The sequence below is a fragment of the Cognatundibacterium rugosum genome (assembly GCF_014284365.1).
GTDB lineage: Bacteria > Pseudomonadota > Gammaproteobacteria > Burkholderiales > Burkholderiaceae_D > Undibacterium > Undibacterium rugosum.
Window position 1 is genome coordinate 173,014 of the sequence record NZ_JACOGG010000006.1, and the last position, 57,671, is coordinate 230,684.

Here is a 57,671-nt window from a genome sequence, read left to right on the forward strand (position 1 = left end):
TCACATCGAAGCCATCCTTTACCAGTATCTTTGCTGCCTTCAAAGTCTCCGGCATATTTGGAAACAGCGTTTTCTCATCACCCAGGACCTCCAGCTTACACAGCTTGTGTCCACCAAGCAGTTCACGCCCCAGCTGTAGCGTGTAAACCGCATCTTCTGCGTTATAGCAACCGGCAGAATTCGGCAATATGGTGTAACGGCTGGGTGGCACCACATCCAGCAAACTAGGCGCATTCGGATCCTGACCAATATTCACCCGGCGTATCGCAACCGTAATGATGTCAGCACCACTGGCCTCCGTTGCCAACCTGGTTTGCTCAAGATCCTTGTACTTTCCACTGCCTACCAATAATCGCGAACGATAAGTTGTGCCGGCGATCGTCAAACCGTTATCTTTCTGATTTTGCATTTCAATTCCTTTTTATATCCGTCCGCGTGCAATTCAACCTAAAACTGCACATCAATTAAGAAGCTAATTAAACCGAAAGCCATACCACCGAGACACAGAGGCTCAGAGCAAACACAGAGGAAATTTCACTCGAGCTTTTTTCTCTCTTTCCCTCTGTGTCTCCGTGTCTCTGTGTTGAAAGGTTTTCAGGCTTTCATTTTTTTAAAACTGACTCTGACTACCTAAACACAACTCAATCAACAGCTACACCACCGAGACACAGAGGCTCGGAGTAAGCACAGAGGAATTTCACTCGAGCTTTTTTCCCTCTTTCCCTCTGTGTCTCCGTGTCTCTGTGTTGAGAGGTTTTCAGATTTTCAGGTTTAAGATTTTCAGTAATAAGTCAAACCCTCAACCGCCGCCGATTGCGCGCACGATGTCGACCTGATCTGCCGCTTGCAATGTGCGTGTAGCCCAGGCCGGACGTGGAACAATCTGACGATTGACGGCGACCGCTATCGCTTTCTGGCTTAGTTGCATACTGGCGATCAGATCGGACAGTAACTGCGCATCCGGTAAGTGATGGGTTGCACCGTTTAACTGAATTTCCATCGTTGTGCTCCTTACTGCTTTTTATAGATTTCAGCACCGGATTTAACGAACTCCACGGCCTTGACTTCCATACCCTGCTTCAAGGCCTGAATTTCAGAAATGCCCTGACTTTGCGCAAAGTCGCGTACTTCCTGGGTGATTTTCATGGAACAGAAATGCGGACCGCACATGGAACAGAAATGGGCCACTTTGGCGGAATCTTTAGGCAAGGTTTCATCGTGAAATTCACGTGCCTTATCCGGGTCGAGGCCAAGATTGAACTGGTCTTCCCAGCGGAATTCGAAGCGCGCTTTGGACAAGGCGTTATCGCGGATTTGTGCACCTGGATGGCCCTTAGCCAGATCCGCGGCATGGGCGGCGATTTTGTACGTGATAATGCCGTCTTTCACGTCGACTTTATTCGGCAGGCCCAAATGTTCTTTTGGTGTCACATAGCACAGCATGGCAGTGCCATACCAGCCAATTTGTGCGGCACCTATGCCGGATGTGATGTGATCATAGCCAGGGGCGATATCGGTCGTCAGCGGACCCAATGTGTAGAATGGCGCCTCGTGGCATTGCTCCAGCTGCAGATCCATATTTTCTTTGATCAGCTGCATAGGCACATGTCCCGGACCTTCTATCATGACCTGTACATCGTGTTTCCACGCGATTTGTGTAAGTTCACCCAGCGTACGCAATTCGCCTAACTGCGCTTCATCGTTCGCGTCATAAATAGAGCCCGGACGCAGACCATCGCCCAGACTGAAGGACACATCATAGGCCTTCATGATTTCACAGATATCTTCGAAATGTTCGTACAAAAAGCTTTCTTTGTGATGCGCCAGACACCATTTCGCCATGATGGAACCACCGCGCGACACAATGCCGGTCAGACGTTTTGCGGTCAGCGGAACATATTGCAGACGGACGCCTGCATGAATAGTGAAGTAATCCACGCCCTGCTCCGCCTGCTCGATCAGGGTATCGCGGAATATCTCCCAGGTCAGGTCTTCAGCTTTTCCATTCACTTTTTCCAGTGCCTGATAAATCGGCACAGTACCGATAGGTACCGGTGAATTACGGATAATCCATTCACGCGTTTCATGGATGTGCTTACCGGTCGACAAATCCATCACATTGTCACCACCCCAGCGTATCGCCCAGGTCATTTTTTCGACTTCTTCACCGATAGAAGAAGTCACTGCCGAGTTACCGATATTGGCATTAATTTTGACCAGAAAATTACGGCCTATGATCATAGGCTCAGATTCCGGATGATTGATATTAGCCGGAATGATGGCACGGCCACGCGCAATTTCATCTCTGACAAATTCAGGGGTAATCACCGCCGGAATAGATGCACCAAAAGACTGGCCAGGATGCTGACGCCCCATCACGTCTGCCAGCTTTTTACCCATAGGGCCGGAGGATTGCAGATTCTCCAGATACTCTTGACGACGCAGATTTTCACGAATCGCGACAAACTCCATTTCCGGTGTAATGATGCCCTGACGTGCGTAATGCATCTGAGTCACGTTGCGTCCAGCCAGCGCACGCCGGGGTTGACGTTTCAAATTAAAACGTAGCTCTTCCAGTGCCGGATCATTCAATCTGGCAATGCCATATTCTGAGCTGGGGCCAGATAGCTCTTCGGTATCTGCACGTTCTGCAATCCAGGTGCCCCGTACTGAGGCCAGACCGGAGCGAATATCGATTTTCGCCTCCGGATCCGTGTAGGGGCCTGAGGTGTCGTAGACATACACTGGCGGATTTTTTTCTGAACCGAACATAGCCGGCGTATCTGACTGTGAGATTTCACGCATAGGTACGCGTATATCCGGGCGGCTGCCCTGAACATAGACTTTACGGGAATTAGGTAAGGCTTGAATTGCAGCTTCATCCACTGTCGCGGTTGCAGACAGAAATTTTGGATTGGCATTCATGTGAGTGGCTCCTTTGCACTTTACTTATGGCTTGGAGCCAGCAAAGGAGTTGGTATAGAACCACAACAAACCTAACGTTTGTGCACGCTCTAGCAGCTTCCCTTCGCTGGCATTATCCAGATCAGGTTCGAGGGTATTTCTCACCCGTTATCCACATCGACAGATGCGGCTAACAGGACCCCTAGCATGGTGTTATCACGACTTGTGTTCGTGACAGCGTGCGCATTATAGCGCTTAATTTATCTGATTCAACCATCTATTTCCCAGCGGCTTGGGGACGCACTACATGCACACGGCCAAACCCGCAGGAGGCGGTCTGCATCCGGTCTCAAACACAATCCTGATAGTGACCGCCAGCTCATAAGGCTTCGGCGCGCAATGTGATGGTGCGGCCTATGCAGGAAAAATCTGACTTCACATACTCGCACAATCGAATGAAATTCAAAGCAGTACGCCCGAAAGGATGTCAATACAACAATAAAGTTGCATTCTATACTTGCCCATTAACAACTACCAAACACTGAATGCTGTGTAAGCGATGAAACAACATTCATCACTCTTACACAGTACATCATCAGATGAAATCCTTATGGCCCCTCCTCGCAAAGACACACGGACCAGCAGATTCCTTCCCTGACCGTCAAAAAGCAACGTAATGACGACGTGTTCAGCCTCACTCTCATTTATAATCAAAGGTTTAGCACTCAACCAACAGATCATCATGGAATTAGCGAAGTCTTTCGAACCCGCAGAAATCGAACAACACTGGCGCGCCGAGTGGGAGCAACGCGGATATTTCGCGGCCAGCATGGACGATGGCAAACCTTCATTCTCTATACAACTGCCACCACCTAATGTGACAGGCACGCTGCATATGGGCCATGCTTTTAATCAGACCATCATGGATGGCCTGACCCGCTACTACCGTATGCGTGGCTTTAACACAGCCTGGGTGCCTGGGACAGATCATGCAGGTATCGCGACGCAGATCGTAGTGGAACGCCAGCTTGATGCACAAAAGATCTCACGCCATGATCTGGGCCGTGAAAAATTTCTGGAAAAAGTCTGGGAATGGAAAGAGAAATCCGGCTCCACTATCACCGGTCAGATGCGTCGTATGGGTGCATCAGCAGACTGGGACCGCGAATACTTTACGATGGATGCTGAGCGCTCCAAGTCGGTCACTGAAGTATTTGTAAGGCTGGTAGAACAAGGCCTGATTTATCGTGGCAAGCGCCTGGTTAACTGGGACCCGGTACTGGGTACAGCGGTATCTGACCTGGAAGTGGTTTCGGAAGAAGAAGACGGCTCTATGTGGCATATCCGCTATCCGTTTGCGGATGGTTCTGGTCATCTGACCGTCGCCACCACGCGTCCGGAAACCTTGCTGGGTGACGTGGCCGTCGCGGTTGATCCTACTGACGAGCGCTATAGCGCACTGGTCGGCAAGCTGCTCAAACTGCCTTTGACTGAGCGTGAAATTCCAGTGATTGCCGACAGCTATGTCGATAAGGAATTCGGTACCGGCTGTGTGAAAATCACGCCTGCGCATGACTTCAATGACTATGCGGTCGGTCAACGGCACAATCTCGACAAAATCAGCATCCTGACACTGGACGCGAAAATTAATGAGAATGCGCCAGAACAATACCGTGGTCTGGATCGCTTTGAAGCACGTAAGCAAATCGTGGCTGACCTCGATGCACAGGGCTTACTGGAATCAGTGAAACCGCACAAATTGATGGTGCCACGTGGTGACCGTACCAATGTCGTCATCGAACCTATGCTGACAGATCAGTGGTTCATGGCGATGAGCAAACCGGCACCGGAAGGCACCCACTTCCCGGGCAAATCGATCGCAGAAGTCGCGCTCGAAAAAGTCGCCTCCGGTGAAATTAAGTTCGTTCCTGAAAACTGGAGCAACACTTATAACCAGTGGCTCAACAATATCCAGGACTGGTGTATTTCACGTCAGCTCTGGTGGGGACATCAGATCCCGGCCTGGTATGGCGATGACGGCCAGGTCTTTGTGGCACGCAATGAAGCAGATGCACAGGCAAAAGCACAGGCAGCGGGTTATCACGGTGCCTTGAAACGTGATGAGGACGTGCTCGATACCTGGTTCTCATCTGCGTTGGTCCCGTTCTCTACCATGGGCTGGCCGGAAGAGACACCTGACATACGCCATTTCCTGCCGTCTTCTGTACTGGTCACCGGCTTCGACATCATTTTCTTCTGGGTCGCACGTATGGTCATGATGACCGTGCATTTCACTGGAAAAGTGCCATTTAACACTGTGTATGTGCATGGTCTGGTGCGGGACTCCAGCGGCCAGAAAATGTCTAAATCTAAAGGCAATACGCTCGATCCTATCGATCTGATCGATGGCATCAAGATCGATGACCTGGTAGCGAAACGCACAGTTGGCCTGATGAATCCTAAGCAGGCGAGCGCGATCGAAAAAGCCACCCGCAAAGAATTTGCAGATGGTATCCCGGCCTATGGCACCGATGCATTGCGCTTCACCATGGCAAGCTATGCCTCATTGGGGCGCAACATCAACTTTGATCTGGGTCGCTGCGAAGGTTATCGCAACTTCTGCAATAAGCTGTGGAATGCGACCCGCTTCGTGCTGATGAATACCGAAGGCAAGGACTGTGGTTTTGGTGCAGAGATCACGGATGCGGATCTGGATTACTCGCAAGCAGACAAATGGATCATTTCGACACTGCAACGCGCCGAGGCAGAAATAGAAAAAGGTTTCGCTGACTTCCGCTTCGATAACATTGCATCGGCAATTTATAAATTTGTCTGGGACGAATATTGTGACTGGTATCTGGAAGTGGCAAAAGTCCAGGTGCAGCAAGGTACAGAAGCACAACAACGTGCAACCCGCCGCACTTTGTTGCGTGTACTCGAAGCGATTCTGCGTCTTGCCCACCCAGTCATTCCTTTCGTGACCGAACAGCTATGGCAAACCGTGGCACCGCTGGCAGGCAAGCAACTCAACCCAGCCGGCGACTCCATCATGCTGCAAGCGTATCCGCAGCCAGCCGCAGCAAACATCAGCGAACAGGCTGAGGGCTGGATGTCTGCACTTAAGGCGATGACGGATGCCTGCCGTAATCTGCGTGGTGAAATGCAGTTGTCGCCCGCATTGCGCGTTCCTCTGTTAATGCAGGCTGCCAGTGCGGAAGACAAAGTCAGACTGCAGTCATTTGCCCCTTACCTGCAGGCACTGGCCAAACTGTCTGAAGTCCAGGTACTGGATGCTTTACCTGACTCTCCGGCACCTGTTTCTATCGTCGGCGAATCGAAACTGATGTTGAAAGTAGAGATTGATGTTGCCGCAGAACGTGAACGCCTGAGCAAAGAAATTACCCGTCTGGAAACAGAAATTGCAAAAGCGGAAGCGAAGCTGAGCAATGAAAGCTTTGTCGCGCGCGCGCCGGCAGCGGTGGTCGCACAGGAAAAAGAAAGAATGGCGAATTTCTCTGCCACGCTGGCAAAATTACGTGAACAGGCAGCGAAGTTACCGGCGGCCTGAAGCCGGGACTGCGAATAACGCCCACATAAAACCGGAGCGCATTTTTATGCAGCTCCGGTTTTTTTCTGTCTGCGGAAATCCAGTCAAATAATTTACATTGAAGAAATTAAGCAGGTAAAAGCATTACTGTGCAAAGTATTGTTTGCCACTTCACATCGCTCAGTACAAAAATTCTAAAGGCTGTCCTCTATAAAACTTAGACAAAATACCAGAGTCAACACGTACAATCAGTCATCGGCAGCACACCGACAGGACTGAAGTCTATAGCGTCATTAAAAAACAGAACCAGGAGACAACATGAAAAAAATCAGCCTTTTAGTACTACTGTTCTCACTCGTTGCCGTGCCTTTTGCGCATGCGGAAGACACACCAGTCGGACTCTGGAAAAATATTGATGATAAAACCGGCAAGCCCAAGGCGCTGATCCGTATCACCGAGAGCAATGGCGAATTGCAGGGAAAAATCGAAAAATTATTCCTTGACGACGGTGCCGACAAAAATCCCAAATGCGACAAATGCGAGGGCATCAATAAAGATCAACCGGTAATAGGAATGACTATCCTGTACGGCCTGAAAAAAGACAATGATGAATACAATGGCGGCAAAATCATCGACCCTGCGAACGGGAAAGTGTATAGCAGTAAATTAACCCTGATCGATAACAATAAAAAGCTCAATGTACGCGGCTATATCGGCACCCCATTTCTGGGTCGTTCCCAGACCTGGATACGAGAACAGTAATTGCCAGGCAGTTTTATTCAAAGCAAAGACGGAAGCAAATGCTTCCGTTTTTTTTTGGCATTCACGTGTTACCGACATCCACCTGCCATGCTGTGCCGTACTTTGCGAGAGTACGACAATGTCCACCGGCTTGAAAAATTCTGTAGCAGCTCTATTGTTATTCCATGGCATCAAGTTTTCGCGCATCAATAGACAGAAATGTTGCACTTGAATAATCCTGTGCATAATAAGTAACACTTCGGAAAATACGTAAAACAATTTCTTTGGTCTGCATTACCATGTTACCCAAAAGAAATTTCATATATAGCCTGGCGCAAACTTACCTGGATCCTCCCCATGCTGAAGACTATTCTGACCCGTATCACCATACGCTTACGACTCACACTGGGCTTTGGCATCGTGTTGCTATTCACCAGTGGCATACTCGGTCTGGGCTTATTTAAACTCAGTCAGTTGCAGCGCAGCGCAGACTACATTTTCCAAACTAAGGTGGCGAGTCTGGATGCGGCAACGGAAATGCGCGAGCAAGGACGGGCGCTCACCCTGACCTTACGCAAGATGACGGCTCCACGCGATCAGAGCGAAGCGGAAAAAGAAACTAAACGTCTGGTCAGTGCGCTCAGCAGCTTTGAAGAGTCCGAGGCCGTCGCCAAAAAACTTTTGTCTGATCCAAATGACCTGACACGGTTACAGGCTGCCATCGTACAAAAACAAGCCGTACTCGCGATTATCAAAAAAATCCAAACCTTTGTTGCGGAAGGCAATTACTTCGATGCCTCAGGTTTGTTGCAAACCGAATTTCTGGTGCCGCATGAAAAATGGATGACAGAGCTGACTGAGCTGGCCAAATTACAACATGACGCGATGCGCTCCACCTATGAACAATCGCTGGCGAATTACCGCAGCTCTGTAATTAGTTTACTACTCATCGGTGTGCTGACTTTAGCCACGGGCGCACTGGCAGGATGGCTGATTGCACGCAGCATCATATCCCCGCTGAAAGCCGCGGTACATATCGCCGATGGAATTGCCAATAATAATCTGACCGCCAGAATAGAAGTAAGGACGCAGGACGAGCTGGGAGAATTACTTGGCTCTTTGCGACAGATGCAAGATAACTTCGTGCAAACCATCACCAGGATTAAGGACGGTGCATCCACGATCACAACAGCCTCACAGGAAATCGCTACTGGCAATGCTGATCTCTCGTCCAGAACGGAAAACCAGGCTGGCTCATTGGAAGAAACCGCGAGCTCGATGGAAGAGCTGACCAGCACGGTCAGACAAAATGCGGACAATGCGCGTCAGGCGAATCAATTAGTCTTATCAGCCAGTCAGGTCGCCATTAAAGGTGGCAGTGTAGTTGGTCAGGTGGTTGAAACCATGGGCCAGATTAAGAGCAGTTCGCAGAAAATTGTCGATATCATCAGTGTCATCGATGGCATTGCGTTTCAAACCAATATTCTGGCGCTGAATGCAGCAGTCGAAGCCGCACGTGCCGGTGAACAGGGCCGTGGCTTTGCCGTGGTTGCTGCCGAAGTACGCAATCTGGCGCAGCGCAGCGCGGGCGCAGCCAAAGAAATCAAACAATTGATCGATGACTCCGTTGGTAATGTAGAACGCGGCAGCCTGTTGGTGGATGATGCCGGTAAGACCATGCATGACATCGTCAGCAGTGTGCAACATGTGGCCGACATCATGAGTGAAATCACCGCGGCCAGCACCGAGCAAAGTGCCGGGATAGAACAAGTGAACCTCGCGATCACTGAAATGGATGAAATGACGCAGCAAAATGCAGCATTAGTGGAGCAGGCTGCAGCGGCCGCGGAAAGTATGGAAGAACAAGCACTGGTATTAGCACAAGCAGTCAGCGTATTCCGCTTGCCATGACGACTAAGCCAGCGCTGGCTCGAGCCCGCTCTGGATTCCGGCACGATGCGTTCCTGTCCAAGTGGTTCGATTAAATCTGAATAAAATGTCATTCTGACTTGATGTATATCACGAACAGCGAGTGCTAAAAATATACGATGGAGTCAACAGGAATTGTCCTGCATCTGTTAAGGAGCCGAAATGCAAGTTGACCATCATCCATTAGCTGCCGATTTTCCGGAATACAAAGACGCTATTCATCATCTGAAAATGAACAATGCACATTTCGCCAAACTGTTCACCGAATATGACGATGCAGACAAGGCCATCAACCGCGCAGAAAACGGCGCAGAACACCTGGCCGAAACGGCACTGGAAGACCTGAAAAAAGTCCGTATCAGTCTGAAAGACCAGTTGTTTCAACTGCTGAGATCGGCTGCAAATTAATCCTCACATTCGGGCGGAGGTGCGCGCTCTGCCCGGTGTTCTCTGTCATCACAGGCATCCCTGCTGAAACGCCACCAGGCAAATTATCTGCCTGAACGGTAACAGCAGCCAGCAATCAGCTCTGACTTTTCGTACTGTCCCCGAGAGGCGGACAAGCCGGATTTCGTCTGTCATACGGATCAACACTGCTTTCATCGTCTATGGACTGTCATCATGAATCTTCCTCAACTCAAAATTGCTACCCGGCTCGCGCTCTGTTTCGCCAGCATCCTGATTTTTTCTTTTCTTGCTACAGCACTTGCCCAATGGCGTCTGCAACAGACTGCTGACGAAACCCGCCAGATGATGCAACAACCACTGGCAAAAGAACGCATGATTTCTGACTGGTATCGTTACATCCAGGTTGGCGTGCGCCGTACTGCTGCGATTGCCAAAAGCAGTGACAGCTCTTTATTGCAGTTTTTTTCTGAAGATGCTGCTGCGACCATGAAGGGCGCGAGCGATATGCAAAACAAAATTGAGAGCCTGCTCAACACAGACGAAGAAAAAAAACTATTTGCAGATATCTCGGCAGAACGAAAAATATATACCAGTGCACGGGAAGATATCCTGGCCGCCAAAGAGCGTGGCGATACCGCACAGGCGAATCAATTGATCGCAACGACTTTCATGCCCGCGGCAAAGCGCTATCAGGCTTTAGTACAGAATTTACTGGAAAAACAGCGGGAAGAATTAAACCGGCTCGCCGGGAAAATAGAGGCGAATTATCAGAGCACAAAAACCATACTCTCCACATTAAGTGTGCTGGCGTTTCTATGCGGTGTACTGTGCACCTGGTTACTGGCTCGCAGTATTCTGCGCGAACTGGGCGGTGAGCCCGCCTATGCATCAGCGATTGCGCGACGCATTGCGCAAGGCGATCTCGCCACAGAGGTTGTGTTGCAGCCACGCGATCAAAGTAGTTTGCTGTATGCAATGAAAACCATGCGCGATGGCCTGGCCAATATCGTCAGTCAAGTAAGGGCCGGTACTGAAACCATCGCCAGTGCCTCCGATCAGATTGCAGCCGGCAATCTCGATTTATCCGGACGTACCGAAGCCCAGGCCAGTGCGCTGGAGCAAACCGCAGCATCGATGGAGCAGTTGAATTCCACCGTACGCCAAAATGCCGATAACGCACGGCAGGCCAATCAGCTCGCTGCATCGGCCTCAGACATCGCAGCCAAAGGTGGCGAAGTGGTCAGCCAGGTCGTGAACACGATGCACGGCATCAACAACTCTGCGCATAAGATCACTGAAATCATCGGTGTCATCGATGGCATCGCGTTCCAGACCAATATTCTGGCGCTGAACGCGGCGGTGGAAGCTGCGCGCGCAGGTGATCAGGGCCGTGGCTTTGCGGTGGTTGCGACCGAAGTACGTAATCTGGCACAACGTAGTGCCGCAGCGGCGAAAGAAATCAAAGTCTTGATCGGTGACTCCGTCAATCAGGTGCAGGTCGGTAGCAAACTGGTCGAACAAGCCGGTAGCACCATGCAGGATATCGTGCAAAGTGTAGAGCAGGTCGCCGGCATCATGCATGACATTACCAGCGCCAGCCAGGAACAAAGTCAGGGCATAGCCCAGGTCAATCAGGCCATCAATCAGATGGATGATACAACCCAGCAAAATGCAGCGTTGGTGGAAGAGGCAACGACTGCGTCGGTATCTTTACAAGATCAGGCGCAGCATCTGGCGCAGATGGTCAGCGTGTTCAAACTGGATTACGAAAAACCCTTAACTGCACGCAGTGCCAGACTCAAAAAGGTAACTACTCAGACCGCAATCTTTGCCACGCATTTACCGAACGACACACAGCACAAAAAAATCGCCAACTCCCGCTTTGATGCCTGATTGTGCAAGATAAAACCGCTATCCCTGCTTAGCGATAGCGGCCTTAGCGGCATTTGACGACAAGGTCAGCTGCGCCAGACTCAGTTTAACGCCTGGCTTGCCTCGCTGGACGAAATACCTGCGTATCCTGGTAAAACGCCAGATCCTGCAGGGGCCACCAGTCGGGGATACCGAGCACCGGCAAAGGGGTGTAATCTGCAGTAGTCAGGCTGTGCTGTGCCAGTTGTGCGGCGACCTGGCTATCAAGCAGACGGCATTTTTTATCAGGTTCTGCAGCAAAGAAATCCGGGCTGACCCGCACTACCCAGCTATGCGCAGTAATCGCCTTATAGGGAGCAACCAGTTTCTCCATCAAAGCATGACCAAAGCTCCACACTTCAGCAAACTGACCGAAGGCCTCACGTTGCGTGATGAATGCCTGCTGCCAGTCATGTTGGCGTAACGCTTGCGTCAGGCTGTCGCCGCGCGCATCATCTGCCACCACCAGCAAAGCTGCATTTTCATCAAAGATCGTCGCTGCGTCGCGCGCCGGGCCACGCGACTTACCAATACCCAGTTGCGCGATTTGCGCCGCCTGTAAGGCATTGAGCTGACGTTTAATCAGCGGGAAACGCAGCCAGACCAGGGCATTGAAAAAATCATGCAAATTCTCACGCGTCGGTACGCCACCACTGGCACTGATATGCGCCTCATAAGCAACACCGTCCGGCAAGTCCTCCTGTGGAATGAATTGCAGTGGCAATCCGCGATGATTACGCAAACCTAGCTGCTGTGCCTGTTGATTCAGCGCCAGACGCCAGTCAGCCGAAGCCAGTAACGCCGTTGCCACCGGCCGGACCGTAGAAAACCAGGCACAGGACCAGTCTATGCCGTCAAAAAAACGCGCTGCAGACATCAGGCTGCCTGCATTTTCCAGTGTATGGTTTCACCGCTGTTGAGCGGCACAATCACAGTTTCCGAAAATGGCAGTTCGGTGGGTATCGTCCAGTCTTCGCGCACCAGCGTGATGCGGTCTGTATTGCGTGGCAGCTGATAGAAGTCCGGGCCATTGAAGCTGGAAAACGCCTCCAGCTGATCGAGCGCACCAGCCTGATCAAAGGCTTCGGTATAGAGTTCCATCGCATGCAAAGCAGTATAACAACCGGCGCAGCCACAGGCGTGTTCTTTCAAGCCTTTAGGATGGGGGGCAGAATCAGTCCCCAGGAAGAAGCGTGGGCTGCCGGAAGTCGCTGCTTTTAATAAAGCCTGACGATGGGTTTCGCGTTTCAGTACAGGCAGGCAGTAGTAATGCGGACGTATGCCACCCTTGAAAATCTCATTGCGGTTATACAGCAAATGATGGGCAGTGATAGTCGCTGCGACAGGGCCTGAGGCTTCTGCCACATAAGCTGCCGCATCGCTGGTGGTGATGTGTTCAAACACCACTTTCAGCTCAGGCATATCACTGCGCAGCGGCTGCATCACACGTTCGATAAACACCGCTTCGCGATCGAATAAATCGATCTCAGGATTGGTCACTTCGCCATGTACCAGGAAAGGCATACCCACTTCTTGCATGGCTTCCAGCGCTGCATAACATTTCTTCAGATCGGTCACACCTGCATCGGAATTGGTGGTTGCACCGGCTGGATACAGCTTGACTGCATGCACCAGGCCGCTATCTTTAGCACGGCGGATTTCATCGGGTGCCGTGTTATCCGTCAGGTACAGCGTCATTAGCGGCTCAAATTTCATCCCGGCAGGCAGGGCCGCCAGGATACGCTCACGATACGCCAGCGCCTGTGCGGTGGTGGTGACCGGGGGTTTCAGATTAGGCATCACGATGGCACGACCAAACTGCGCGGCGGTATGCGGCAATACGCTGGCTAATGCAGCGCCATCGCGCAAATGCAAATGCCAGTCGTCGGGGCGAGTAATGGTCAGGGAGGATGGCGTGGAAGTCATGAGGTTCGCTTTCTGAATTCAGGTCAAATACGTTGCAGGCTGCATTTTACCTTGCGGGGCGATAAAGATAAAAAAACCCGCACCACAGCGTGGTACGGGTTGTTCATGATGCATGCTGAAACTGAACGTGCAAAATCAGTGAGAAATGATCTTTGCCAGGAAATCGCGCGCGCGGTCTGAGCGGGCATTATTAAAGAATTCATCTCTGGCGCAATCTTCCACGATCAGGCCCTTATCCATGAATACGATACGGTTAGCCACTTTACGCGCGAAGCCCATTTCATGCGTGACCACCATCATGGTCATGCCTTCCTGTGCCAGGCCCACCATCACGTCGAGCACTTCGTTAATCATTTCCGGATCCAGCGCCGAAGTTGGCTCATCGAATAGCATGGCAATTGGGTCCATCGACAAAGCACGCGCAATTGCGACGCGCTGTTGCTGACCACCGGATAGCTGACCTGGGAATTTGTCTTTATGCGCGAGCAGACCAACCCGGTCCAGATATTTCAAACCACGCTCAGTCGCTTCTTCTTCTGAACGACCGAGCACCTTGACCTGACCCAGCGTCAGATTCTGACGTATCGACAGATGCGGGAATAACTCGAAGTTCTGGAACACCATGCCTATGCGCGCACGCAGCTTGGACAAATTAGTTTTCGGATCGCCGACCGATACGCCATCGACCGTGATTTCACCTTTCTGGAAAGGCTCCAGACCATTGACGGTTTTGATCAGCGTGGATTTGCCTGAGCCGGAAGGCCCGCACACCACCACCACCTCGCCTTTTTTAACTTCAGTTGTACAGTCGGTCAATACCTGAAACTGACCATACCATTTGCTGACATTATTAATCTTAATCATGTGATTCTCCAATTCTGTTCTCAAAAGCGGGTTTCCTGCCAGGCCTATGCCGAGAAAACCCTGCTGGTTAGCATTCTGTTCTGACTGAGGCTTAGCGGATGATCGCGACCTTCTGTTGCAGCTTCTTAACTGCGGTCGATAAGCTCAGGCACATAATGAAATACACTACGGCTGCAAAGCTGTACATTTCGACCAGACGGCCATCGCGTTGTGCCACTTTTGCAGCAGAACCAAAGAAGTCGGCAATCGATAAAATCGACACCAGTGACACGTCCTGAAACAGCACGATAGTCTGGGTCAGCAATACCGGTATCATATTGCGGAAGGCCTGAGGCAGCACGATGTGCGCCATCGTCTGCCAGTAATTCATCCCCATCGCGTAACCGGCCCAGATCTGACCACGCGGAATCGACTGTATGCCGGAACGCATGATTTCACAGTAATACGCAGCTTCAAACATGACAAAGGTAATCAAACAGGAGGCAAACGCCCCCACCTGTACAGGCTCATTCGAGCCCGTAATCCAGGCACCGATATATGGCACCAGAAAGTAAAACCAGAAAATCACCAACACCAGCGGAATCGAGCGCATCACATTCACATAGCCGGAGGCCAGCAAATACACCAGCTTATTGCTGGACAAGCGCATCATGGCCAGCAGCGTACCAAACACGATACCGCCTGTCATCGCCAGCAAAGTCAGCTTGAGCGTGAATACCATGCCAGTCTGGAATAAATATACCCAGGAGCGCTGAATCACGTCAAAATCAAAATTTCCCATTCTTTTTCTCCCCGCTTACTTCGCACTGCCAGCGGCAATGAAGCCGGGCACACGCAAAGTTTTTTCCAACAGATTCGATAACAGAATCGCGATCACCGATACCACCAGATAAATTATCGTTGCAGCACCAAATGCTTCAAAAGTCTGGAAAGACATTTCCTGCATCGAGCGCGCACTCGCAGTCAGCTCGATCAGACCAATGGACAAAGCCACAGAACTGTTCTTGATAATCGCTGCAACCTCATTGGTCAGGGAAGGAATAATGATGCGGAACGCCATAGGCAGCAGCACATAGCGATAAGTCTGCGGCAGCGTGAGGCCAAGTGCGACACCTGCCATACGCTGACCGCGTGGCAATGCCTGAATACCAGTGGAGACCTGTACCGCAACACGCGCAGAAGTAAAGAATCCCAGACTCAGCACTGCGGTCACAAACGGTGCGTTCGGCAATTGCTTGAGTGCGTTACCCATATCGACCGGCAGACATTCAGGGAAAACGAAATACCACAAAAACATCTGCACAATCAGCGGAATGTTGCGGAATAATTCGACATAGGCATTGGCCGCCCTGACTATCCACTTGTTGGGTGCAGTTCGTAGCGTACCGATCAGCAATCCGATCACCAGCGCCAGAACCCAGGCCGAACCCGCAGTCGCCAGTGTCCACTTCAGACCGGAAATCAGCGAGTCAAAGTAGGTACCCATCCCATCTGGTGCATCTTCCCAATAGATGTTCCAGTTCCAGTTGTATTTCATTGTCTATCCCTCCTGTACACGACCAGAGCAGGCTTGTGATGCCAGAAAAATTCAGGCGACACGCTGCCCGGAACGCACAAACTGTGCATCCCAAATAAAACGGGAGGCGAGCTTCACCCCCCGTTTGTTAAGCGCTTGCGGCTATTTTTATTTTTTTGCTTTTTTCAGAACAGCTTTCTGTGCTTCCGGTACCGCTGCATAGGCAGATGGCTCACCGGAGTCAGTCGGCTTGGCGATTACTGCTTTCAACTGATCAGACATCGGCAAGTTCAGTGAAATGCCTTTTGGTGGTATCGGTTGCAGGAACCACTTATGGTAGATACGGTTGATATCACCCGAAGTCAGTACATTGCTGATCGCAGTATCGACTGCTTTTTTGAACGCTGCGTCCTCTTTGCGCAGCATGATGCCGTAAGGCTCAACCGACAAAGCTTCTTTGCTGATTTCATAGTCACCTGGCGACTTAGAGTTAGCTGCCTGAGAAATCAACAGGATGTCATCCATCACCCATGCCACAGCACGTCCGGTTTCAACCATCAGGAAAGCTTCCGCATGGTCTTTAGCTGGCAAAATATTGATGCCCAGATTTTGATCTGCGTTCAGGGTAGTCAGTTGTTTCAGATTCGCAGTACCGGAAGTGGAAACCACCGCCTTGCCTTTGAGGTCAGCCAGGTTTTTGATGCCGGCTGTTTTTTTGGACAAAATACGGTTAGCGGTCACAAAGGTGGTTGGTGCGAAAGCGACCTGCTTTTGACGCTCCACATTGTTGGTAGTTGATCCGCATTCCAAATCAATCGTACCGTTCGCCATCAGTGGAATACGGGTAGCCGACGTGACCGGATTCATTTTGACCTTCAGTTCCGGCAAACCCAGTTGTTTTTGCACGGAGCTGACGATCTTCATACACAAATCAATCGAATAACCCTGATAGGACTGCTTGTCATCCAGATAGGAAAACGGAATCGAAGAATCGCGCACACCCAACGTGATGGTCGCTGTATCTTTGATTTTCTTCAGTGTGCCAGTTTCTTCTGCCTGAGCGACACCTGCAATCGCACCAGCGCTGATCATCACTGCTAAAACTTTCAACAATTTCATACCGTCTCCTATAAGTAAACCGAAAAAGTTCATGTTAATGAGTTTAACAAAAGCCAAGCTTAACTGATCTTGTTTGTCGCATCATTTCATACGTAAATATACGTAAATTATCCGATATTTTTACGAGTTCCGGTGAAACAGTGACAAGTTAAGCGATCTTAGTCCGCTACTTTATCCGTTGGGAAGCGGATCGTATCGCGTAATAAGAATCCCATCGGCATCGCCAAGGTCGTTGCCTTCGGTGGAATAGGCTTTTTAAACCATTTTTCATACAAGCGTGTGACTTCGCCGTCATTCATCAGTTTAGAGACCTCCTTATCGACAAATTCTTTAAATGCCGGGTCATCTTTGCGGAACATGATGGCGTAAGGCTCAGTCGACAAGGCCTCACCGACCACGGAAAATTTTTCCGGATCTTTGGCTTTGGCACGCAAGCCAAACAACAAGACGTCATCCATCGCGAATGCATCCGCCTGGAAATTTTCCACCATATTGAAGGATTCAGCATGATCTGCACCTTCCAGCAGACGCACGTTCAGATTACGCGCCTTATCACGATCATTGAGCAGTTTCACAGTAGTCGTACCTTTGGTCGTCACCACTTTTTTATCTTTCAAATCCGTCCAGTTCTTAATGCCGGAATCGCTGCGAACAACCATCCGCGTGGTCGCAAAAAAGTGAGGGATGGTGAATGCGACCTGTTTTCTGCGCTCTGCATTATTGGTGGTGGAACCGCATTCCAGATCTGCCTTGCCTTCAGCGATAGCAGGAATACGGGTACTGGTATTCACCAGCAGGGTGTTCACTTTGAGCTGCGGCAGCTTTAATTCTTTTTTGATCGCGTCAACAATTTTCATACACAGATCAACGGAATAGCCAACAGGTTTACCGTCGTTGACGAAGGAAAACGGCACCGAGCTTTCTCTGTGCGCGATCGTAATCGTTTGTGTTTCCTTAATATGAGCCATCGTATTCGCTGCAGCAGGCAAGGCCACCCAGGCAGCAAATATCGTTAGCAAACAGCGCTGCCAGCCGATGTTGAATTGACGCATAACACCTCCTAATATTGAATTGCTCAGGATGGTAATGACAAACGGCAACAAAATCCAACAAAAAACGCAGATATTTACAAAATATTGTTTGGTAAAAACTCATAATCAAGCGTTACCAAAAAGTTAAAATAGTAATTATCCGACAAAAATTGTGATAATTTCTTTAACGCATTTTATTTTTCAAACCAGGCCAATTGCCAGCAAATCAAAAGGGATGCCTTGCCTGTACCAGGCGGTGTAAAGAGCGAAAGCCTGAACAAACCAGACTATGTAGCGACGAAAAAAAACGCCCACAATCACACTGACAAAGTGTCAGCTTAGATCATGGGCGCTTTTTAACAAGCTGTCGTATCAGGAACGATACGACAAATCCGGATTATGGATACAAGCCACGCACTTCACGCGCCTGCAGTACACGGGTACAGGCAATGATGAAGGCTGCAGTACGCAGGGACACGTTCTTATCTTCAGTCACTTCCCAAACTGAATTGAACGCGTCTTTCATAATGCGTGTCAGTTTGTTGTTGATTTCGTCTTCAGTCCAGAAATAGCTGGAGAAATCCTGTACCCATTCAAAGTAAGAAACGGTGACGCCACCTGCATTCGCGATCACGTCTGGCACCACCAGTACGCCTTTTTCGCGCAGAATATCATCTGCTTCCGGCGTGGTTGGGCCATTCGCACCTTCCAGAATGATCTTTGCTTTGATCTTGTCTGCGTTGAGCAAAGTGATTTGCTGTTCCAGCGCAGCAGGGATCAGGATGTCGCAGTTCACTTCCCAGAATTCATGGTTAGGCAATACGGCTTCGATATCTTCAAAGCCAGCAACGCTGCCATGCTTTTCAACGTGGGCTAACAGCTTAGGTACATTCAGGCCGTTAGAGTGGAAAATCGTGCCGCCGTGATCCTGCACTGCCACGACTTTGGAACCCGCTTCTGCAAACAAACGGGCAGCGATACCACCTACGTTACCAAAGCCCTGCACAGCGATTTTGGCACCAGCGATTTGCAGACCACGTTTTGCGGCAGCTTCACAACCGACGACATATACCCCACGGCCAGTCGCTTCGCGGCGACCCAGACTACCACCCAGTGTAATAGGCTTACCTGTCACCACACCGGTGGAAGTACGGCCCTCATTCATGGAATAGGTATCCATCATCCATGCCATGGTCTGTTCGTTGGTGTTGACGTCTGGTGCTGGGATATCTTTGTCCGGGCCAATGATAATGCCGATTTCAGAGGTATAACGACGTGTCATACGCATCAGTTCGCCTTTGGACAAGGTCTTAGGATCAACACGGATACCGCCTTTAGCGCCACCGTAAGGAACATTCACTGCAGAGTTTTTGATCGTCATCCAGGCCGACAATGCCATCACTTCAGACAAAGTCACATCCTGATGGAAACGCACGCCACCCTTGCCCGGACCACGGGATGTGTTGTGCTGCACGCGATAACCTTCGAAATGGGCAATCGTTCCATCATCACGTTCAATAGGAACATCAACCACCAGGATACGCTTAGGACGCTTCAGCGTTTCCACCCAGCGTGACAAGCCACCGAGGTAAGGCGTAACGCGATCGATTTGTTCAAGGTAGACGGACCAAGGGCCGGTTTCGGCCGGAGTCAGGTAAGACGGAATCTGGTGTTGGCTGGACATGATGAGGCCTCCTGCAAGGGTTAGACTAATTATGTGTATTATTTTGGTGCGAAAATAATGAATTCGCACCAAAAAGGTGACGCATAGTAGTCTTATCTCGTGCAGATCAGCCAATGCTTTGTTTGCATCAATCTATGCATGAAATGCATAACCATCGATTGGACTGCTATCTCCGGCCAGGAAGTACTTATTTCTCTGAAGCGTGTCGCGAGCGTTTTGCTTTGCCGGACACGGTTTCTGCCTGTAACTGCTCGAGATACTCCCACAAACGTGAGACCACCATTTTGCCGGGGCGCTGTATCGACGGACGCTCTCGGTAAAGCCGGATTTCCATATTGACCTCCCATGCTCCGCTGCCGTCGTCAGCCCGCGCCAATTGCTTCTGGCGAATTTCCCGTGTAACCGCAGACTCAGGCAGGAATGCAATGCCACGCCCTTCCAGCGCCATCATTTTTAAGCCTTCTGCCATATCGGTTTCATAGCATTTTTCCAGATGCAATGGTGTACGCGCGTCATTGAATATCAAATCCACCATGCGCCCCAGATAGGCATTATTGGCATAGGCCAGAAAAGGCAAGGGCTGGTCTTCGCTACCCGGCAAAACAAAATCCGGTATGCCTTGCTGATTGCAGCGGGTATAAGCGCGCAAGGCCTCGGTTCCCATGCTGATCATGTCGTACTGGCTGGTATCCAGCAGCAAGGGTTGGCGCGGATGGTGATAACACAGCAGCAAATCACAGCCACCCTCAACCAGCGTCATGACCGCGTCGTGTACATTCAGCGCCAGCAGCCGGCTGTTGATTTCGCCAAAGGCTTGCTCCAGTCCAGTCAGCCAGCGGGGTACATAGGTCAGCGACAAGGTATGCGGTACCGCGAAATCCACCGTAGTCTGCGTACTGGTACGCTTACCGCGCAACAAAGCACGCGCATTATTGATCTGGCCCAGCATTGCAATCGCCTGTTCATAAAACACTTCACCCGCATGCGTGAGCCGGGTTGGGTAGGAAGTGCGGTCGATCAGATCACTGCCCAGCCAGGCTTCCAGCGATTGGATGCGGCGTGAAAAAGCTGGCTGCGTCACATGGCGCAATTCTGCCGAACGGCTGAAACTATTCGTCTCCGCCAGTGACACAAAATCCTCTAGCCATTTGGTTTCCATTTACACTCCTGTTGCCACATTCTGCTGTCCGCCGTTCACTGCCAGCCCCAACTGATTTTCATCTTCTGCCGCGCCGACATCGTCGGTATCGTCAGCCATACCGCTCTGCTGGCGCTCCCACATCTGCGCATACTTGCCGCGTTGTTCCAGCAATTGCTGATGAGTGCCACGCTCTATGATGCGGCCCTGATCCATCACCAGTATTTGCTGCGCATCCACGATAGTCGATAAGCGATGCGCAATGACCAGGCTGGTGCGGCTGCGTGCGATCTCCTTAATCTGGGCTTGTATCATTTGCTCGGAATGCGAATCCAGCGCAGAAGTCGCTTCATCAAAAATCAGGATGGCCGGATTTTTAAGCAAGGTACGCGCAATCGCAACGCGCTGTTTTTCACCACCGGATAATTTCAAACCACGCTCACCAACCGTGGTTTGGTAGCCATCGGGCAGTGACTCAACGAAATCATGAATGAAAGCCGCTTTCGCTGCTGCGACCACCTCTTCATGACTGGCATCCGGTCTGCCATAAGCGATGTTATACGCGATGCTGTCATTGAATAGCACCGTATCCTGCGGCACAATGCCGATCGCATTCCGCAGGCTGGACTGGGTATAGCTGCGGATATCGCGATCCTGAATCTGTATGCTGCCGGATTGAATATCATAGAAGCGGAACAGCAATCGGGATAACGTCGATTTACCGGAACCGCTGTGTCCGACTACGGCTGTGGTACTACCTGCAGGTATCGTGAAGTCGACATCAAATAAAATCTGTCGCTTACTCTCGTAACTGAAATTCACTGCCTCAAAACGAATCGCGGCACCCTGCTGTTCGGATATCTGCAAAGCCTGTGCATTCTCCTGATCAGCGACCTCTTTATTTTGCTCAAGAAGTGAAAACAGCTTTTCCATATCGGCCAGGCTTTGCTTGATTTCGCGGTACAAAACACCCAGGAAATTCAAAGGCACATATAGTTGCAGCATAAAGGAATTCACCAGCACCAGGTCACCCAGACTCATGCTGCCGTCGATCACACCCTGCGTCGCACGCCATAAAATCAGGGTCACGGCAGTCGCAATGATCAGCGACTGTCCGGTATTCAACAGCGACAGACTGCTCTGGGAACGGACTGCGGCGTTTTCATAACTCTGCAAACCACGGTCGTAACGCGCCGCCTCATATTCTTCATTGCTGAAATATTTGACTGTCTCATAGTTGAGCAACGAATCAATCGCCTTACTCTGGGCTTTGGAATCAAGCTCGTTCATGGTGCGCCGAAAATGGGTACGCCACTCCGTGACCACGATAGTAAAAGTAATGTAAATCACCAGTGCGCTGAAGGTGATGATGGAAAACCAGATGTCGTAATGCGTCGACAGGTAAATCAGTACCAGTACAATTTCCAGCAATGTTGGCACGATGCTGAACAACGCAAACGAAACCAGCGATGAAACAGCGCGTGTGCCACGCTCGATATCGCGGGTCACTCCACCGGTTTGTCGATTCAGATGAAAGCGCAGTGACAGCGCATGTAAATGCCGGAATACTTGCAGGGCAATCGTCCTGACTGCACGCTGCGTAACACGGATAAATACAAACTCCCGGAGTTCGGTAAATGCCGTCGTTGATAAGCGCAACGCGCCATAAGCAAGTAATAAACTGACCGGCAACACCATGACTGCGGCCGGATCACCCGGTGCCAGTGTCAGGCTGTCGACAATATGTTTGAGCACAACAGGTACGCCGATATTGGCCAGTTTGGCACCGACCAGCAGCGTTAAAGCAAGGATGACGCGCCATTTATACGCCCAAAAATAGGGCAGCAAGGTCTTGATCGTTCCCCAGTCGCCACGTTTTTGCTGACGGCCAGGAGTAACTGGTGACGAGAATTCTCTGCGACGCATGGAAAGTGTCTTTTCTTGAAGTGGTTTATCATGGCGGGTTCGCCGGTAACGCTGGCCCAGCCTGGCTCTGATGAGTACATGCCGCACAGGCAAGCTGCCTAAGCGGTGGTATGCATTTTGCGTATCAACTGGTAAAGGCTACAGAACTGACTATATTGTCTGATGAAATCAGGCTGATGTCAGCGTTCTGACGCAATTGTGATTGTAACGTTTTAAGAAAGTCCGCGATGTCTGAACATCTACATACTACTTTGCCCGCCCACATGCCCACCTTGCGTGTGATGCCCATGCCCTCCGACGCCAATGTACACGGCGATGTATTTGGCGGCTGGATCATGGCGCAGGTCGATATCGCCGGTGCGATTCCGGCGGCACGTCGCGCCAACGGCCGGGTTGCCACTATCGCGGTGAACTCATTCCTGTTTAAACAACCGGTATTTGTGGGTGACCTGCTCTCATTTTATGCAGACATTGTTAAAGTCGGTAAAACCTCAATCACCATCTCGGTTGAAGTGTACGCAGAGCGTAACCGCCTGCAAGCTGAAACTGTCAAAGTGACAGAGGCCATCCTGACTTATGTCGCCACTGGAGAAGACCGTAAGCCACGCCAGATTCCACCGCTGGAATCACTGTCCAGTGCAGTATAAATCAGCGCCACAAACATCACACTAATGCCAACCCGCCGCCTTTTTCTGCAGCGCGTGCTGCAGTTGGGAACGCTTGCTGCCTTATCGCAAGCCTTTCCCAGTCATGCTGCTGAGCAGATTTCCAGTTATCCTTTTTCACTCGGCGTCGCTTCCGGTTCACCGCGCCATGACAGCGTGGTACTGTGGACCCGTCTGTTGCCCGATCCGCTCAATGCCGTGCCACTGCCACCGCTGGTGTACAAGCTCAACTGGGAAGTGGCGGAGGACATCCATTTCAAACGCATTGTCCGCCAGGGTGAGGTATTTGCCTTGCCTGAGCTGGGTCACAGCGTACACGTGGATGTCACCGGACTGAGTCCGGACCGTTGGTATTTTTACCGCTTTATGCATGGTGCTGCGATCAGCCCCATCGCGCGCACCCGGACCGCACCGGATAACGACAGCCTGAGTAAGCTGCGTCTGGCGGTCGCCTCCTGTCAGCATTGGGAATTCGGCGAATACGCGGCACATCATCATATCGCCGCCGCCAATCCGGATCTGATCGCCTTTCTCGGTGATTATATCTATGAATGGGGCCCGTATGACCTGAAGCATCCGGCCAGACCGCGACGCCGTGATATCGAAAGTTTTAGCCTTAGCGAGTACCGTGCGCGCTACGCGCAGTACAAAAGCGATCCCTTGCTGCAAATGTCACATCACTGCGCACCATGGATAGTCACATGGGATGATCATGAAGTGGCGAATGATTATGCAAATGACCGCGATGAGCGTCTGAATCCACAATTTCTGCAAAGACGTGCTGCCGCCTATCAGGCTTTCTATGAGCATATGCCTGTCAGGTTGCATCAGGTCACAGTCCATCCTTCGCAGTTCGCGCATATGCGCATCTACGAACGCTTTGACTGGGGGAGACTGGCACGTTTTCATGTACTGGACGACCGTCAATACCGCAGCTACCAGGCATGTACCCCCGCTGACCGTGGTGGATCACGCCTGGTCAGTCCGAATGCCTGCCCGGAACTGAGTCTGGGCAACCGCACCATGCTGGGACAAGAACAGGAAACCTGGCTGAGCCAAGGTCTGGCAAACTCAAATGCCAAATGGAATATTTTGGCACAGCAGACCTTATTCTCTCCATGCAAACATAGTGCCGCCAGCCAGTCCACAGGCGACAGCCCGATCTGGACTGATGGCTGGGATGGCTACCCCGCTGCACGTCAGCGTTTGCTCGATAGTTTGCATCGCCATCAGAATCTGAATCCGATCCTGCTGTCAGGTGACGTGCACACGTTTTATGCAGCTAACCTGACGCGAGATCTCCATCAGCCCGCCTCAGCCAGCAATCCGGTGATTGCGACCGAATTTTGTGGTACCTCAGTGACCTCGAATTCGCGACCACAATCTCAAACCGAACAGATCGTGCAGGATAATCCGCATTTGGTCTATGGGCGCAGTGATAAACGCGGTTTTATGGTCAGCGACATCAATGCCACCAGCATGACGACCCAATACCTGGCGCTGGACGATGTGAGTAAGGCTGACTCAGGTATTCAAGTGCTGAAATCTTTTGTGGTCGAACACGGCAAACCCGGCATTGTCGGCACGTGAATCCCGGTATGTAAAAAAGGCAGCCGCAGCTGCCTTTTTGATCGATGCTCAGTCCGGTTTACGCTTTTTTCTCATCACGTAATTCACGGCGCAGGATCTTACCGACATTCGTTTTCGGCAGTTCCATGCGGAATTCTATGTACTTTGGTTTTTTGTAAGCCGTGAACTGCTCTTTGCAATAATCCATCAGCTGATCGACGGTCAGTGCAGGATCTTTACGCACCACGAACAATTTGACGGCCTCACCGGAATTCGCATCCGGCACACCAATACACGCACATTCCAGTACCCCAGGGTGCTGCGCCACCACACCTTCGATTTCATTCGGATACACATTGAAACCAGATACCAGAATCATGTCTTTCTTACGATCGACGATGGTGGTGTAACCGCGGAAATCCATGATGCCGACGTCGCCGGTTTTAAAGAAGCCATCCGGCGTCATCACCTTCGCGGTTTCATCCGGACGATTCCAGTAACCCGCCATCACCTGCGGCCCACGAATTGCAATTTCACCAGGCTGACCTAAGGGCAGACGATTACCGTCGTCATCCAGAATCGCGATTTCTGTCGATGGAATAGGCAAACCGATGGTGCCGGAAAATTCCTTGGTATTGGCAGGATTGGCCGTTGCAACCGGCGAGGTTTCTGACAAACCATACCCCTCGGCGATCGCACAACCAGTGACCTTCAGCCACTTATCGGCCACCGCTTTCTGCACCGCCATACCGCCACCGCTGCAGATTTCATAGCCAGAAAAATCGAGTGAGGCGAAGTCAGGATTATTCAGCAAACCGTTGTACAGCGTATTCACCGCCGGGAAAATATTGACGCGGTAATTACGCAATTCTTTGACAAAACCCGGAATGTCACGCGGATTAGGAATCAGCAAATTCATTGCGCCGATGCGGGTCCCCAGCAAGCTGCAAACGGTCAGCGCAAAAATATGGTAAAGCGGTAACGCGCAGACAAAAACTTTAGCTTCGTTCTCATGGCCAGACATACTAGGGCGCAGCCAGGCATCATTTTGCAGAATATTGGCGACCACATTGCTGTGCAACAGCGTCGCACCTTTGGAAACGCCGGTAGTTCCACCTGTATATTGCAGGAAGGCGACGTCACCCGGTTGCAGCGTCGCAGGCTGGAAACGCTGACCTGCAGCAGCAGACAACATCTGATTAAAACGAATCGCGGTCGGCAGGCTGAACGCAGGCACCATCTTTTTTACATTACGGACGACGAAATTGACCAGTGTGCCTTTCAGTCCGCCCAGCAAGTCACCCATGCTGGCAATCACAATGTGCCTGACCTTGGTTTTTGGCAGTATCTGCTCCAAGGTGGTCGCAAAATTTTCAAGAATAAAAATTGCTTCCGCACCGGAGTCCGTCAGCTGATGCTCGAGTTCACGCGGCGTATACAGCGGATTCACATTCACCACGACATAACCGGCACGCAAGATAGCAGCCATCACTACCGGATACTGCAGCACGTTAGGCATCATGATGGCAACACGCGCGCCTTTTTGCAGCCCCTGTCCCTGTAACCATGCAGCGATTTGCTGTGACATGCGGTCGACCTGTGCGTAAGTCAGGAATTTGCCCATGCAGGCATAGGCTTTGCGATCCGCAAATTTCTTGAACGATTCTTCCAATAACTGAACCAGTGACTGGTATTGATTGACATTAATGTCTGCCGGAATCCCTTCTGGATAGGATTTAAGCCAAAACTTGTCCATAACTCTCCTCTTCGCTGATTTTTATTGTATGAAACGTTTGTATTTGGACATAGAAAAGCATGTCCGTACTTTTTATTGAGCGCAACATCCTCCAGAGTCATGCTAGCGACTTAGTGCTGGCAAGGCAAGCATTTTAGAATTCAGTTGAAAAACCCCTCTAAGCTACGCTGCACCGCACAAATCCGCTGCCATGGTCAACTGTATTTGCATTTTACAAACTTATTCTGCCAGCTTATCCGCAGCGTCGCCGAGTCGTAATCCAGGGTTAAGTCGTTCTAAATGTATTAGTGCGGCTGAATGATCGGCGGTCGCACGATATGCTTCGAGCTCTGCGAACAACTGCGCGATCAGGCTGGTGGCGGGCAATTGTAATCCTGCGTCGGCAGCTGCCGCCTGAATATTGCGCATATCTTTGGCCTGGGTTTTCACCTGACCGCCGGGAATAAAATTCCGTTCCAGCATACGCTGTCCATGCAACTCCAAAATGCGGCTTTCAGCAAAACCGCCACGCAACGCAGTTCTTACCGCGGCCGGATCAGCACCACCGGCCTGCGCCAGCAATAAGGCTTCAGCCACCAGTTGTATGGTGCCACCTACGATCAGCTGATTGCACAGTTTGGCTAACTGTCCTGAACCCGGTGGCCCCACCAAGGCTGGTCGACCCATCGCCTGCAGCACAGGTTCAAGTTCCGCAAAAACGGCAGGATGCGCCCCCACCATGATCGCCAGCGTTCCGGCCTGAGCTCCCGCTACACCGCCGGAAACCGGCGCATCAGCAAATGCAAGACCATGAGCCTCGCAGCGTGCACTCAGTTCCAATGCCTCAGACTGGCGGGTTGAACTCATGTCGATCACGCACATTCCCTTACGCCAGGCCGGTATAGTCTGCTCCAGTACCTCTGCCACAATAGGCCCGGAATCGAGCATGGTAATCATCCATTCCGCCTGCCACTCACCATCACTGAGGGCACAACACGGATCGCTGGCCAGCACGGCACCATGCTGCACCAGCACGCTGGTTTTGGCGGGTGTACGGTTCCAGACATGTAGCTGATGTCCGGCGGCCAGCAAGCGTAAGCCCATGGGCTGCCCCATCAGTCCGGTACCCAGTAAGGCGATACGGCGCGGCCTGATCGCTGTGTCTGAATTTAGCTTCGTCTGTTCCATTCCTGCTCTCCCTCCTTGCGTTCGTTCCTGGCGCTGATTCCTGGTGGCTGCGCCAAAAGTGAGGCCTAAATTTGTGTTAGTCTTACTGTTTTACTGATTGTTAACTCTAGCCCTGCTCATTTCATGAAAACACTAACACAAAGATTCCTGCTCGGTGCTGCCGGTCTGCTCGCCAGCGCCAGCGCATCAGCCATTGATTCCTATTCCGCAGAATTCGCGAGCGGCAATAAGTCACAGTTTGTGCGTGGCGGACTGCAATGGAACTGGGATGAGCAATGGCTAAAGTCAAATAACAGCTTTGTCGGTGGCTATTGGGATGCGACACTGACGCAATGGCGCAATAATGCCTATCAAGGAGTTGCCGGTGCAACCCAAAACATCACTGATATCGGGATCACTCCGGTCTTCAGATGGCAGCAATCCAGTAAAAAAGGCGTGTATGCAGAAGCGGGGATTGGCATGCATTTATTCAGCCACGTGTATAACAATAACGGCCGTCGTTTTTCTACCGCCTTCCAGTTTGGCGATCATCTGGGTGCTGGTTATGTATTCGCCAGCGGTCTGGATGTCGGTCTGAAAGTCCAGCATTTTTCGAATGGTGCGATCAAGCGCCCGAATCCGGGTGCTAACGTCGCCGTAGTCAGAGTCGCCTATCCGTTCTGACGACGGAATGACGATGCGCGCCAGACAGCGCGCATCGCTTCCCCCGATATGCAGGCAGAGCATGAGCCCTGCCTGCATCTTAGTGTGAATGACCTCCGCCCAGATAGGCGGCCTGCACCGCAGGATCATTCTGCAATTTATCGGCCGGGCCATGCACAGAAATCCGGCCATTCTCCAATACATAACCGTAGTCAGCCACCGCCAGCGCGGCAGCTGCAAACTGCTCGACCAGCAACATGGTCCTGCCCTCTTGCTTGAGTCGCTGGATAATCCGGAACACCTCATCCACCAGGATAGGCGCCAGCCCCATTGATGGCTCATCTAACAAAATCACTTCGGGATTGAGCATCACGGCGCGCGCCATCGCCAGCATTTGCTGTTCGCCGCCGGACAAAGTACCCGCCAGCTGATGACGCCGCTCGCGCAAACGAGGAAACAATTCCATCGCGTTTTGCAGATCATGTTCTATGTCGCCACGTGGCCGGGAACGCGTGAAACGCGGGAATGCACCCAGCAATAAATTATCTGTCACCGACATGGTGGCAAATACTCTTCTGCCTTCCGGCGAATGGGCCAGACCAGCGCGTGCGATCTGATGTGAATCCATGCCAGTCACATTTTTGCCAGCCAGCGTGACCGTGCCCTCTTTCGGTTTGATCATGCCGGAAATCGCCCGCATCGTGGTGGTTTTACCGGCGCCGTTCGATCCTATCAGCGTGACGACTTTGCCCTTAGGCACATCCAGTGAAATACCATGCAAGACCTGGACTTTGCCGTAGGCAGCATGTAAGTTTTGTATACTCAGCATCGCTTTCTCCTCAGGCTGCGCTGTTGGATGCGGCAGCCAGGTCTTCGCTGACACTGCCACCAAGATAGGCTTCAATCACTTTAGGATCGGCCTGTACCTGTGCGGGCTGCCCTTCCGCGATTTTCTGACCGAAATCCAATACCGTCACGGTATCGCAAATAGACATCACCACATCCATATGGTGTTCTATCAGGATGATGGTGATGCCGTGTTCGCGGATTTTGCGGATGATCGCCACCAACTCCTTGATATCGGGAGCAGTCAAACCTGCGGCTGGCTCATCCAGCAACAGCAATTGCGGGTTCAAACCCAATGCCCGCCCTATCTCCAGCAAACGCTGCTTACCATACGGCAGATTGCGCGCCTCTTCATTGGCCAGATCAGACAAGCCAACAAAATGCAGAATGCTGGCAGCCCGTGCCCTTGCTGCATCTTCCTCGCGTCGATAGCGCGGCGTATGCAGCATCACATCCAGGATATTGCTACGGAATGTGTTATGCAGACCGACCAGCACATTCTCGGTGGCAGTCATCTCGCCGAACAGCTGCACATTCTGAAAAGTACGCGCTACACCGCCGAGTGCAATTGCGGATGGGGTATTGCCAGAAATCGCTTTACCGGCAAATTCCACCACACCATCGGTCGGCTGATAAATCCCGGTCAGCACATTCATCATGGTGCTTTTACCGGAACCATTCGGACCGATCAAGCCATGCACACTGCCTTTCGCAATCTGCAGGTCCACCTGATTCAATGCCTTGAGGCCGCCGAACTGCATCAACACCTGACGAGCACTCAGCAAGACGCCGATGCGCTCCTCACTGGCCTGGGTGATGGCGAGTTTGTCATTGAGTTGCGTAGCGTCGTTATGCGCCAATAAATGACGTGGCCCCTTACCCAATATAGACTGCACAAAACCGACGATGCCATCCTGCAGGTAATACACCACGAACAGCGTCATCAGTCCGAAGATAGTCAGACGCCAGTCGGTGATGTTTTCCAGCTTGTAGGAAAACGCTGCCATCCCGACAGTTGCCAGCACAGGCACCAGTACTTCCCGCAAAGTCTTACGCCCCTGCACCAGCAACCAGGCTGAACCCGCCACGCCAGCAACTGCAGCAACGGTCGCGATTTTGCGGAACAGATCAATATCCGCCAGCAGGGACGGTAACATCACCACAATAAAGGCACCCAGCAAAGAACCGATACGGCTCTTGCGGCCGCCCATAATGACCGCCAGCAGGAATAATATGGTCAGCTCAAAGTTATAGGTATTGGGGGAGATATACTCTTCAGAGCTCGCATACAAAGCCCCGGCCAGACCCGCCAGCGCTGCGCTGATCACAAAGGCATAGACCTTGTAGCGATATACCGACACCCCCATACAATCAGAAGCAATCGGACTGTCACGCAAGGCTTGAAACGCACGCCCCAAATGCGAACGCAGGATACGATGCACCACGATCAGTGCCACGACCATCAGGCCGGCAACCAGATAAAAATGCCCGACCTCTCCCAGCTTCTGCCCAAACAAAACCGGCTTGGCGACTTTGATACCCATCGGTCCTTCCGTCAGGAAGGTCATCTCATTAATCAGAATCTGGATGATGGTACCGAAAGCCAGCGTCACCATCGCCAAATACGGCCCGGTTACACGCAATGCGGGCAGTGCCAGCAAGGCGCCGAAGACAGCCGTCACCGCGATACTGGCTGGCAGCGCCAGCAACACCGGACAACCCAGCTTAAACACCAGCCCCCCCGTAGTGTAGGAACCTATGCCAAACAGACCGGCATGACCCAGAGATACCTGACCGGTATAACCGACCACGATATCGAGTCCAAACAACAGGATGGCGTAAATCAGGATGGTTTCCGCCAAATGCAGGTAATAGGGATTGTGTACAAACACAGGGAAGAGTCCGAGCGCGGCCATTCCGGCCAGCCCCAACAGGAAGCTCTTGTTTCGCATGATGGCTCCTTATACTTTTTTGATGGCTGCTTTACCGAATAAACCGGCAGGTTTCACCGCCAGTACCAGCAACAGCAACAGCAGGCCAGGCACTTCTTTGTAACCGGTAGAGATATAAAATCCGGTGAGCGTTTCGGCAATGCCAAGTATCAGCCCCCCCACAATCGCACCGACACCGGAAGTCAGGCCTCCAATAATCGCCACCGCAAATGCCTTCAACCCCAGTGCAGACCCCATGGTGGCGCCGGTCAGTGTCAATGGTGCGACCAGCACACCGGCAAACGCCGCAGTAGCAGATGACAAGGCATAGGAAAACGTAATCACCATGCTGGTGTTAATCCCCATCAGTCCGGCAGCGTCACGGTCGTTTGAAGTTGCCACTACGGCTTTGCCGTAGATGGATTTGCGGTTGAACATTTCAACTGCCAGCATCATCGCCAGCGCGCCCAACACCACCACGACTTGCATCGCCTGTACATTGGCACCGAAAATCTGGAACGGCGCAGCTGACAAGGGCGAAGGGAAAGTCAGATCGTCTTTACCCCAGATATTTTCAGCGACATTTTTGAAGATAATCGCGAGCGCAATGGTGGACATAATCCAGCCAAATTCGGATTTGATTTTGATCGCAGGGCGGACACCTATCCACTCGACCACCATGCCTTGCAAAGCACCAAATACGATCACCAGCGGTATCATCAGCCAGTAATTCATATACGACCCGCCATGTATCTGACCAACCAGACTCAGCCCAACCAGCGCGCCCAGCATCAGCGATTCGCCCTGCCCAAAATTCAGTGTGCCGGAAGTGGCAAAAGTGAGCTGATAGCCGAAAGCGATGACTGCGTATATCATGCCCAGCGCGATACCGCTAAACACAAGTTGTAACAGGATTTCCATTTTCTGTACCCGACAGTAAATGAGGACAAGCGCGCCAGCATCCAGCTTTTGCCACAGTCTGAACAGTGGACAGGCTGCTGCGCCCTCGCCTCTCAACATCTGTTGTCAGCCCAAAGCCATATCAGGTTCAGGCCGAAGCTGCACAACAGATGTGATGATGAGTCAGTACAGACCGCCGCCAACAATCAGCGGTCTGCACCACAAGGAAAATACCAGGAAAAAACCAGCTGTTTATTTGGACTGAACGATGTGTCCGTTCTTAGCCTCACCCATGACCGGGATACCGGCTTTAATCGCTTCGTGATCGTCGTGGGTAAATGGTTTGCTATAAGTCGTGACGACGCCCTCAACCTTTTCATTCAGGTTTTCCAAAGCCTCACGGACTTTTTCACCTTCTGTGGAGCCAGCCTGACGAATAGCTGCGGTCAACAGGTAGATCGAGTCATAGCCTTGCGCGGCAGAGACAGGAGAAGGAATGCGTTCAACTTTATAAGATTTTTGATAGGCCTCAATGAATGCCTTACGTTTAGGCGTATTCGGGTCCTGGATAAAGGTCTGCGGCATCGTAGCGCCATCGCCGTTTTTGCCGGCGTTGTCGAGGAAGTTCCCCATAGACAGCGTCCAGCTGCCTATCATCGGTACTTTCCAGCCCAGCTTTTCCATACCGTTGGCGATTTGCGCCAGCTCAGGGCCTATGCCATAGGTCAGCACGGCTTGCGCGCCACCTTGCTTCGCCTTGAGCAACTGGGCCGTCATGTCCACATCCTTGATGTTGAACTTTTCGACTGCAACCGGCTTCACGCCTTTCACCGCCAGTGCTTTTTCCAGATCTTCGCGGCCCAGCTGTCCATAGTTGGTAGAATCTGCCAGAATCGCAACCTTGGTGAATTTGCGCTTGCCGACTGCTTCTTCCACAATCATGGCCGATTGTATGGTGTCATTGGCTGCAGTGCGGAAGATATAGTTATCCTTGTGATCCGGTGGAAGAAATTGCTTAGTCACCACGCTGCCGGTCGCTACATTATTCATCACAGGAATTTTGGCTTCCTGGTAAAAACGCTGCGCAGCGAGCGCCACACCAGTGTTGATATAGCCTACAGTAGCAACCACTTTTTCTTTGTTAATCAGCTCCTGCGCGACCTGCACACCGCGCTCATTTTTAGCTTCGTCATCACGTTCTACCAATTGAATCTGACGGCCCAGCACACCGCCTTTCGCATTGATCTCAGCCACAGCCAGTTTGACGCCATCACGCATAGATACACCCATAGGTGCTGAACCACCAGTGAATGGGCCAGATACACCGATTTTGATCGGTTCAGCTGCCATACCGGCAGCAGACCAGCTAACTAAGGCAGCAGCAATCAGGGATTTCATTTTGTAGGACATGTCGGTCTCCAAAGTTTGGTGTTGTTTTACGACTTACCATTGCATTTTTCCCGCAAGCTCTTTTGGTTGGCTGTTCGATGAATATGCATTCACGACAAATTAACAGAAATCTTCATGTCGCATTGCAACAAGATCTACTTAAGTGAAACTACGCACATAGTTAAAAACCAGCCTTTCACACCTTAGGCGAACATACAAGCACGAGCAGTTTCGGCTTGACTATCTGCTTTTTTCTGTCTGCTTCCGGCTTAGATCCAATTCGTCTTTGCTCAGTGCTTTGGCGCTATCACGACAAATAAAACTACAAAAAAATAAAAAACCCCGCCTGACAATGACGGGTTGGGTACGCGAGACAGTTTGACTACAAGCAAAGTAAACTACTTCAACAAGCTGAACACTTTACTGATCGCCTTACTACCAGCTCCAAGTGGATCCTGACGTATCGCCTTCTCTTCTTCAGCAATCATCAAATACAAACCATCTAACGCTTTTTGTGTGACGTAGCCTTCGACCGTAGCCTCCTGATCAGAAACTGCACTCAGCTTTTGCACCTGCCCCATGACGCTATTGTATTTCGCCGACAATCCCGCTTTATCGGTAACACCTTTCACAATTGGGCGGAATTGTTGCGCCAGCGGTGTGGCTGTTTTTTGCTTAAAAAAATCGGTCACCGAGGTTTCACCGCCGGTCAGAATGTTTTTCGCATCAGTCAGCGTCATCGATTTGACTGCGTTCACCAGCAAGGGTTTTGCCATAGGAACCGCGGCTTCAGCCGCACGGTTCATCGAAACCACGAGGTCATCTAACTGTTGGCCTTTACCTGTCATCTTCAATATTGGTCTGGCTTGTTCCAGCAAACCGGGCAATTGGATTTTGACCTTATCGTTATTCAGAAAACCGTTCTCCACACCCAGTTTAGCAACTGCGGCCACCGACCCCTTATCGAGAGCCGCTTTTAGTCCGGCACTTGCATCCTGATTGCTCAGATCGCTGAATGACAGTGCGCTGACGCTGAAACTGCCTGCCAGCAAGCTAGTCACAAATAAGGTTTTCACGGCTTTTTTTGTGTTGGCATTTGAAAATAAATTCATAAGAACTCCTGCTTTAACTTTCATGGATAGAGAATAAGCGACGATGTTCGCGCATCGCATAGCGATCGGTCATACCGGCAATATAATCAGCAATTTTTCTGGCCTGTGCCTGTGTATCATCTTGGCGTTGAGCCTGATAATCAGGCGGCAGCAAACCAGGTTCCTGCATCAAGGCATCAAACAATTCACGCACCACGCGCCGTGCTTTCGATGTCATGCGGTTCACCTGATAGTGGCGATACAAGTGCTGAAATAAAAATTGCTTCAACTCGCTGGCTTGCAAGTGTACCGCATCCGAGAATGCGATCAGTTTTGGAGCAGCTCTGACATCATCGATCGTCTTCGGCGCTGCGTCCAGAATACGCATCTGCGACGTGGAGATCAGATCCGTAATCAGCGTATTGATCATACGCCGTATCGTCTCAGATATGGCACGCCTTCCTTGAATTCCAGGATACATCGTTTCCACTATTCGACGATGCTGCGCATACAAACTAACTTGCATCATCTGCTGCTCACTCAATAAGTTTGAGCGTATTCCATCATCAATATCGTGATTATTGTACGCAATCTCATCTGCCAAATTCGTCAATTGCGCTTCCAGAGAAGGCTGTGTTTTTTCGATGAAGCGCAAACCCAGATTACCGAGTTGTTGTGCATTTATGAGCGAGCAATGCTTGAGTATGCCTTCGCGTGTTTCAAAGCACAAATTCAAGCCATTAAATGCTGCATAACGCTCTTCCAATGCATCGACGATGCGTAAGCTCTGCAGATTGTGCTCGAAGCCCCCATAGTCCTGCATACAGGCATTTAAGGCATCCTGACCCGCATGACCGAAAGGCGTATGACCCAGGTCATGCGCCAATGCAATGGCCTCAACCAGGTCTTCATTCAAGCGCAAATTACGCGCAATTGATCGACCGATCTGAGCCACTTCCAGGCTATGCGTGAGGCGGGTGCGGAATAGATCCCCCTCGTGGTTCACAAAGACCTGGGTTTTATATTCCAGCCGGCGGAAAGCGGAACAATGAATAATGCGATCACGGTCACGCTGAAACTCACTGCGCGTGTCGGAACTTGGCTCAATAAAAAGCCGCCCTCGCGAATTCGCAGACTGGGCGGCATAACTAGCTAAATGCGTGTCGGAAAACATCATCGTCAGGGCAGGATACTATGACTTAAAGTTTCTAATAATTTGTCCTTGGGTGCAGATGTAATATGAGTACTCCCAAGGGGCTTGAGCAGTATGAACTTGATCTGCCCTCCTTCATTTTTCTTATCCACTTCCATCAAATCCAGCCAGCGCTCTATACCCAGGTCCGGTGCGGTGACCGGCAAGCCTGCATCTTCCACCAATTGTTTAATCCTGGTGCGCGACACAAAATCCAGATAACCCAGACGACAGGATAAATCTGCTGCCATCACCATACCGCAACCCACGGCCTCCCCGTGCAGCCAATTGCCATAGCCCATACCAGATTCAATCGCATGGCCAAAAGTGTGACCAAAGTTTAGTATGGCACGCAGACCACCTTCGCGCTCATCCTGGCGCACAACCTCAGCCTTGATTTCACAGGAGCGTACTACGGCATAGGCGAGTGCAGCCGGATCTTTAGCTCGTAATGCCTGGATATTTTTTTCTATCCAGGAAAAAAAATCCATATCAATAATGGCCCCGTGTTTAATCACTTCGGCCAGGCCGGCCGACAATTCTTTGTCAGGCAGGGTATTGAGTGTCGCGGTATCGGCCAGTACTGCCTGTGGCTGATAAAACGCGCCTATCATGTTCTTGCCCAAAGGATGATTAATACCCGTTTTACCGCCTACCGAAGAATCGACCTGCGACAGCAACGTAGTCGGTATCTGCACGAAAGGGATACCACGCATAAAAGCAGAAGCCGCGAAACCTGTCATATCACCGATCACACCACCACCCAAAGCGATCAGGCAGGTTTTACGGTCACATTTTTGTTCCAGCAAATGATCAACAATCTGCATCAGGCTTGCCCAATGCTTATGCTCTTCTCCATCCGGCAATATCACGGCTGTGACAGTCTTACCGATACCCTGGAGCTGCTGCTGCAAAGCAGACAGATAGAGCGGTGCAACAACGGTATTCGTCACGATCACCACGCGCTTTGCTTGTATCGCTTGCGTCAGAATAGTTGTGTCATCCAGCAGATGCTGGCCAATATAGATGGGGTAGCTGCGCTCCCCCAGATTGACATGTAAGGTTTGAATACCGGCATTGTTGCTCAAAGCAGAACTTATAGGGGATACGGAATTATTCATAGCTGTCGCCGTCAGTTGCGGCACATCGTGACCGGGAGTGGGAAGTTTATCAAGGATATGTTGTACCAGATGCTGCACATTGGGTCGACCAGTTTCTATCACAACGTGGGCAATTTCCTGATACAGGGGATGGCGCTGCGCTTCCAGTTCTTCCAATTTTTTGCGCGGATCCGCAGTACGCAATAAGGGTCGGTTCTTATCGTTACGGGTACGTTGCAAGATGCTGTGTATGCTCGCCCGCAGATAAATTACGGTACCACGTTGCTCCAGCAAACGCCGGCTTTCGGGGTTCAGAATCGCGCCACCACCGGTAGCCAGGATGATATTGTCTTGCGCAGTCAGGTCACGGATGACATCAGCTTCACGCTGCCGAAAACTGGCTTCGCCTTCAATCTCAAAAATGACAGGAATCGAGACGCCAGTTCGCGCCTCGATTTCATGGTCTGAATCAATAAAGCGTTTATTGAGTTTTTTTGCCAGGGCCCGGCCGACTGTGGTCTTACCGGAGCCCATTAATCCTACTAAAAAGATATTATTTGACACAACTTTTCTTTAATAGCTAAACATAAACCATAGTTTAGCATCCGGTGACGGACAAGCCCTTACCATTATCACGGATCGTCATTACTGCGGTTGCTGAGGCCCCCAGCGAATCAACCACGGTAAATGTCACGTTATAGGTACCATTCACGATATATTTATTAGAGCTGTCTACCGGATTGATACAACGCGAAGCATTCGTACCGACTTTAACCAAGAACGTCTGAGGCGTTGTGGTCGAAACTATCGATACATCTGATAACTTCAGATCACTGGTAAAGGCTTTATAAGGGCCCGTACCACCATATATTGTTAAATTAAAGTCGGAAGAAAAGTCCTCCGCCACTTCCAGTACGCTCGGTGACAAACGCAGCAATGACGAATTTTGCGTAACAGTCAGGACCAGTGAGGTCACTGCACCTTGCGTATCCACAATGTTCACCGTTGTTTGACCTGCATTTGCCAATCTGACGGTAAATATACCTGCCGCATTGGGTGAAGACGTAATCGCAGCAATACTGGTGTTGGTACTTGTCACAGTATATGTCGGTGTGCCACCAGAGATTTGGAAGCTCAACGTATCACCAACGGCTCCGGTTGCATTGTTTGGAGACACACTCAGCGCCACGACAGCCTGCGGAGATACAGTCACAGCGATAGGTGACAATTTTGTGCCAACCGCATCGGAAATCACTACATTGGCAGCACCTGGTGTCAACGCTTGCAGACTAAAGCTCGATGTTGTGGTTGGTCCGCCAGGGATGGCAGCAACAGCCGCATTGCTGCTGACAACGGTGTAAGGTGAAACACCTCCACCTATAGTGTACTGGACTGTCGTACCTGTAGACAAAGTAACAGCTGCAGGAGCTGTCGTGTACAGGGAGATACCAACAGAGCCATTTACCGTAACGGCGACTGATACTGTCTTACCTGCACTATCAGTCACCAGCACGGTCGCCGTACCTGCAGCAACACCAGTCACAGTGAATTTATTGGTTACCGGATCCAAAGTCGCTAATGCAATAGATGTCGCACTGCTAGTTACAGTATATGGCGCTACGCCGCCTGAAATACTGTAGCTGGCAGCTTCTTTGATGCCTACGGTAACTGCGGCAGGAGCCGTAGTGAACAATGCATTCGTAGAACCGCCGGCAACAGTCACATCGATAGTCAGTGTCGAGCCGGCTGCATCTGTCAATTTCACTTTGGCACTACCTGTTGAGTCACCACTAATAGTCAGCACGTTACCAGTAACAACCGCGTTGGAAACGATTTTGTTGCTGCTTTCCGCACTGTAAGGAGCCAATCCACCAGCAATCTGATATGAAGAACTGGAGCCCGTTGCAACTGTGATTGCACTTGGCGCTGTTGTATACAAGGTGGCAGAGCTACCAGAGCCAGTAACAGTCACGTTAATCGCTACATTAGCACCAGATGTGTCACTAACATTGATGGTCGTCGCTCCGGTTTTAACGCCATTGATAATAAATGTATTGCCGTTGATACCCACTGTAGCGACCTGTGTGTTTGCACTTACAACCGCATACACCTGACTACCACCACCAATGGTAAAACTTGCACTGGTCGTACCAACACCAACTGTTACGTCTTTAGGTGCAGAAGTGAACAACGCAGAAGATGATCCGACCTGGACCGCAATCGTTATAGACTGACCAGCAGAATCAAGTACTTTGACGCTGGAAGAGCCGATCGAGACACCTGTAATCGTCAATTGATTCCCAGAAACACTTGCAGACGACACACCGCTATTACTGCTACTTGCAAAGTAAGGGGCCGTACCGCCTATGATGGTTTCTACTGTAGACTTGTTGGTGCCGATAGTAATACTTGCAGCCGCAGTAGTGGACAATTGCGTAGATGTACCACCGCCACTACCACCGCTGCCACCGTTGCCTACAACAACACCAATTTTCACCAACGCACCGAGACTATCCGTTACGGTAATGACTGCGTTGCCATTACTAACGCCAGTGATAAAAAATTGATCCGTGCCTACGGTTGTAATATCCGCGACAGATTTATCGCTAGTTGTCACGGTGTAAATTGTCGAGCCACCTTGAATCAGGAAAACACTGGAAGTTTTACCAATCGCAACATTGACTGTCGCTGGAGCATTTGTATTTAACGTCACACCAGTGCCAATCGTAACAGAAATTGTTATTTTTGCACCAGCATTATCCGTCACAGTGACTGTTGCACTACCACTGCCAACACCAACGATAGTGAGCGTTTTATCAATGATACTGACTTTGAGTGCTGAATTGCTGCTTGCCGCCGAATACCCTGGCGTTCCGCCACCCACTGTATAGGTTCTGGTTTCTCCGGGCAGCACATTAATAGATGCAGGCGCCGTAGTGAACAATGCGGCTCCATTCCCACTACTACCAGCCGAGCCGCCGCCGCCGCCGCATGCAGCCAGGAAGGCTGATAAAAATAAACCCGTCAATAACCGGAAAAAAGTTGCCATGGAGCACCTGTAGTTAAGCAAATACATGAATTAAATTAAAACTGTGAGAGATCAGTATCTCAATACCACTTATTTGGCACTGAAACGGTCTGCCATAATTTTCGGTGTAATAAAAATCAGCAATTCTGTTTTGTCATTTGTTTTACCTGTGCTTTTAAACAGATTTCCAAACAAGGGCAGATCCCCGAAAAATGGTATTTTTGTCACACTATCACGTTCAGTCTGCTGGAAGATACCCCCCAACACAACCGTACCGCCATTTTCCACCAATACCATGGTTTTTACCTCTTTCGTATCAATGGCATAACCCATCCTGGTTTCCTGGCCTACGCTGTCTTTGTGCACTTCTACGTCCAGTATCACATTGCCATCCGGTGTGATTTGCGGTGTGACTTCCAGTCGTAACGTCGCTTTACGGAAGAAAATCGAGGTCGCACCACTTGCAGTCGCTACCTGGTACGGCAACTCAGTACCTTGTTCTATCAGGGCTTTCAACTGATCCGCTGTCACGACACGCGGACTGGAAATAATCTTGCCTTTGCCATCTGCTTCCAATGCGGACAATTCCAGATTCAGGAAGCGGTTGGCTGCTGCGGAGAACAGACTGACCGCTAAACTACCCGGGTTCAAACCATTAATACCCGCAGCTGGTAAAGACACGAACTGGGAGTTAGGAACAAAACTCTGATCGGTGATCTTCGCCTGGCCTGTCTGTTCACCAACACCGAGGTAATTACCGGTCAATGCAACCCTTTGATTCCCCTGTAACTGATAGCCTACGTCACCACCACGCAAACCGCGCATATCTGTAAAGCCTAATTTAGCGCCCAGATTTTTGCTGAACTTATCGTCAGCTTCCACAATACGCGCTTCGATCAATACCTGCTTCGACGCGATATCCGTTTTTTGTATCAGCTTCCTGACTTCTTCAATTTTGGATGGGATGTCAGTAATAAACAATTGATTGGTACGAGGTTCTATCACTGCGCTGCCGCGCTTAGATAACAGACGATTTGTCGAGGAACCATCGACACCAAATACTTGTTTGAACGCTTCAGCTTTTTGATAATTCAGCTGGAAAGCTTCCGTTTTCAAAGGCTCCAACTCGGCAATCTGCGCTTTTTGCTCGAGTTCCAGCTTCTCTTTGGTCAGCAATTCATCTTTAGGAGCAATCCAGATCACATTGCCGTTTTTACGCATATCAAGACCCTTGATTTGCATAATATTGTCCAGCGCCTGATCCCATGGTACGTCTTTCAGACGCAGAGTAATCGTTCCCGTCACGGTATCGCTGGCGATAACGTTCAGGCCACTGACCTCAGCAATAATCTGCAAAATCGCACGTACTTCAATATTCTGGAAGTTGAAGGAAATACGCTCACCACGATAGCCTTGGGTACCCTGCACCAGTTTATTCGGGTCTTCCTTAATCGGTCGTACTTCGAGCACGAATTGTGTGTCACTCTGATACGAGCTCTGTTCCCACAATCCCTTAGGCTCGATCACCATCTGTACATTTTCACCATTCGGTGTGGTGGTAATCGTCTGCACAGGAGAGCCAAAATCTGCAACATCCAGACGTTTGCGCAGTATTTCTGGCAATGCCACTTTCAGGAAAGTGACCTGTATCTTTTGACCTTGCTGACGCACGTCGACAGCAACTTGATTGAGGGGCAGATCGACGACGACACGGCCTTCACCATTGACGCCACGACGGAAATCGATATCACGCAAACTGGCCTTGCCTTGCGGCGCTGAATCAGGATTCACAGGCAAGCCCTGTGAATTCACTGCAGTCGCGACACCACCGGAACCATCTATTGTCACGATCAGATATTTCCCCTCTATCGTGGCGGCGTAATTGAGCGGCTTATTGAGATTAAAAATCATGCGAGTACGGCCAGACGCCTCAACCAGCGTGACGGTACGCAGATCACCGATATTTACATCCACGGTACTTTTACCGGTACCGTTAACCACGTCGGGAAAATCCAGCGCTATCCGAGATGGCGTTGCGATGGAAAAGCCAGCCGGCTGCTTTTCGAGTGGATTTTTCATCCCAATCTTGACGACAATATTCGCACCCTGCTGATTGGTGACGACAGACTCAATACTGTTAGACTGAGCAAAAGCCAACTGCGTCAGTCCCAACATGAACAGGAAACAGGCTTTGACAAACATAGCGCCCCTTTTACTTGTATTTATCAACGCTTTCATTTTTGACTCCCCTGCAGCTCAAGCTTAACATTACGTTCAACCCATTCTCCTGTTGCATCCTGGACCGTTTCTTTAATCTGGATTTCAGCATCGGTAATTTTCGTGATCAGACCAAAATTTTGCCCGATGTAGCCACCCTGCTTGGCCTGATACACTTTTTTATCCGACTGTATCAAACCAATACGGGCTGATTTTTTTTCAATCACACCCACCATTTTTAAGGCATCCAGAGGATAGCCTTCCAATTCTTCGCGCGGCCTGTCCATATTGGGACGCAAGCCATTACCACTATCAGGTTTCATACGTGCCAATACAGCCAACAATTTTTCCTGATTAAAGGGATCAATCTCCGACTTCACCTCATAAGAAACCGGCACATAGACTTTCGGCGGATTGAGCTTGGGAGTGACCAGTTTAGTTTCTTTTTTAACCGACTCCATCCACTCCGTGAGCTCAGACGCACCATTGTCACCGCAGCCGCTCAGCACCAGTGTTTGGCCCAGCAAGACCGTCAGAACTAAGAATTTACGTATCATTTCTTGGTCGCCTTTTTCAAGTTAGCCTGGGCGAGCACTTCGTCTTTGTCGAGATAGCGGAAAGTTTTTGCAACGACTTCCAAGGTAAGCAAACCATCCTTATTTGCGGAAATCGCTAAATTATTCAGGGTGACGATACGCGGCAATTTAGCAATATCAGACACGAATTCGCCTAAGTCGTGGTAATTGCCTGAAAGTTTTACGTCAATGGGTAATTCTGCATAGTAGTCTTTAATTACAGGCACACCCGGCTTAAACGAATCAAACTGCAGACCCCGGCCAGCACCAGCCTGGTTAATATCAGACAGCAAAGCATCCATTTCTGCCTTACTCGGCAATTGCTTTTCCATGGTCGCTACATATTGCTGCACTAAGGCACGCTGGTCTTTCAAGGCATCCAGATTGATCGCCTGCTGCATCTTGTCACGGTATTGCTGCTTAAGGGCCTGCTCTTCCTGCTGACGCGCCTCGATTTCTTCGGTTTGGGTGCTCCAGTAAAAAAACCAGCCCAATCCTAACACCACCGCCAGCACCCCGCATGCCGCAGCCAGTCGCGGAGCGATAGGCCACAAGCCCGGATGCAGACCATTCAGGTCCTTAAATTGAGCGCTGATATCATCAAACGCTTCCTGAACATTTATTGCCATCCCCGACCTTCCAATTCTCTTCGTTGACTAATGTCATTTACTTTCATTTACCAGGGCCAGGCTTGGCCAGCTCAGCGGCAGAGGCAGGCGCTTCATCTTTCTCACGTGGACGTTTAATACCTACATTCACAGAGAAATCAGACACTTTTTTAGCGTCACGGCCCTGACCAATGCCAGCAGAATGAATATCGATCAGATCAGGCTTGTACATCCATTCAGACTTGCTGCCAAGATTACGGATGAACTCCGCCACCCTTTCCTGAGATTGCGCATAGCCGTTCACTGTCACACGCTGACCATCCTGTTTGAGAGCGCGCAAATACACCCCTTCCGGGGTGTGCTTCACCAGTTCCTGCAACAAAAACACCGGCTGATTGCGATCACCCTGTAAATCCTCAACCGCCTGCTGGCGTGCTTTGAGCGAGTCAATTTCCTGCTTCAGGTTAGCAATTTCCTTGATTTTGTCATCCAGCACCGCATTCTCTTTCTTGATGAAATTCACGCGGTCGTTCTGTATGCCGATCTGACGTGCGTTAATCGCACCGACCACGACCGTAATCAGCGCGCCAACGATGACAGACAATAGCAGCAAAGAATAAAAATCCTTGATCAGCTGTTTGCGTTTCTCTTCCCTGTGTGGAAGAAGATTAATTTTTATCATCAGCCAAATCTCCGCAAGGCCAGGCCACAGGCAACTGTATAGGCTGGCGCGTCATTTCTTAATGCTTTTTCACTCACCCCGGACGCCAGTTCCATCCCTTTAAATGGACTGACTACCGCCGTTGAAATTTTGGTGCGCTCTGCCACGATATCCACAAGGCCAGTCACTACCGCACAGCCACCGGTCAGGAAAATCTGGTCTACCCGCGTATAAGGTGTCGACGTGAAAAAGAATTGGATCGCTCGCGTCACTTCCAGAGCAGCATTTTCCAGGAAGGGCTCCAGCAATTCCATTTCGTAGCTGTCAGGTAAGTCGCCATTTTTCTTTTTAACTTCAGCTTCCTCCTGCGACAGTCCATAGTTACGCACGATATCCTGAGTCAGCTGACTTCCGCCAAACTGCTGCTCTCTTTCGTATACCACCTCACCATTGAGCATGATGTAGATATAGGTGCGCTTGGCACCAATCTGAAACATCGCGTAAATCTGGTCGCGGCCTTCATTGGCCTGTTTTTCTATCAAACGCTGTATCGCAGCCCGTGCAGCGTAAGACTCAATATCCATCACTTTTGATTGCAAACCAGCTGCTTCAGCAACCGCAACCCTGTCCTCTACTTTTTCTTTACGTGATGCAGCCAACATGACTTCCACATCTTCCTGATTCGCAGCTGGGCCGATCACGCAAAAATCCAGACTCACTTCATCCATAGAAAAGGGAATGTACTGACTCGCTTCAGATTCGACCTGCACTTCGAGTGCCTGATCGCTGAGCGTCATCGGAAGGAAAATCTTTTTCGTGATCACTGCGGATGCTGGCATTGCCAGTGCGACATTCTTTGCTGAAGTACCGCTCTTTTTTAACAACTTCCGTATCGTGTCCGACACCTGCTCAATATTTTCGATATTCCCATCCAGTACTGCACCTTTAGGCAAAGGTTCAGATGCATAGCGCTCCAGACGGAAAGCCTTATTACTTCCCTCGGAGAGCTCAACCAGCTTGATATCGAAGGAACTGATATCCAGACCGATGAGAGGCGGATTTTTTCTGCCGAGCAGTGAAGCAAGATCTAAAGCCAAGAATATCCCCTCATAAACACGTCGATGTGTGTTTTTTACAAATTGAAACAAAACCACCTGAAAAATGTAAAGTGCGCAGAAAAAAGTCTTTAAAAACCGCAATTTACGACACAATTATCCAAGCTTACATGAAATGCTAGCAATATAGACCGCATTGGTAAAGAATTTCCTCAGAGCAGCCATCTGCTACGTTGCCAATTGTCCACGAACGTTTTTTTCTTAGTACCGACGCAAATTTATTCCGGCCAGGTATCGCGATGCTGGCAGTACACATGTACGACCGCAATCCATGCCGCAACCGGGACGCTTTTGTGTCAGTCCTTTTTCTTTAATTCACAGAAACATCCTGCATCAAAGCTAAACAAGGACAGCAGCGCCGAGACGTTATAATGCAAATTGCCAATCGTTACTGTAAAAATTCATGTCCGCTCAAAAAAACACAACTCCGGAAAAAACCTCGGTTACGGCCTCAGACCAGCCTCGCTTACTGCGCCGGATACTGCTCAATACACTGTTCGTGATTACAGGTCTTATCGTTGCAGCTGCGTTAATGATAGGTTTTGCGCTGACGATGGCCTATCCGAATCTGCCTGAGCTGGATTCGATCACCAGCTATAACCCCAAAATGCCCTTACGCATCTACACGGCAGACCATGTACTGATCGGGGAGTTCGGAGAAGAACGCCGCAATGTAGTGCGTTTCAACGAGATTCCGGATGTGATGAAGAAGGCGGTACTCGCGATAGAAGATGATCGCTTTTACGAGCATGGTGGCGTCGATTACCTCGGAATCGCACGGGCGACGCTGCACAATCTGAGCGGTGGCGCCAAACAAGGCGCATCGACCATTACCCAGCAGGTTGCGCGGAATTTCTTTCTTTCCAGCGAGCAAACTTTCAAGCGCAAGATTTACGAAATTCTGTTGGCCTGGAAAATAGAACAGAACCTGAGCAAGGATCAGATTCTCGAAATTTACATGAATCAAATCTACCTGGGACAACGCGCATATGGTTTTTCTTCTGCTGCCCAGATCTACTTTGGTAAGAGTCTGAAAGATATCAGCGTTGCCGAAGCGGCAATGCTGGCTGGCTTACCGAAAGCACCTTCAGCCTACAATCCGGTTGCAAATCCTAAGCGCGCCACAGTGCGACAGCAATACATTTTGCAACGAATGAAACAACTTGGTTACATAAATGATGCGGAATTTGAACAGGCACGCAACGAAGAACTGGTAACCAAGACCGACAGCAGCGATTTTGGCGTTCACGCTGAATATGTGTCTGAAATGGCACGTATGTTGGTTTATGAGCAATTTAAGGAAGAAACGTACACGCGTGGCTTAAACGTGTACACCACCATTACCAAGGCCGATCAGGACGCTGCCTACCTGTCCTTGCGCCGCGGCGTAATGGAATATGAGAAACGGCATGGTTATCGCGGCCCGGAAGCTATCATCAGCATTCCATCCGGCAAAGAAGCGGCTGATGAAGCCATCGAAAAAGAATTAGCCGATCACAGTAACAGCGATGATTTGTTAGTGGCAATGGTACTTGAAGCCAATCCCAAGCAAGTCCGGGCGGTATTAGCGACGGGGGAAGAAATTCGCATCGAAGAAACGGGTCTGAGTTTTGCAGCCAGCGGTCTGTCTGTGAAAGCACCGGCCAACAAGCGCATACAGCGCGGTGCTGTGATACGCGTGATGCAGGAAGGCAAAAACTGGGTGATTACCCAGATGCCTGAAGTGCAGTCCGCTTTTGTAGCAGCAAGTACGGTCGATGGCGCCATTAAAGCCCTGGTCGGTGGTTTCGATTACAACCTGAATAAATTCAATCACGTGACGCAAGCCTGGCGCCAGCCTGGTTCTTCGTTTAAACCCTTTATTTACTCTGCCTCGCTGGAAAAAGGTCTGTCCCCAGCCACCATTATTAATGATGAGCCGCTAAGCTTCGACGCTGGTCAGACCGGTGGACAGGCCTGGGAGCCCAAAAACTATGATGGCAAATACGAAGGTCCTATGACTATGCGTAAAGGGCTGACCAAATCGAAAAATATGATTTCTATCCGCATCCTGCATCGGATCGGTGCCAAGTATGGCCAGGAATATACCAACCGCTTTGGTTTCATCCCTGAGAAAAATCCCCCCTACCTGACCTTGGCTTTAGGTGCCGGCGCGGTTACACCTTTACAGATGGCAGCGGGTTACGCGGTATTCGCGAATGGCGGCTACAAAATCAATCCTTATCTGATTTCAAAAATTACCGATACCAATGGCAAAGTATTAGTGCAGGCAGCGCCGGAAAAAGCCGGGGATGAAAACAACCGTGTGATCGATGAGCGCAATGCCTTCCTGATGGATAGCATGATGAAGGATGTAGTTCGCTTTGGAACGGCGACCAAGGCCTTATCCTTGAAACGACCTGACCTGGCAGGTAAAACCGGCACCACCAATGACTCGGTGGACGCCTGGTTTGCTGGTTATCAGTCTAAGCTGGTGGGAATCGCCTGGATAGGCTTCGATCAGCCTAAGAATCTGGGCAATAAAGAAACCGGTGGTGGCCTGGCCTTGCCGATCTGGATAGGCTATATGCAAAAGGCGCTCAAAGATATTCCTATCGAAGAGCGCCCTGTTCCCAATGGTATTATTTCGGTGAACGGAGATTTCTACTATGCGGAGAATCCGCCAGGTACCGGAGTGACAGACCTGTCTGCCCCAACCAAAGTCATCGAAGAGTAAGCCAGCTTAAGCGCCTTGTTCCTGCGCCAGCCGGGACAAGGTCGCAAATAATTCTGAACCATCACGCGTATTGAGCCAATGCTGGCCATCGTATTTATAGTGGAAGCCACCGCTACGTGCCGCCAACCACATTTCCTGCATTGGTGCCTGACTATTGACGATCATTTTTGACCCGTTCTGTACAAATTCTATCGTGAGCACATTGCCACTGCGTGCGCACTCCACATCGTACAAATCATCTTCGAAAGCCTGCTCGAACATCTCTTCCACTTGCTTCAGGCAAGTTTCAGCCAAATCGAGGAATTCGGTTTCAGTCATGGTACACTCCCGTGGTTTAAATCTTTGAAAACGCCATTTTATACGGTGTTTAGGTAAACCAAGATGCGCACCCTGATTTCATCCCTGCTGTTGATTTGCTTAATAACTGCCTGCGGACAAAAAGGGCCATTGACGATGCCGGATAAGGTGCAGGATACGCCGCGATCTGCACCTCAAACCAAGCCACTCAGCAGTAGTCCGGAAACGCCGCAGAAATAGTACTGCCAGTACGGCCGGAATCAGCCCTGCTGCTGATCCTGACGTAACTGTATCGGGCCCGCCAGATGTGGCCGGCAGCCTTGCACCCCTTGATATACTTGACGAATTTGTGTCATATCTGCCTCTTGTTCGCCGCTGAGTGTCAGATAGTCGACCAGACTAACTTCTTTGCGTTTGAAGTCAAAATACGCACACCCCAAAGGGACTTTCGCTTCCAACGCAATGTGGTAAAAGCCGCTGCGCCAGTGGGGCCGCAGACTGCGTGTTCCTTCCGGTGCCAGCGCCATCCAATACCAGTCTGCGCTGTGCATGGTTTTAGCCAGACGTGTAATCGCACCGGTTGAGGTGCCGCGCTCTACAGGTTCACCGCCTAAGGCTCGCACCACTTTGCCTAATGTGGCGCCAGTCAACCCCTCAAACAGGGAAGACTTGGCGATAAAGTGAAAAGGCATGCCGATCGCGAGTTTGGCCAGGATACCGATAGGAAAATCCCAGTTCGAGGTATGGGGATAGACGATGATCACACCTCTGGGGCCAGGCAGTGGCTTATATCTGACCTGCCAGCCTATCAGGCGCAACATACGTAAAGCACTGCGCTGAACCAGAGTCTCTGAAGTTTTTTCTTGTAATAGATAGCTTGTCATAAAAATTTGGTAGGCTAAATTGCAAACATATTATGCCGTGGAATTTTTAGCGATGCAAAAATCAACAATAGCTTACCACCTGATGCTCACCGCATCCCTCAGCTGCCTGAGCCTGGCCTCCTGGGCAGCACACCCCTTGGTGACTGAAGATCCAAATGTGCAAACACAGGGTAAACAGCAGTGGGAGCTGAATACCGACACCCGTCGCAGCACCATGCCAGGCCAGTCGAATCAGCAAATCAGCGCCCTCACCTACACCTATGGTGCCAACGACCAGCTCGATGTATTTATTAATCTGCCTGGCAGACTGAATCAGTTTGCCGGTGTAGGCGATGCTTCAGCGGGCGTCAAATATCTGTTCGCTCAGAATGCGCAGCACAGCTATGGCCTCAAGCTGGAAGCCTTTATCCCGAGCGGAGCAGAGCGTAAGGGCTTAAGCGACAATGCCTATCAGCTCAGTACCACGCTGATACACAGCTATCATCAGGATCAGTTGACTGTACACAGCAATGTCTACATGAACTGGCACCATTATCGCGATGAGCAAGCCGGCAGCGGTCAGCACACAACCGTATGGCGGCTATCGGGCGCGGCCTTCTATGAGTTCCGCCCAGGCTGGCAGGCCGTACTGGATCTGGGCCTGACTTCTCCTGAATCACGCCAGGAAAAACGCTGGCAGCGTTACCAGACGCTTGGCCTGATCTATGCCTGCACACCTAATCTGGATCTCGATGCGGGTCTGCAATGGAAGCAGACCCAAAGCAGCCGTAGCCATCAGCTCGGCATAGGGCTCGCCTGGCGCTACTGAACCCCACGCTTTCCAAGCCTCAGTCACTCAGGCACGGTCGCGCCATTTGACGACAACCCGGTACAGCAGCAAGGCTGCCACCAGCCCGGCAAACAGATAAGGGCGGACCAGGTCATGCTTGCCCGCTTTCATCCAGTAGTAATGCAGCACAGCCAGAGGTGCAATCACATAAATCAACTGATGCAAGCGCTGCCAGGCTTTCCCACCCATGCGCCTGATCACACCATTGTGACTGCTTATGGCCAGTGGCACTAAAGCACAGAAAGCGATCAACCCAACCGCAATGAACGGACGCTTGAGCACATCCGCCCACATCTCCAGTAAATCGAAAAAATGATCGAACCAAAAGAACATCAGAAAATGCAGGGCCGCATAAAAAAACGTGTACAGACCCAACATGCGTCTGAAACGCAATAACCACGGCTGTTGCAGCAGTTTGCGCAGCGGCGTGACCGCCAGTGTCAGCACCAGAAAATACAAGGCCCAGTCGCCGCTGTAACGGGTCAGATATTCCAGCGGATTAGCACCCAGTTTCTCCATCAGCAGGCCGCTCAGCATGTGGCCAAACGGGATTAAGGCAAGCAGAAACAGCACTATTTTTAAGCGCTTCAATTGCGGGGTAGTCAGATTCATCGTCAGCGATCGGTCAATCAGCAAGGCTCACAACAGCCTGTGTTCAATAGAATTTTTTCAGGTCCATCCCGGTATATAAAGATGCCACCTCAGAATAACCATTGAACATCAGGGTTTTGCGTTTGCGGGCAAATAAGCCATCTTCACCGATGCGGCGTTCCGACGCCTGTGACCAGCGCGGATGATCCACCTCGGGACTCACATTGGAGTAAAAACCGTATTCGCGCGGCGCTGTTTTATTCCAGGCTGTGGCTGGCTGCTCTTTGGTAAACCGGATTTTGACGATAGATTTAACGGACTTAAAACCATACTTCCATGGCAGTACCATACGTACCGGTGCCCCGTTCTGATTCGGTAACACCTCGCCATACATGCCGAAGGTCAGCAGCGCCAGCGGATGCGCCGCCTCATCCAGACGCAAGCCCTCGGTGTAAGGCCAGTCGAGCACGGGTGAACGTACACCGGGCATCTGCTTTTTATCATCCAGCGTCACGAATTCTATGTACTTAGCATTGCCTGTGGGTTCGGCTTTTTTGATCAGATGCGATAAGGAATAGCCTATCCAGGGTACGACCATCGACCAGCCTTCCACGCAGCGGAAACGATAAATACGCTCTTCCAGCGTCGCCAGCTTCAGCAGGCTGTCGATATCCAATACAAAGGGCTTTTTGACTTCGCCCTCTATGCTGACTGTCCAGGGGCGCGTCTTCAGGCCGCCCGCCATCATCGCAGGCTCAGATTTATCGGTACCGAATTCGTAAAAATTATTGTAGGTGGTCGCATCTTTCTGCGAGGTCTTTTTATCCAGTATCGCATAAGCCGGATTCGGGCTGGCAACCAGCTTCTGCGCGGACGCTGTTTGTCCATGCGCTTCACGGTTCGCCATTTCCCACAAAGCGCTGCCAGCGACCGAACCCAGTGCGAGCCGGCGGATAAACTGACGCCGCTCTTCAAACACGGCACGTGGTGTGATTTCTGAAGGATAAGGCAGGTCAAGACCGTTGGCCGCGCGTCGTATAATCATGAGACACTCCTGTGAGCGTAGATGGATAAGCTGTGCTTAACGCCAGCTGCTGCAGCGGTTCTTGAGTCAGATCCCGTGCAGCGAAGGCGCTAGTCTCTCATGAGTCGGAAATTCTCGCAGAACCTTACAAAACTGAACCAACGCACTGCAAAAAATTCAAGCGCATGGCTACAGTACATCATCCCGTCCGCCGCGCTGTTTGGTCATACGCCAAATAAAAAAGCCATGCATGCATGGCTTTTTTTAGATGAATGCTCAGCGCCTTGCCGGAGTCAAAGCGTACCGTAGGAATGCAAGCCGGACAGGAACATATTCACGCCCAGGAAGGCAAAGCTGGTGATCAGCAGGCCCATCAAGGCCCACCACGCAGCAACCTGACCGCGCAAGCCCTTCATCAAACGCATATGCAGCCAGGCGGCATAATTCAGCCAGACGATCAGCGCCCAGGTTTCTTTCGGGTCCCAGGACCAATAGCCCCCCCAGGCTTCAGCCGCCCATAAAGCGCCAAGAATAGTGGCAATGGTGAAAAAGGCAAAACCAACTGCGATCGCCTTGTACATCACATCGTCCAGCAACTCCAATGCAGGCAAGCGGTCTGCCAGCCAGCCTTTGGACTTGAGCAGGTAGGCAACCGCCACCATGGCCGCCAATGCAAACGTACCATAGCCGATAAAGTTAGCAGGTACATGAATTTTCATCCACCAGCTTTGCAGCGCAGGGACCAGCGGCTGGATTTCTGCCGCATCACGACTGACCGAATACCACAGCAAAAAACCAACTGCGGCTGAAATTACCAGCAACACAAATGCACCTAGCTGACGCGTCGCATAGTGCTGCTCATAGTAGAGGTAGAACAAAGCCGTGATCAACGCAAACAACACGAACACTTCGTACAGATTCGATACTGGGATATGGCCGATATCAGCACCGACCAGATAGGATTCATACCAGCGCACCAGCATGCCGGTAAAGCCCATCACTACCGCGGCCCAGCACAGTAAGGAGCCGACCGAAGCACCGAAATCTGAACGCAGTATCAGCCCGCCCCAGTAAAACAAAGTAGACAGAAAAAACAGCGTACTCATCCACAGTATTGCGGACTGGCTGGACAGCAGATATTTGAGGAAAAATTTTTGATTCGCCAGCTCCAGATTGCCCGCGTACAGGCCGGTGGCGGATAAACTGAGCAATGCCAGTATCAGCATCAAATGCCGCACCGGTTTCCAGCGCCAGCCCAGCCAGGCAAAGGTCGGTGCTGCCAGCAGCAATATCGCTTTTTCGTAGATATCCATAAAAGACCCGAAACGCGACAAAGCAAACAGCGATGCGGCACATAAGGCCACCGCATACACCCAGTCGCCTATGCTCAGGCGTTTGAAAAAACCCTGCTGTGCAGGATAGTTCTGTGTCATTTCCATCATTTTCTATGCCTCCGGCCTGAAGCGGATTCTGCGCTTCAGTGTAAATAATCTGCTTACTGTACGTTCAGTGTGCTCAGTACTTTTGCGCGTAAAGCGCTTACGGCCTGGCTTCCTGTGCGATTGCGGCCAGTCCCTGGCTGAGCTGAGCAAATTCCTTTTCAAAATCCAGGGTCTTACGTTGTGAACTCATCGCCATCAGTATATGTGATCCCTGCCCATCCGCTTTGAGCCAAATCCACAGTCGACGTTCACGGATGTAAAACATGGCAAAAACACCGAGTACCAGCAACAGGCAACCCAAATACACCACACTCTTACCTGGCGAGCGGGTAATTTGTAATACCGATGCCTTGACCTCTTCAAACCCACGCAACTGCAAATACACAGGTGCGTGATAAAAAGCCGCATCAGACAACGCGGTGGTCGCCAGTTGCAAGAAACGCGCATGCTTGTCCGTCATGTCCAATGCGGGCAAACCTTCCTGCTCCCTGGCCAGCATCCACAAATTCCATAAGCTGCCATTGAGTATCTTGATCATCACGTCTGCTGCCTTGGCCTGATCGGCTGCAGGTATCTTTTGCTCCAGATAGCGAGAAATCGCGACAAAACCGGCATCCTGTCCATTCCCCGCAAAAATCGCCAGACTGTTGGCCGCTGAGGCCTGTATCTGCTGACGCATGTCTGCCGCACTAGCCATGCTCGCAGGTAAGGCGCTGGCAGCAAAGCGATCGGCAGCTTTTTCACGCAAGACTTTGTTGTGTAAGGCCGCGCGCAAACGCATCCATTCCGTCACACTGTCATTGTCATCCGCCGGTATGCGCAGAAAACGGAAGCTATCGGCCGCAGACTCACGCACCCCGCTCAGTATCATGTAGTCGCCATCAATCAGCATGGGCTGCATGTAATTCATGAACTCTTTGGCCTGACCGGTCTTGTCGCGTAGCTTGTACTGGAAGCTGGGGCCAACGTTTTTAAATTCCTTGGTATTGACGTTTTTGGCAGCGGAACCCAGTTGTTTACTCAGATCTGCACCAAGCCGTTCATTGAAGCTTTTATTCGTATCCACAGCACGCACATCTGTGCCATTCTTCGCCATATTCTCCACGTTAAATGGGCGAAATCCTGTCCATTCTATGGTGTATTCCTGCTGATCTGCGGCAGTCAGCGGCGTGCTGCCACCAATCTCTCCTTTCAGGCCAGTACCCGAGGCATGATCACCCGTCATCGCATAAGTTTGCAATTGCAGGCGACTGCCACCGTCTTCAAAGCTGGACTGATAGATTGCGATACCCTGGTAAATGAGTGGCTGATTGACCTTGATAGTCGCTTCGGTTTTTTTACCGGTTTCATGGTCGGTCAGTATCACATCACTGGCGAACAGCTTAGGCATGCCGCTGCTATAAAAATCGATATGGAATTTTTTGAGTTGCAACGTGAATGGCAGATCCTGAATCAGTACCCCGCTAGACTGGGTAATGATGGCCGTATTGCTGCTACTGCCCTCTGGAATCAGTGAATTACCACGGAAACTGGGATTTCCTAATGGCAGGCGATGCTGCTGCGGAATATTGGCGATAATGCCGGCGCCTTCATAGGGTACTTTGCCGCCAAACCAGCGTTGCAAGCGGATAGGTAATTCCGAGTCCAGCATTGCACCCAGTACGATCACGACAATAGCCGAATGTGCGAGGATATAACCCCATTTATTCCCTGCACCCTGACGCGCGGCAATTAGCGTAGCACCTTCTTTCGCAACCAGTTTTTGCTGATAACCAAGGCTGGCTAATAATTGCTGCACACCTTGCTGTACCGTCGCAGGCTGCCGGGCCGAGCTCCACTCACCACGGTGATGAAAATTCCTGAGTGATTGTTCGCGCACATTGTCACGCCAGTTGCGCATATCCTTCAGCATCTTGGGGGCATTACGAATCACACACAGGCTGGTCGATACCACCAGCAGGCCGACCATCAATAAAAACCACCATGCAGAGTAGACCGAATACAGGCCGAACTTATCCAGTACCTCATACCAAAAAGGACCGAACTGGTTCACATAGTTCGGCATGGGCTCATTCTGTTTGAGCACAGTGCCTATCACAGCACCAATGGCGATCAGTACCAGAATGCTGATCGCAAAACGCATAGAGGACAGCAATTCCACACTGTCAGCCAGCCAGGCTTGCCGTGTGCGCAGCTGTATCCCGCCAGTATCGGCAGGGCTTTCAAATTCCAACTTATTGTCCATACTATTCCGATGAAAATACTACAGGGCTCCTACCCAGGGAATCCGGCTGTTGCCGACAGTACCGGGCATAGCATAACAAATACAGTCCACCCAACTGATAGCCGCACAGCGCCGTGCAAGTTCTGATCAAAAAAAAGGGGATGGCTGAACGCCACCCCCTCCATCATTCCTTCAAGTCAGCCTGTTTAAGGCTAGCAGGACTTACGCAGCTGTTCCGGCAGAGCATGGCGACTGGCTGTATCAGCTGCGCAAGCAGATAAAACGGGAGCCATCACACCGCTGGGGCGGCTTTAAGTCCATCCGGTATTATTTCAGTCCGGCGATATAATCTGCAACCGCGCGCATTTCATCTTCAGACATAGACTTCGCTATCGTTGTCATCTGCACGCTGTTGACGCGAGAACCCTGAATCTTTGCGCCATCTTTACGGGAGCCATTGTAGAAGGCCTGTAACTGCGCCAGTGTGTAATCCTGATGTTGTCCGGCGATACGCGGGAACTGGGCTGGAATACCGGCACCGTTCGGGCTGTGGCAACCGGCGCAGGCTGGAACGTTTTTCTCAGCAATGCCACCACGGTAAATTTGCTTGCCGAGTTCGACGATATCCTTATTTTTCGCTGCGCCCGGTGCCGATTTTTGTGCATTCAGATAGACCGCGACATTCTTCATGTCGTCAGTCGTGAGGCTTTTGGCAAATGCGGTCATGGTCGCATTATTACGCGCACCACTGGCGAACTCAGTGAGTTGTTTGACCAGATAGGCATCATGCTGGGCAGCTAATTTCGGATTCACGCTGATGGTGGAATTTCCGGCTTCACCATGGCAGGAGGCGCAGGCAACGATACCGCGTGCCGCATCGCCGTTTTTGTACAGCGCTTCGCCTTTGGCCGCATCCGCTTTAGCAGGCTTCGCTTCCTGATTCGCATACGCGACTGAAGTGAGGGAGGACAAAGCCAGTACGGCCATGCCAAGAGACTTCATAACTGGTAAGTAAGCACGTTTCATTCATACACCCTGAGACTAAATAATAGAAATCTGCCCTGTTGGCGACACGTAGCTGCGAAGCTGCTGCGGAAAAGAGAGAAACAGCAACCAGAGTAGGCACGGAAAAAGATAGCGCTGCCCATTACCTAACCCCTTATTGTACAATAGCTTTCAGGCGTTATAACGGCCAACTGTTGCATTTTTCCACTTTTCCTTTCCTCTATGTCTATCCTCTGGCAAGCCCGCTTTTTTACCACGGTCAATCATTTACGAGATCTGCCGCGGACCCATGTTCCGGAAATCGCATTCGCAGGCCGTTCCAACGCCGGCAAGTCGACCGCTATTAATACACTATGCAACCAGAAGAAGCTTTGTTTTGCATCAAAGACTCCGGGACGAACGCAACACATTAACTACTTTTCTATTGGCGGCGCCCACGTCGCCATGCATCGCAAGGATGAAACCAAGGTCGACGAGATCCGCGCCATGCTGGTCGATTTACCCGGATACGGCTATGCGGAAGTCCCGGGTGCCGCCAAAAATCACTGGAATCAGTTACTCGGTGCCTATGTGCAGCGTCGCACCCAACTCGCCGCACTGGTGCTGATTATGGATGCGCGCCGTCCCTTCACCGACCTCGACATACAGATGCTGGAATGGTTTGCACCTACCGGCCGCCCAATACACTGCATTCTGACCAAGGCCGATAAGCTAAACAATAATGAATCGGCCAATGCCTTACGTCAGGCCAAAGCGGTACTGGAACGTTACAAGGATGATCAGGGCCCACTGTTCCCGTATAGCGTACAATTATTCTCCGCCTTAAAACGTGTAGGTATCGAAGAAGCAGATGCCGCTGTGCGCGCATTGCTTGGGCTGGATCAAGAACTGCCTGTGGCAGAAGCAGACAATGCTGCGGATGTGCCGGTGCCGGACACGGGCACCGATCCGGTCTGAGTACAGCCTCAGGCGCGCCATATTGCCGTGCTGAGGCAAAAAAAATCCCCGGCATCGTATGATGTTGCCGGGGAAAGTAACACCAGTTCGAATAGGGACGAATGGTGTCCCGCTCAGGGAGGAGAAGCGGTAGGCATGGAGTACGCTCCAACCTGTAGCTTAAGACGCATGTATCTCTGAAAAGTTTCGTTGACCAGCCTAAAAATTTATCTCACCATGTCAATCAAAAATTCTGCCCTGCCCTCTGCCTTCCCCACCATCCGTATGCGCCGTATGCGCAAAGATGCGTTTTCGCGCGCACTGATGCGTGAAAACACCGTCACCAGCGCTGACCTGATTTATCCGGTATTTGTCGTCGACGGTGAGCAACAACGCCAGCCGGTCACCTCTATGCCTGGCGTCGAGCGGGTCTCCATCGATTTTCTGTTGGACGTCGCCGCTGACTGTGTGCAGTTGGGCATACCGGTACTGGCGTTATTCCCGGCCATCGATGCCTCACTCAAAACACCCGACGGCATAGAAGCAACTAACCCGGATGGCCTGATTCCGCGCGCTATCCGTGCATTGAAAGCAGCACATCCTGAACTCGGCATCCTGACCGACGTG

48 protein-coding genes and 1 riboswitch (2 of these 49 only partly in view) are annotated in these 57,671 nt (G+C 50.9%); of the genes, 13 read left to right on the forward strand and 35 right to left on the reverse strand.

Annotated elements, in window-relative coordinates:
- The 3 genes from H8K47_RS07715 to thiC all read right to left on the reverse strand — a co-directional run.
- Nucleotides 1-409 carry the 5' portion of a thiazole synthase gene (locus tag H8K47_RS07715; RefSeq protein WP_186880821.1) on the reverse strand. It extends 386 nt beyond the left edge of the window, so the window shows 409 of its 795 coding nt (coding positions 1-409); it begins with the start codon at nt 407-409; its stop codon lies beyond the left edge, outside the window.
- A 390-nt stretch (nt 410-799) separates the two neighbouring features.
- Nucleotides 800-1,000 carry a sulfur carrier protein ThiS gene (thiS, locus tag H8K47_RS07720; protein WP_186880822.1) on the reverse strand — a complete coding sequence of 67 codons (201 nt, stop codon included), beginning with the start codon at nt 998-1,000 and terminating at the stop codon, nt 800-802.
- An 11-nt stretch (nt 1,001-1,011) separates the two neighbouring features.
- Nucleotides 1,012-2,925: a phosphomethylpyrimidine synthase ThiC gene (gene thiC, locus H8K47_RS07725; protein WP_186880823.1), complete on the reverse strand. Its 1,914-nt coding sequence runs from the start codon at nt 2,923-2,925 to the stop codon at nt 1,012-1,014.
- 81 nt (nt 2,926-3,006) lie between these two features.
- Nucleotides 3,007-3,118, reverse strand: a riboswitch (TPP riboswitch).
- A gap of 528 nt (nt 3,119-3,646) precedes the next feature.
- Here thiC and H8K47_RS07730 point away from each other — a divergent pair.
- The 5 genes from H8K47_RS07730 to H8K47_RS07750 all read left to right on the forward strand — a co-directional run bounded on the left by H8K47_RS07730 (nt 3,647) and on the right by H8K47_RS07750 (nt 11,422).
- On the forward strand, nt 3,647-6,472 hold the full coding sequence (locus H8K47_RS07730) for a valine--tRNA ligase (protein WP_186880824.1): 2,826 nt from the start codon (nt 3,647-3,649) through the stop codon (nt 6,470-6,472).
- Between the two features lie 297 nt (nt 6,473-6,769).
- The gene (locus H8K47_RS07735) at nt 6,770-7,213 is read left to right on the forward strand and encodes a DUF2147 domain-containing protein (RefSeq protein ID WP_186880825.1); all 444 of its coding nucleotides are present in this window, start codon (nt 6,770-6,772) and stop codon (nt 7,211-7,213) included.
- 336 nt (nt 7,214-7,549) lie between these two features.
- On the forward strand, nt 7,550-9,103 hold the full coding sequence (locus H8K47_RS18615) for a methyl-accepting chemotaxis protein (RefSeq protein WP_186880826.1): 1,554 nt from the start codon (nt 7,550-7,552) through the stop codon (nt 9,101-9,103).
- Nucleotides 9,104-9,283: 180 nt separating this feature from the next.
- Complete coding sequence (locus tag H8K47_RS07745) at nt 9,284-9,529, forward strand: YdcH family protein (protein ID WP_186880827.1); 246 nt, start codon at nt 9,284-9,286, stop codon at nt 9,527-9,529.
- 213 nt (nt 9,530-9,742) lie between these two features.
- Nucleotides 9,743-11,422, forward strand: coding sequence for a methyl-accepting chemotaxis protein (locus H8K47_RS07750; protein ID WP_186880828.1), 1,680 nt, complete (start codon nt 9,743-9,745; stop codon nt 11,420-11,422).
- A gap of 85 nt (nt 11,423-11,507) precedes the next feature.
- Here the strand turns inward: H8K47_RS07750 and H8K47_RS07755 are convergent, their stop codons facing one another.
- The 10 genes from H8K47_RS07755 to H8K47_RS07800 all read right to left on the reverse strand — a co-directional run bounded on the left by H8K47_RS07755 (nt 11,508) and on the right by H8K47_RS07800 (nt 22,644).
- Complete coding sequence (locus H8K47_RS07755) at nt 11,508-12,317, reverse strand: DUF3025 domain-containing protein (RefSeq protein WP_186880829.1); 810 nt, start codon at nt 12,315-12,317, stop codon at nt 11,508-11,510.
- Nucleotides 12,317-13,366, reverse strand: a complete 1,050-nt coding sequence (gene pyrC / locus H8K47_RS07760) for a dihydroorotase (RefSeq protein WP_186880830.1) — start codon at nt 13,364-13,366, stop codon at nt 12,317-12,319. The genes H8K47_RS07755 and pyrC overlap by 1 nt, the downstream gene beginning before the upstream one ends.
- A gap of 135 nt (nt 13,367-13,501) precedes the next feature.
- Nucleotides 13,502-14,230: an amino acid ABC transporter ATP-binding protein gene (locus H8K47_RS07765; RefSeq protein ID WP_186880831.1), complete on the reverse strand. Its 729-nt coding sequence runs from the start codon at nt 14,228-14,230 to the stop codon at nt 13,502-13,504.
- Between the two features lie 91 nt (nt 14,231-14,321).
- Nucleotides 14,322-15,011: an amino acid ABC transporter permease gene (locus H8K47_RS07770; protein WP_186880832.1), complete on the reverse strand. Its 690-nt coding sequence runs from the start codon at nt 15,009-15,011 to the stop codon at nt 14,322-14,324.
- Nucleotides 15,012-15,026: 15 nt separating this feature from the next.
- On the reverse strand, nt 15,027-15,767 hold the full coding sequence (locus H8K47_RS07775; protein ID WP_186880833.1) for an amino acid ABC transporter permease: 741 nt from the start codon (nt 15,765-15,767) through the stop codon (nt 15,027-15,029).
- Nucleotides 15,768-15,914: 147 nt separating this feature from the next.
- Complete coding sequence (locus H8K47_RS07780) at nt 15,915-16,865, reverse strand: transporter substrate-binding domain-containing protein (RefSeq protein WP_186880834.1); 951 nt, start codon at nt 16,863-16,865, stop codon at nt 15,915-15,917.
- A 158-nt stretch (nt 16,866-17,023) separates the two neighbouring features.
- Nucleotides 17,024-17,917: an amino acid ABC transporter substrate-binding protein gene (locus tag H8K47_RS07785; protein ID WP_186880835.1), complete on the reverse strand. Its 894-nt coding sequence runs from the start codon at nt 17,915-17,917 to the stop codon at nt 17,024-17,026.
- A gap of 376 nt (nt 17,918-18,293) precedes the next feature.
- A complete protein-coding gene (locus H8K47_RS07790) occupies nt 18,294-19,580 on the reverse strand; it encodes a Glu/Leu/Phe/Val family dehydrogenase (RefSeq protein WP_186880836.1) in 1,287 nt (428 codons plus the stop codon).
- Nucleotides 19,581-19,767: 187 nt separating this feature from the next.
- Nucleotides 19,768-20,739 carry a LysR family transcriptional regulator gene (locus H8K47_RS07795; RefSeq protein WP_186880837.1) on the reverse strand — a complete coding sequence of 324 codons (972 nt, stop codon included), beginning with the start codon at nt 20,737-20,739 and terminating at the stop codon, nt 19,768-19,770.
- Complete coding sequence (locus H8K47_RS07800; RefSeq protein ID WP_186880838.1) at nt 20,740-22,644, reverse strand: ABCB family ABC transporter ATP-binding protein/permease; 1,905 nt, start codon at nt 22,642-22,644, stop codon at nt 20,740-20,742.
- A 227-nt stretch (nt 22,645-22,871) separates the two neighbouring features.
- Here H8K47_RS07800 and H8K47_RS07805 point away from each other — a divergent pair, with 227 nt between their 5' ends.
- Nucleotides 22,872-23,291: an acyl-CoA thioesterase gene (locus H8K47_RS07805; RefSeq protein WP_186880839.1), complete on the forward strand. Its 420-nt coding sequence runs from the start codon at nt 22,872-22,874 to the stop codon at nt 23,289-23,291.
- A 24-nt stretch (nt 23,292-23,315) separates the two neighbouring features.
- Nucleotides 23,316-24,899 (forward strand): alkaline phosphatase D family protein, encoded by a 1,584-nt coding sequence (locus H8K47_RS07810; protein ID WP_186880840.1) that lies wholly within the window; start codon nt 23,316-23,318, stop codon nt 24,897-24,899.
- Between the two features lie 58 nt (nt 24,900-24,957).
- Here the strand turns inward: H8K47_RS07810 and H8K47_RS07815 are convergent, their stop codons facing one another.
- Entirely contained in the window at nt 24,958-26,634 is a 1,677-nt protein-coding gene (locus tag H8K47_RS07815; protein ID WP_186880841.1) for a long-chain fatty acid--CoA ligase, read from the reverse strand.
- A gap of 219 nt (nt 26,635-26,853) precedes the next feature.
- Complete coding sequence (locus H8K47_RS07820) at nt 26,854-27,801, reverse strand: NAD(P)-dependent oxidoreductase (protein WP_186880842.1); 948 nt, start codon at nt 27,799-27,801, stop codon at nt 26,854-26,856.
- A gap of 123 nt (nt 27,802-27,924) precedes the next feature.
- Between H8K47_RS07820 and H8K47_RS07825 the strand changes: the two genes are divergently transcribed.
- On the forward strand, nt 27,925-28,464 hold the full coding sequence (locus H8K47_RS07825) for an acyloxyacyl hydrolase (RefSeq protein WP_186880843.1): 540 nt from the start codon (nt 27,925-27,927) through the stop codon (nt 28,462-28,464).
- A 79-nt stretch (nt 28,465-28,543) separates the two neighbouring features.
- Here H8K47_RS07825 and H8K47_RS07830 read toward each other — a convergent pair whose 3' ends face one another.
- The 13 genes from H8K47_RS07830 to H8K47_RS07890 form a co-directional block, all read right to left on the reverse strand.
- Nucleotides 28,544-29,272: an ABC transporter ATP-binding protein gene (locus H8K47_RS07830; RefSeq protein WP_186880844.1), complete on the reverse strand. Its 729-nt coding sequence runs from the start codon at nt 29,270-29,272 to the stop codon at nt 28,544-28,546.
- 10 nt (nt 29,273-29,282) lie between these two features.
- Nucleotides 29,283-31,241: a branched-chain amino acid ABC transporter ATP-binding protein/permease gene (locus tag H8K47_RS07835; RefSeq protein WP_186880845.1), complete on the reverse strand. Its 1,959-nt coding sequence runs from the start codon at nt 31,239-31,241 to the stop codon at nt 29,283-29,285.
- A gap of 9 nt (nt 31,242-31,250) precedes the next feature.
- Nucleotides 31,251-32,141 (reverse strand): branched-chain amino acid ABC transporter permease, encoded by an 891-nt coding sequence (locus tag H8K47_RS07840; protein ID WP_186880882.1) that lies wholly within the window; start codon nt 32,139-32,141, stop codon nt 31,251-31,253.
- 231 nt (nt 32,142-32,372) lie between these two features.
- Nucleotides 32,373-33,530 (reverse strand): ABC transporter substrate-binding protein, encoded by a 1,158-nt coding sequence (locus tag H8K47_RS07845; RefSeq protein WP_186880846.1) that lies wholly within the window; start codon nt 33,528-33,530, stop codon nt 32,373-32,375.
- A 377-nt stretch (nt 33,531-33,907) separates the two neighbouring features.
- Nucleotides 33,908-34,621, reverse strand: a complete 714-nt coding sequence (locus tag H8K47_RS07850) for a DUF4197 domain-containing protein (RefSeq protein WP_186880847.1) — start codon at nt 34,619-34,621, stop codon at nt 33,908-33,910.
- 13 nt (nt 34,622-34,634) lie between these two features.
- Nucleotides 34,635-35,777, reverse strand: coding sequence for a deoxyguanosinetriphosphate triphosphohydrolase (locus tag H8K47_RS07855; protein WP_408057858.1), 1,143 nt, complete (start codon nt 35,775-35,777; stop codon nt 34,635-34,637).
- A 2-nt stretch (nt 35,778-35,779) separates the two neighbouring features.
- Nucleotides 35,780-37,456: a bifunctional shikimate kinase/3-dehydroquinate synthase AroKB gene (gene aroKB / locus H8K47_RS07860; protein ID WP_186880848.1), complete on the reverse strand. Its 1,677-nt coding sequence runs from the start codon at nt 37,454-37,456 to the stop codon at nt 35,780-35,782.
- A 34-nt stretch (nt 37,457-37,490) separates the two neighbouring features.
- Complete coding sequence (locus H8K47_RS07865; RefSeq protein ID WP_186880849.1) at nt 37,491-39,941, reverse strand: beta strand repeat-containing protein; 2,451 nt, start codon at nt 39,939-39,941, stop codon at nt 37,491-37,493.
- Between the two features lie 69 nt (nt 39,942-40,010).
- Nucleotides 40,011-42,122, reverse strand: coding sequence for a type IV pilus secretin PilQ (gene pilQ / locus H8K47_RS07870; protein WP_230410167.1), 2,112 nt, complete (start codon nt 42,120-42,122; stop codon nt 40,011-40,013).
- Between the two features lie 32 nt (nt 42,123-42,154).
- Nucleotides 42,155-42,694, reverse strand: a complete 540-nt coding sequence (locus H8K47_RS07875) for a pilus assembly protein PilP (protein WP_186880851.1) — start codon at nt 42,692-42,694, stop codon at nt 42,155-42,157.
- Nucleotides 42,691-43,341: a type IV pilus inner membrane component PilO gene (locus H8K47_RS07880; protein WP_186880852.1), complete on the reverse strand. Its 651-nt coding sequence runs from the start codon at nt 43,339-43,341 to the stop codon at nt 42,691-42,693. The genes H8K47_RS07875 and H8K47_RS07880 overlap by 4 nt, the downstream gene beginning before the upstream one ends.
- Nucleotides 43,342-43,384: 43 nt before the next feature.
- Nucleotides 43,385-44,002 (reverse strand): PilN domain-containing protein, encoded by a 618-nt coding sequence (locus tag H8K47_RS07885; protein WP_186880853.1) that lies wholly within the window; start codon nt 44,000-44,002, stop codon nt 43,385-43,387.
- A complete protein-coding gene (locus tag H8K47_RS07890; RefSeq protein WP_186880854.1) occupies nt 44,002-45,078 on the reverse strand; it encodes a pilus assembly protein PilM in 1,077 nt (358 codons plus the stop codon). Before H8K47_RS07890 ends, H8K47_RS07885 begins: the two co-directional genes overlap by 1 nt.
- A gap of 421 nt (nt 45,079-45,499) precedes the next feature.
- Between H8K47_RS07890 and H8K47_RS07895 the strand changes: the two genes are divergently transcribed.
- The gene (locus H8K47_RS07895; protein ID WP_186880855.1) at nt 45,500-47,812 is read left to right on the forward strand and encodes a penicillin-binding protein 1A; all 2,313 of its coding nucleotides are present in this window, start codon (nt 45,500-45,502) and stop codon (nt 47,810-47,812) included.
- 6 nt (nt 47,813-47,818) lie between these two features.
- On the opposite strand, the gene cyaY is transcribed toward H8K47_RS07895, so the two are convergent.
- Nucleotides 47,819-48,130 (reverse strand): iron donor protein CyaY, encoded by a 312-nt coding sequence (gene cyaY / locus H8K47_RS07900; protein WP_162021749.1) that lies wholly within the window; start codon nt 48,128-48,130, stop codon nt 47,819-47,821.
- Between the two features lie 63 nt (nt 48,131-48,193).
- On the opposite strand from cyaY, the gene lptM reads away from it, so the two are divergent.
- On the forward strand, nt 48,194-48,349 hold the full coding sequence (gene lptM / locus H8K47_RS18720; protein ID WP_186880856.1) for an LPS translocon maturation chaperone LptM: 156 nt from the start codon (nt 48,194-48,196) through the stop codon (nt 48,347-48,349).
- A 20-nt stretch (nt 48,350-48,369) separates the two neighbouring features.
- On the opposite strand, the gene H8K47_RS07910 is transcribed toward lptM, so the two are convergent.
- A complete protein-coding gene (locus tag H8K47_RS07910; protein ID WP_186880857.1) occupies nt 48,370-48,993 on the reverse strand; it encodes a 1-acyl-sn-glycerol-3-phosphate acyltransferase in 624 nt (207 codons plus the stop codon).
- 52 nt (nt 48,994-49,045) lie between these two features.
- Here H8K47_RS07910 and H8K47_RS07915 point away from each other — a divergent pair, with 52 nt between their 5' ends.
- Nucleotides 49,046-49,801, forward strand: coding sequence for a transporter (locus H8K47_RS07915; RefSeq protein WP_186880858.1), 756 nt, complete (start codon nt 49,046-49,048; stop codon nt 49,799-49,801).
- A gap of 27 nt (nt 49,802-49,828) precedes the next feature.
- Here the strand turns inward: H8K47_RS07915 and H8K47_RS07920 are convergent, their stop codons facing one another.
- The 5 genes from H8K47_RS07920 to H8K47_RS07940 all read right to left on the reverse strand — a co-directional run bounded on the left by H8K47_RS07920 (nt 49,829) and on the right by H8K47_RS07940 (nt 56,129).
- A complete protein-coding gene (locus tag H8K47_RS07920; RefSeq protein WP_186880859.1) occupies nt 49,829-50,434 on the reverse strand; it encodes a protein-methionine-sulfoxide reductase heme-binding subunit MsrQ in 606 nt (201 codons plus the stop codon).
- Nucleotides 50,435-50,477: 43 nt separating this feature from the next.
- Entirely contained in the window at nt 50,478-51,458 is a 981-nt protein-coding gene (gene msrP, locus H8K47_RS07925; RefSeq protein ID WP_186880860.1) for a protein-methionine-sulfoxide reductase catalytic subunit MsrP, read from the reverse strand.
- A gap of 272 nt (nt 51,459-51,730) precedes the next feature.
- Nucleotides 51,731-52,879 (reverse strand): c-type cytochrome biogenesis protein CcsB, encoded by a 1,149-nt coding sequence (gene ccsB / locus H8K47_RS07930; protein ID WP_408057860.1) that lies wholly within the window; start codon nt 52,877-52,879, stop codon nt 51,731-51,733.
- A gap of 97 nt (nt 52,880-52,976) precedes the next feature.
- Nucleotides 52,977-55,124 (reverse strand): cytochrome c biogenesis protein ResB, encoded by a 2,148-nt coding sequence (locus tag H8K47_RS07935; protein ID WP_186880861.1) that lies wholly within the window; start codon nt 55,122-55,124, stop codon nt 52,977-52,979.
- Nucleotides 55,125-55,430: 306 nt separating this feature from the next.
- Complete coding sequence (locus tag H8K47_RS07940; RefSeq protein WP_186880862.1) at nt 55,431-56,129, reverse strand: c-type cytochrome; 699 nt, start codon at nt 56,127-56,129, stop codon at nt 55,431-55,433.
- A gap of 201 nt (nt 56,130-56,330) precedes the next feature.
- On the opposite strand from H8K47_RS07940, the gene yihA reads away from it, so the two are divergent.
- Together yihA and hemB are read left to right on the forward strand one after the other, a co-directional pair.
- On the forward strand, nt 56,331-57,065 hold the full coding sequence (yihA, locus tag H8K47_RS07945) for a ribosome biogenesis GTP-binding protein YihA/YsxC (protein WP_186880863.1): 735 nt from the start codon (nt 56,331-56,333) through the stop codon (nt 57,063-57,065).
- A gap of 216 nt (nt 57,066-57,281) precedes the next feature.
- Nucleotides 57,282-57,671: the beginning of a porphobilinogen synthase gene (gene hemB, locus H8K47_RS07950; protein WP_186880864.1), read on the forward strand. Its footprint extends 630 nt past the window's final position; 390 of the gene's 1,020 nt are visible here — the first part of the coding sequence; it begins with the start codon at nt 57,282-57,284; the stop codon falls past the right edge of the window.

Coding starts and splice junctions, on each gene's coding strand:
- H8K47_RS07805 (WP_186880839.1), top strand. CDS start 22,872: ATGTCTGAACATCTACATACTACTTTGCCCGCCCACATGCCCACCTTG.
- H8K47_RS07735 (WP_186880825.1), top strand. CDS start 6,770: ATGAAAAAAATCAGCCTTTTAGTACTACTGTTCTCACTCGTTGCCGTG.
- H8K47_RS07935 (WP_186880861.1), bottom strand. CDS start 55,124: ATGGACAATAAGTTGGAATTTGAAAGCCCTGCCGATACTGGCGGGATA.
- H8K47_RS07880 (WP_186880852.1), bottom strand. CDS start 43,341: ATGGCAATAAATGTTCAGGAAGCGTTTGATGATATCAGCGCTCAATTT.
- H8K47_RS07770 (WP_186880832.1), bottom strand. CDS start 15,011: ATGGGAAATTTTGATTTTGACGTGATTCAGCGCTCCTGGGTATATTTA.
- H8K47_RS07795 (WP_186880837.1), bottom strand. CDS start 20,739: ATGGAAACCAAATGGCTAGAGGATTTTGTGTCACTGGCGGAGACGAAT.
- H8K47_RS07815 (WP_186880841.1), bottom strand. CDS start 26,634: ATGGACAAGTTTTGGCTTAAATCCTATCCAGAAGGGATTCCGGCAGAC.
- ccsB (WP_408057860.1), bottom strand. CDS start 52,879: ATGATGGAAATGACACAGAACTATCCTGCACAGCAGGGTTTTTTCAAA.
- H8K47_RS07920 (WP_186880859.1), bottom strand. CDS start 50,434: ATGAATCTGACTACCCCGCAATTGAAGCGCTTAAAAATAGTGCTGTTT.
- H8K47_RS18615 (WP_186880826.1), top strand. CDS start 7,550: ATGCTGAAGACTATTCTGACCCGTATCACCATACGCTTACGACTCACA.
- pyrC (WP_186880830.1), bottom strand. CDS start 13,366: ATGACTTCCACGCCATCCTCCCTGACCATTACTCGCCCCGACGACTGG.
- H8K47_RS07895 (WP_186880855.1), top strand. CDS start 45,500: ATGTCCGCTCAAAAAAACACAACTCCGGAAAAAACCTCGGTTACGGCC.
- H8K47_RS07745 (WP_186880827.1), top strand. CDS start 9,284: ATGCAAGTTGACCATCATCCATTAGCTGCCGATTTTCCGGAATACAAA.
- H8K47_RS07775 (WP_186880833.1), bottom strand. CDS start 15,767: ATGAAATACAACTGGAACTGGAACATCTATTGGGAAGATGCACCAGAT.
- H8K47_RS07915 (WP_186880858.1), top strand. CDS start 49,046: ATGCAAAAATCAACAATAGCTTACCACCTGATGCTCACCGCATCCCTC.
- H8K47_RS07825 (WP_186880843.1), top strand. CDS start 27,925: ATGAAAACACTAACACAAAGATTCCTGCTCGGTGCTGCCGGTCTGCTC.
- H8K47_RS07875 (WP_186880851.1), bottom strand. CDS start 42,694: ATGATACGTAAATTCTTAGTTCTGACGGTCTTGCTGGGCCAAACACTG.
- H8K47_RS07780 (WP_186880834.1), bottom strand. CDS start 16,865: ATGAAATTGTTGAAAGTTTTAGCAGTGATGATCAGCGCTGGTGCGATT.
- thiS (WP_186880822.1), bottom strand. CDS start 1,000: ATGGAAATTCAGTTAAACGGTGCAACCCATCACTTACCGGATGCGCAG.
- lptM (WP_186880856.1), top strand. CDS start 48,194: ATGCGCACCCTGATTTCATCCCTGCTGTTGATTTGCTTAATAACTGCC.
- H8K47_RS07750 (WP_186880828.1), top strand. CDS start 9,743: ATGAATCTTCCTCAACTCAAAATTGCTACCCGGCTCGCGCTCTGTTTC.
- H8K47_RS07830 (WP_186880844.1), bottom strand. CDS start 29,272: ATGCTGAGTATACAAAACTTACATGCTGCCTACGGCAAAGTCCAGGTC.
- yihA (WP_186880863.1), top strand. CDS start 56,331: ATGTCTATCCTCTGGCAAGCCCGCTTTTTTACCACGGTCAATCATTTA.
- H8K47_RS07800 (WP_186880838.1), bottom strand. CDS start 22,644: ATGCGTCGCAGAGAATTCTCGTCACCAGTTACTCCTGGCCGTCAGCAA.
- H8K47_RS07765 (WP_186880831.1), bottom strand. CDS start 14,230: ATGATTAAGATTAATAATGTCAGCAAATGGTATGGTCAGTTTCAGGTA.
- H8K47_RS07755 (WP_186880829.1), bottom strand. CDS start 12,317: ATGTCTGCAGCGCGTTTTTTTGACGGCATAGACTGGTCCTGTGCCTGG.
- H8K47_RS07810 (WP_186880840.1), top strand. CDS start 23,316: ATGCCAACCCGCCGCCTTTTTCTGCAGCGCGTGCTGCAGTTGGGAACG.
- H8K47_RS07910 (WP_186880857.1), bottom strand. CDS start 48,993: ATGACAAGCTATCTATTACAAGAAAAAACTTCAGAGACTCTGGTTCAG.
- H8K47_RS07790 (WP_186880836.1), bottom strand. CDS start 19,580: ATGTCCAGCCAACACCAGATTCCGTCTTACCTGACTCCGGCCGAAACC.
- H8K47_RS07855 (WP_408057858.1), bottom strand. CDS start 35,777: ATGATGTTTTCCGACACGCATTTAGCTAGTTATGCCGCCCAGTCTGCG.
- cyaY (WP_162021749.1), bottom strand. CDS start 48,130: ATGACTGAAACCGAATTCCTCGATTTGGCTGAAACTTGCCTGAAGCAA.
- H8K47_RS07850 (WP_186880847.1), bottom strand. CDS start 34,621: ATGAATTTATTTTCAAATGCCAACACAAAAAAAGCCGTGAAAACCTTA.
- H8K47_RS07820 (WP_186880842.1), bottom strand. CDS start 27,801: ATGGAACAGACGAAGCTAAATTCAGACACAGCGATCAGGCCGCGCCGT.
- H8K47_RS07835 (WP_186880845.1), bottom strand. CDS start 31,241: ATGCGAAACAAGAGCTTCCTGTTGGGGCTGGCCGGAATGGCCGCGCTC.
- thiC (WP_186880823.1), bottom strand. CDS start 2,925: ATGAATGCCAATCCAAAATTTCTGTCTGCAACCGCGACAGTGGATGAA.
- H8K47_RS07840 (WP_186880882.1), bottom strand. CDS start 32,141: ATGGAAATCCTGTTACAACTTGTGTTTAGCGGTATCGCGCTGGGCATG.
- msrP (WP_186880860.1), bottom strand. CDS start 51,458: ATGATTATACGACGCGCGGCCAACGGTCTTGACCTGCCTTATCCTTCA.
- H8K47_RS07845 (WP_186880846.1), bottom strand. CDS start 33,530: ATGTCCTACAAAATGAAATCCCTGATTGCTGCTGCCTTAGTTAGCTGG.
- H8K47_RS07885 (WP_186880853.1), bottom strand. CDS start 44,002: ATGATAAAAATTAATCTTCTTCCACACAGGGAAGAGAAACGCAAACAG.
- pilQ (WP_230410167.1), bottom strand. CDS start 42,122: ATGTTTGTCAAAGCCTGTTTCCTGTTCATGTTGGGACTGACGCAGTTG.
- H8K47_RS07730 (WP_186880824.1), top strand. CDS start 3,647: ATGGAATTAGCGAAGTCTTTCGAACCCGCAGAAATCGAACAACACTGG.
- H8K47_RS07785 (WP_186880835.1), bottom strand. CDS start 17,917: ATGCGTCAATTCAACATCGGCTGGCAGCGCTGTTTGCTAACGATATTT.
- H8K47_RS07865 (WP_186880849.1), bottom strand. CDS start 39,941: ATGGCAACTTTTTTCCGGTTATTGACGGGTTTATTTTTATCAGCCTTC.
- H8K47_RS07940 (WP_186880862.1), bottom strand. CDS start 56,129: ATGAAACGTGCTTACTTACCAGTTATGAAGTCTCTTGGCATGGCCGTA.